At 41.5% G+C, this 42,032-nt stretch carries 36 protein-coding genes and 2 pseudogenes; 21 read left to right on the top strand and 17 right to left on the bottom strand.

The window, feature by feature from the left end:
* Both B2Y23_RS14245 and B2Y23_RS14240 read left to right on the top strand, forming a co-directional pair.
* Window positions 1–795: pseudogene (locus B2Y23_RS14245) on the top strand (LysR substrate-binding domain-containing protein); the annotation flags it as partial.
* A 142-nt stretch (window positions 796–937) separates the two neighbouring features.
* A complete protein-coding gene (locus B2Y23_RS14240; protein ID WP_291352644.1) occupies window positions 938–1,552 on the top strand; it encodes a glutathione S-transferase family protein in 615 nt (204 codons plus the stop codon).
* 95 nt (window positions 1,553–1,647) lie between these two features.
* On the opposite strand, the gene B2Y23_RS14235 is transcribed toward B2Y23_RS14240, so the two are convergent.
* Both B2Y23_RS14235 and B2Y23_RS14230 read right to left on the bottom strand, forming a co-directional pair.
* Window positions 1,648–3,255 carry a bifunctional 3-(3-hydroxy-phenyl)propionate/3-hydroxycinnamic acid hydroxylase gene (locus tag B2Y23_RS14235; RefSeq protein ID WP_291352500.1) on the bottom strand — a complete coding sequence of 536 codons (1,608 nt, stop codon included), beginning with the start codon at window positions 3,253–3,255 and terminating at the stop codon, window positions 1,648–1,650.
* A gap of 327 nt (window positions 3,256–3,582) precedes the next feature.
* On the bottom strand, window positions 3,583–3,801 hold the full coding sequence (locus B2Y23_RS14230; protein ID WP_291352502.1) for a hypothetical protein: 219 nt from the start codon (window positions 3,799–3,801) through the stop codon (window positions 3,583–3,585).
* Window positions 3,802–4,394: 593 nt separating this feature from the next.
* Between B2Y23_RS14230 and B2Y23_RS14225 the strand changes: the two genes are divergently transcribed.
* The 8 genes from B2Y23_RS14225 to pgaD all read left to right on the top strand — a co-directional run bounded on the left by B2Y23_RS14225 (window position 4,395) and on the right by pgaD (window position 13,092).
* Window positions 4,395–5,405 (top strand): CobW family GTP-binding protein, encoded by a 1,011-nt coding sequence (locus B2Y23_RS14225; protein ID WP_291352504.1) that lies wholly within the window; start codon window positions 4,395–4,397, stop codon window positions 5,403–5,405.
* 62 nt (window positions 5,406–5,467) lie between these two features.
* Entirely contained in the window at window positions 5,468–5,998 is a 531-nt protein-coding gene (locus B2Y23_RS14220; protein WP_291352506.1) for a YaeQ family protein, read from the top strand.
* An 89-nt stretch (window positions 5,999–6,087) separates the two neighbouring features.
* Window positions 6,088–6,711, top strand: coding sequence for an MgtC/SapB family protein (locus tag B2Y23_RS14215; RefSeq protein WP_291352508.1), 624 nt, complete (start codon window positions 6,088–6,090; stop codon window positions 6,709–6,711).
* An 85-nt stretch (window positions 6,712–6,796) separates the two neighbouring features.
* Window positions 6,797–7,135: an FKBP-type peptidyl-prolyl cis-trans isomerase gene (locus B2Y23_RS14210; RefSeq protein WP_291352510.1), complete on the top strand. Its 339-nt coding sequence runs from the start codon at window positions 6,797–6,799 to the stop codon at window positions 7,133–7,135.
* A gap of 205 nt (window positions 7,136–7,340) precedes the next feature.
* Window positions 7,341–9,137 carry a sensor domain-containing diguanylate cyclase gene (locus B2Y23_RS14205; RefSeq protein ID WP_409449770.1) on the top strand — a complete coding sequence of 599 codons (1,797 nt, stop codon included), beginning with the start codon at window positions 7,341–7,343 and terminating at the stop codon, window positions 9,135–9,137.
* Between the two features lie 253 nt (window positions 9,138–9,390).
* Window positions 9,391–11,385, top strand: a complete 1,995-nt coding sequence (pgaB, locus tag B2Y23_RS14200) for a poly-beta-1,6-N-acetyl-D-glucosamine N-deacetylase PgaB (RefSeq protein ID WP_291371510.1) — start codon at window positions 9,391–9,393, stop codon at window positions 11,383–11,385.
* A gap of 11 nt (window positions 11,386–11,396) precedes the next feature.
* Window positions 11,397–12,689: a poly-beta-1,6-N-acetyl-D-glucosamine synthase gene (gene pgaC, locus B2Y23_RS14195; protein WP_291352514.1), complete on the top strand. Its 1,293-nt coding sequence runs from the start codon at window positions 11,397–11,399 to the stop codon at window positions 12,687–12,689.
* Window positions 12,679–13,092: a poly-beta-1,6-N-acetyl-D-glucosamine biosynthesis protein PgaD gene (gene pgaD / locus B2Y23_RS14190; protein ID WP_291352516.1), complete on the top strand. Its 414-nt coding sequence runs from the start codon at window positions 12,679–12,681 to the stop codon at window positions 13,090–13,092. The genes pgaC and pgaD overlap by 11 nt, the downstream gene beginning before the upstream one ends.
* Before the next feature lie 80 nt (window positions 13,093–13,172).
* Here the strand turns inward: pgaD and B2Y23_RS14185 are convergent, their stop codons facing one another.
* Window positions 13,173–14,123 (bottom strand): DMT family transporter, encoded by a 951-nt coding sequence (locus B2Y23_RS14185; protein ID WP_291352518.1) that lies wholly within the window; start codon window positions 14,121–14,123, stop codon window positions 13,173–13,175.
* Window positions 14,124–14,461: 338 nt separating this feature from the next.
* Between B2Y23_RS14185 and B2Y23_RS14180 the strand changes: the two genes are divergently transcribed.
* Window positions 14,462–14,944: a hypothetical protein gene (locus B2Y23_RS14180; protein ID WP_291352520.1), complete on the top strand. Its 483-nt coding sequence runs from the start codon at window positions 14,462–14,464 to the stop codon at window positions 14,942–14,944.
* Between the two features lie 80 nt (window positions 14,945–15,024).
* Here the strand turns inward: B2Y23_RS14180 and B2Y23_RS14175 are convergent, their stop codons facing one another.
* From B2Y23_RS14175 to B2Y23_RS14165, 3 genes are read right to left on the bottom strand one after another with little or no spacing between them, the layout of a single operon-like run.
* Window positions 15,025–15,582, bottom strand: coding sequence for a TetR/AcrR family transcriptional regulator (locus B2Y23_RS14175; RefSeq protein WP_291371508.1), 558 nt, complete (start codon window positions 15,580–15,582; stop codon window positions 15,025–15,027).
* 13 nt (window positions 15,583–15,595) lie between these two features.
* A complete protein-coding gene (locus B2Y23_RS14170; RefSeq protein WP_291371506.1) occupies window positions 15,596–16,498 on the bottom strand; it encodes an alpha/beta fold hydrolase in 903 nt (300 codons plus the stop codon).
* A 44-nt stretch (window positions 16,499–16,542) separates the two neighbouring features.
* A complete protein-coding gene (locus B2Y23_RS14165) occupies window positions 16,543–17,328 on the bottom strand; it encodes a crotonase/enoyl-CoA hydratase family protein (RefSeq protein ID WP_291371504.1) in 786 nt (261 codons plus the stop codon).
* A 221-nt stretch (window positions 17,329–17,549) separates the two neighbouring features.
* On the opposite strand from B2Y23_RS14165, the gene pnuC reads away from it, so the two are divergent.
* From pnuC to B2Y23_RS14150, 3 genes are all read left to right on the top strand, one after another.
* Window positions 17,550–18,134 carry a nicotinamide riboside transporter PnuC gene (pnuC, locus tag B2Y23_RS14160; RefSeq protein ID WP_291371502.1) on the top strand — a complete coding sequence of 195 codons (585 nt, stop codon included), beginning with the start codon at window positions 17,550–17,552 and terminating at the stop codon, window positions 18,132–18,134.
* Between the two features lie 17 nt (window positions 18,135–18,151).
* On the top strand, window positions 18,152–18,427 hold the full coding sequence (locus tag B2Y23_RS14155; protein ID WP_291371500.1) for a hypothetical protein: 276 nt from the start codon (window positions 18,152–18,154) through the stop codon (window positions 18,425–18,427).
* A gap of 137 nt (window positions 18,428–18,564) precedes the next feature.
* Entirely contained in the window at window positions 18,565–19,062 is a 498-nt protein-coding gene (locus B2Y23_RS14150) for a DUF2505 family protein (RefSeq protein ID WP_291352532.1), read from the top strand.
* 40 nt (window positions 19,063–19,102) lie between these two features.
* Here the strand turns inward: B2Y23_RS14150 and B2Y23_RS14145 are convergent, their stop codons facing one another.
* Both B2Y23_RS14145 and B2Y23_RS14140 read right to left on the bottom strand, forming a co-directional pair.
* The gene (locus tag B2Y23_RS14145; RefSeq protein WP_291352534.1) at window positions 19,103–20,425 is read right to left on the bottom strand and encodes an MFS transporter; all 1,323 of its coding nucleotides are present in this window, start codon (window positions 20,423–20,425) and stop codon (window positions 19,103–19,105) included.
* 139 nt (window positions 20,426–20,564) lie between these two features.
* Entirely contained in the window at window positions 20,565–20,768 is a 204-nt protein-coding gene (locus B2Y23_RS14140; protein ID WP_291352536.1) for an amino acid transport protein, read from the bottom strand.
* Window positions 20,769–20,986: 218 nt separating this feature from the next.
* Here B2Y23_RS14140 and def point away from each other — a divergent pair, with 218 nt between their 5' ends.
* Together def and B2Y23_RS14130 are read left to right on the top strand one after the other, a co-directional pair.
* Window positions 20,987–21,469: a peptide deformylase gene (gene def / locus B2Y23_RS14135; RefSeq protein ID WP_291352538.1), complete on the top strand. Its 483-nt coding sequence runs from the start codon at window positions 20,987–20,989 to the stop codon at window positions 21,467–21,469.
* An 82-nt stretch (window positions 21,470–21,551) separates the two neighbouring features.
* Complete coding sequence (locus B2Y23_RS14130) at window positions 21,552–22,766, top strand: GGDEF domain-containing protein (RefSeq protein WP_291352540.1); 1,215 nt, start codon at window positions 21,552–21,554, stop codon at window positions 22,764–22,766.
* Between the two features lie 223 nt (window positions 22,767–22,989).
* On the opposite strand, the gene dhaK is transcribed toward B2Y23_RS14130, so the two are convergent.
* Window positions 22,990–24,720: a dihydroxyacetone kinase subunit DhaK gene (dhaK, locus tag B2Y23_RS14125; protein WP_291371498.1), complete on the bottom strand. Its 1,731-nt coding sequence runs from the start codon at window positions 24,718–24,720 to the stop codon at window positions 22,990–22,992.
* 297 nt (window positions 24,721–25,017) lie between these two features.
* On the opposite strand from dhaK, the gene B2Y23_RS14120 reads away from it, so the two are divergent.
* Entirely contained in the window at window positions 25,018–25,392 is a 375-nt protein-coding gene (locus B2Y23_RS14120; RefSeq protein WP_291371496.1) for an endonuclease domain-containing protein, read from the top strand.
* A 119-nt stretch (window positions 25,393–25,511) separates the two neighbouring features.
* On the opposite strand, the gene B2Y23_RS14115 is transcribed toward B2Y23_RS14120, so the two are convergent.
* Both B2Y23_RS14115 and metH read right to left on the bottom strand, forming a co-directional pair.
* A complete protein-coding gene (locus B2Y23_RS14115; RefSeq protein ID WP_291371495.1) occupies window positions 25,512–26,696 on the bottom strand; it encodes a DUF4238 domain-containing protein in 1,185 nt (394 codons plus the stop codon).
* 191 nt (window positions 26,697–26,887) lie between these two features.
* On the bottom strand, window positions 26,888–30,577 hold the full coding sequence (metH, locus tag B2Y23_RS14110; RefSeq protein ID WP_291371493.1) for a methionine synthase: 3,690 nt from the start codon (window positions 30,575–30,577) through the stop codon (window positions 26,888–26,890).
* Window positions 30,578–31,045: 468 nt separating this feature from the next.
* Between metH and B2Y23_RS14105 the strand changes: the two genes are divergently transcribed.
* The gene (locus tag B2Y23_RS14105; RefSeq protein ID WP_291352548.1) at window positions 31,046–32,665 is read left to right on the top strand and encodes an inorganic phosphate transporter; all 1,620 of its coding nucleotides are present in this window, start codon (window positions 31,046–31,048) and stop codon (window positions 32,663–32,665) included.
* Between the two features lie 173 nt (window positions 32,666–32,838).
* On the opposite strand, the gene B2Y23_RS14100 is transcribed toward B2Y23_RS14105, so the two are convergent.
* Complete coding sequence (locus B2Y23_RS14100) at window positions 32,839–34,389, bottom strand: hypothetical protein (protein ID WP_291371491.1); 1,551 nt, start codon at window positions 34,387–34,389, stop codon at window positions 32,839–32,841.
* Between the two features lie 602 nt (window positions 34,390–34,991).
* Window positions 34,992–35,609 (bottom strand): rhomboid family intramembrane serine protease, encoded by a 618-nt coding sequence (locus B2Y23_RS14095; RefSeq protein WP_291352552.1) that lies wholly within the window; start codon window positions 35,607–35,609, stop codon window positions 34,992–34,994.
* Between the two features lie 158 nt (window positions 35,610–35,767).
* Between B2Y23_RS14095 and nfuA the strand changes: the two genes are divergently transcribed.
* Window positions 35,768–36,406, top strand: coding sequence for a Fe-S biogenesis protein NfuA (nfuA, locus tag B2Y23_RS14090; protein WP_291352554.1), 639 nt, complete (start codon window positions 35,768–35,770; stop codon window positions 36,404–36,406).
* Between the two features lie 93 nt (window positions 36,407–36,499).
* On the opposite strand, the gene B2Y23_RS14085 is transcribed toward nfuA, so the two are convergent.
* Both B2Y23_RS14085 and B2Y23_RS14080 read right to left on the bottom strand, forming a co-directional pair.
* Window positions 36,500–37,507: a hypothetical protein gene (locus B2Y23_RS14085; RefSeq protein WP_291352556.1), complete on the bottom strand. Its 1,008-nt coding sequence runs from the start codon at window positions 37,505–37,507 to the stop codon at window positions 36,500–36,502.
* A gap of 15 nt (window positions 37,508–37,522) precedes the next feature.
* Window positions 37,523–38,551, bottom strand: a complete 1,029-nt coding sequence (locus B2Y23_RS14080; RefSeq protein ID WP_291371489.1) for an alpha/beta fold hydrolase — start codon at window positions 38,549–38,551, stop codon at window positions 37,523–37,525.
* A 308-nt stretch (window positions 38,552–38,859) separates the two neighbouring features.
* Here B2Y23_RS14080 and B2Y23_RS14075 point away from each other — a divergent pair.
* A pseudogene (locus B2Y23_RS14075) lies at window positions 38,860–39,459 on the top strand (carbonic anhydrase); the annotation flags it as partial.
* Window positions 39,460–39,776: 317 nt separating this feature from the next.
* A complete protein-coding gene (locus B2Y23_RS14070; RefSeq protein ID WP_291371487.1) occupies window positions 39,777–40,412 on the top strand; it encodes a hypothetical protein in 636 nt (211 codons plus the stop codon).
* A 212-nt stretch (window positions 40,413–40,624) separates the two neighbouring features.
* On the opposite strand, the gene B2Y23_RS14065 is transcribed toward B2Y23_RS14070, so the two are convergent.
* Both B2Y23_RS14065 and B2Y23_RS14060 read right to left on the bottom strand, forming a co-directional pair.
* On the bottom strand, window positions 40,625–40,753 hold the full coding sequence (locus B2Y23_RS14065; RefSeq protein WP_291371539.1) for a KGW motif small protein: 129 nt from the start codon (window positions 40,751–40,753) through the stop codon (window positions 40,625–40,627).
* A gap of 79 nt (window positions 40,754–40,832) precedes the next feature.
* Window positions 40,833–41,971, bottom strand: a protein-coding gene (locus B2Y23_RS14060) for an IS3 family transposase (protein WP_291371485.1) whose coding sequence is annotated in 2 segments (ribosomal slippage) — window positions 40,833–41,713 and window positions 41,713–41,971 — 1,140 coding nt in all. Because the reading frame shifts where the segments join, the coding sequence is not laid out codon by codon here.
* Between the last annotated feature and the right edge of the window lie 61 nt (window positions 41,972–42,032).

The raw sequence follows: 42,032 nt of genomic DNA, 5'->3' as shown, positions 1-42,032 counted from the left end.
CAGCAAATTAAAGATCTGGAACATGAGGTCGGTGTTCAGTTACTGGTTCGATCCAACCGTAAAGTTGAACTGACTGAAGCGGGAAAATCCTTTTTAAAAGAAGCATTGCTCAGTTTGGAGCATGCAGAAAAAGCCATTGATGATGCGCGGAAAATTGCCAACCTGAACAAAGACCAGTTGAATATTGGCTTTGTGCCTGTGGCAGAAATGAAAATTTTTCCCTATATCATGCCGAATATACGGGCTCATTTTCCCGATATCAAAATCAACTTTCATAGCCTGACCGATGCCAACCAGCTGAAAGCGTTAAAGAAAGGCGATATTGATATTGCCTTTACCCGCTATGTCGATGAATCAGATGAGCTGGAACATGTGCAAATTTTTAGTGAACCTCTGGCTTTAATCGTACCTAAAGATTCACCGATTGCCGATCAGCGGCATATTAGTATCAAGAGTTTTAATCATCAAGATTTTGTGATTAGTGATGAGGATGCTTCACCGCAGCTGCATAAAATTATTACCGATTTCTTTAAGCAATCTAAACTGGATGTCAACGTCGTACAGCACTCGACCAATATTCTGTTAAATGTCAATTTAGTCGGGATGGGGGTAGGCTGGAGTCTGGTACCGGCTTATGTGATTCCGCTCTTGGGCGATAAAATTATTGTGAAAAATACCATCGAACCTTTACCGATGATTGACCTGTAGGCCAGTTATCGCAAAGAACAAAAAAATGAGCTGATTGAACTGATTTTAAAAATTTTGAAAGAGCAGTTCTATATGGGGTTCTTTTAAAAAAAACGTTCAAATCATGTGATGTTTTTAAACGGGCGAAAGCATCGTCACCGGATGAATCTGTCACATAATACTCATCTATACGCAATGAAATCGCTTTATACTCAAAAAATAAAATAACAATAGAGATCGAATGAAAATGATGAAGCTATATAACAATGCCCAGTCGCGTGGCATGACCTTGATGCCTCTGTTGAAAGAGCTAGATATTGAAGACCAGATTGAACAGATAGAAGTGCCTTATGAAAACATGCATCAGGCTGAATATACGAGTATTAATCCTATGGGAAAGGTGCCTTGTCTGGTCGATCAGGGCATCGTAATTTCTGAAGTCGCGGCTATATTTGCTTACTTGGCTGATAAATATATAGAAAAAGGTTTGGCACCCGCTCTGGATGATCCCAAGCGCGGTGCCTATCTGAAATGGATATTCTTTGCTCATGGTCCTTTGACTGAATATATGGATTTAAAAGGGCTTAACGTGCCGAATGAGCAAATTGAACAAAGAAAACGGAGCCTGACTTTTGGTCATGAGGAGAGCGTATTGGCATTTCTAAAAAAGGGTATGCAAGAAGCAAATCTGTATTTGCTGGGTGAGAAAATTTCAGCAGCAGATTTATTTTTGGGTTACTGGCTGGTTTTTGCCATCTCTTTTAAAATTTTGCCGTATCTGGATGAGTTCAAGCCGTTTATTCAGCTTCTGGCACAGCGTGACTCCATGAAAAATGTACCGTGGTTTCAGAAAATAAATGATTAATTTAATTACTTAATATAAGTGGAAATAAAAAAGACCACGCTTTCACGTGGTCAGGTCTCTGAATATGATTCAGTGAATGTATTTTTATATCTGCATTATTTTACATGTAGCTTTTTAAACAGTTGTTGGCTCACGTGATCCAGCGTTTGTGGAATCGTAAGCGCTGCCACAAAGCGGTCAGGACGTAAGATAACAACCGATTCAGAGGTTTTACCAAACCAGCTGCGAATATCGGTACCAATATCACCCAGAGTAATCACGCCGTCAAATTGCTTGCGGTTTTCATTGCCAAACTGAACTTCAGGAATGACCTGAATAAATTTAACGCCTAATTTTTTCCAGACTTGCATGGTGGTATCCGAGAGGCCCCATTGAGGATCGACTCCCCAGGCAATAATGGCAAAGTCATTGCCAATCACCTCATCCAGTAAAACTTGTTCACCCGACTCAAGTTTCACTTGCGGCTGGATAAACATCTTGCCGACCGGAGATTCTTTCTTGCCGTCTGCTAGCAAGGCACCGTCATGATATTTCGGCATCGGTTTAAAACGCATTTCAAGCAAATATTGTTTAATCGGCTTGATGTAATTCAATGCGTAGGCAATACCGTCACGGATGAAACCTTGCCATTTTTTCGGTGGCGCAAGTACGTGGCCTGCCATTACTGAAAGATCAATCATAGCTTTGGCATGGTCTTTACGTTCAATCTGGTAAGAATCTAATAAATCTGGGGTAGCTTTGCCCTGAATGACCAATGCCATTTTCCAGGCCAAGTTAAAGGCATCGCGCATACCGCTGTTATAACCCTGACCTTGCCATACCGGCATAATGTGTGCGGCATCGCCGGCAAGTAAAATACGGTCAATACGGAATTTATCAGCAATACGGGCATTGTGTGTATAAACACGCTGACGGATCACTTCGATATTTTCAGCATTCGGTAATACTTTAGACAGTAATTTGGCGATGTTTTCAGGTTTGCTCAGTTCTTCCTGAGTTTCACCCGGCATCACCATAAATTCGAAACGGCGGATGCCATGCGGAAGTGCAGCAGATACGTATGGACGAACCGGGTCGCAGCATAGGTAAATATGCGGTGTTGCCAGAGGATCATTTTCAATATCAATCACGATCCACTGGTTTGGTGCGGTTTTACCATCAAAGCCAATATTTAGAGTACGACGTACAATTGAGTTACCGCCATCGCAGGCAATCAGGTATTGTGCATGCACGGTTTCTTCATTTTGGTCTTTATCTTTAATTTTAAGTGTTACGCCGTTGGCATCCTGGCTAAATTCATTCAGTTGACGTGAAAAAAGCACTTCAGTTTTTTCATACTGCTTTAAACCTTGCAGTAAGACATTATCGACCTGTGGCTGAATAAAGGCATTACGACGGGAGAAACCGAATTCGCGGGTGAGTGGCTGAATGTCGGCAAAACAGCGACCTTTTGGCGTCAAGAAACGCATAGCGTGGTTCGGCGTAGTATGCGGCAAGACTTGGTCAACCAAACCGAGTGATTGAATGGTACGTAAAGATTCATCATCAATACCAATGGCACGCGGATAATCAATCAAACTGTCCAGTTGTTCGATCACCGTGACCTGAATGCCTTGTTTACTTAGATAGTTCGCAATAGTCAAACCAACAGGGCCTGCGCCCAAGATAGCCACTTCAGTCGTGAAATTCGTTTTGTTGCTCATAGCGAATGTCCATTCAATCAATCCACATTTAAGGGTATTAACGGTGAAATTGAGGGTCTAAACAAGCTATGCCATAGTAGATCTATTGAATGACAAAAAAACATTAGAAATAGTTTTAATTGATTAAATTATTGAAAATAAACAATTATATTCATTATTGGCTATATTTTTTTTAAGCCTAATGATCATTTTTTTCTATCATTCATCAATATCGGGTTAAAAATAAAAAAGCTGAACGATGTATATCATTCAGCTTTTCTCACTCAATCGTGCTTTAGGTTAAATAAGCAATAGGGAGGGAGTAAGGTAAGTTAAGGTTTAAGAGCCTTATTGTGCTGGTTTAGCTGGTTTTTCTTCAGCAGCAGTTTCTGAAGCAGGCTGAGCAGCAGATGATTTATCAGCAGCACTTTCCGAAGTTGTAGCAGGCTGTTCCTGGGTTGAAACAATGACTTTTGCTTCTTCTTTTTGTTTATCCGTAGTTGCAGCAAAAGTGCTTGCTGCAGCAATGGCTAAAGTAGAGGCAAGTAAGATTTGAGTTAATTTCATTTTAAGCATCCTTTATTTTCTAAAAAGTTATTCGATCCATATTTATCATCACATAAATATGAACAGGGCCCATGCTAAAGACCTGCGGGAGAGCGGGCAATCAAAGCAACAAAGTGAAACAGAGCGGTTAACCTGAAAAATACAAGCAAGTGTGTGCTGTTTATTTACTGTAAAAAATGCGCTGAACAATGCATAGAAAATGTATGCAGATATTTCTATATAAGCTTTTTTAATGCATTTTCTTACTTAAAAGACACAAAAACAGCAGAAAATAATCGTTTTAACAAACCGGTTGTTTCAATTAAATGTAAAGAAATTTTGCAGATTTTTTGAGATTATTTTCTATTTTGAGTGATTTAGTGCACTAAAAATAGCGTATTGCTGCCGATGATATTTTTTATAGTCTACTGAGTTATTTCAATAAAATTTGATCAAACGGGTTGCTAGGTCTTTTAAATGAAGTGAATACATTGCCAGAGCTAGAGGAAAAAATTAAAGTGGAGTTCTATACAGATTTTTGAGCACCTTTTTCGGCTAAGTTGTCCTCATCACTGCATTGATTAATCTCCCTGGCCATGAATAGTGAGTAAGTTTTGAAACTGATTTCTCCCACTCAAGCAGTACCGACACATATTATTTCCGGGTTTTTAGGCGCTGGAAAAACCACCTTGCTTAAACATTTACTTAGCCAGAAGCCGGAAAATGAAGTCTGGGCGGTGCTGATGAACGAGTTTGGGCAAATTGGAGTTGATCAGCAGCTATTACCGCAAACCCAAGGCTATGAAGTTAAGGAGTTACTCGGTGGTTGTCTGTGCTGTAGCAGCCAGTTGCCGATGCAGATTGCCTTGTCGCGGTTATTATCAGAAAGCAAACCGGACCGGTTATTTATCGAACCCACAGGTTTGGGACATCCTGCACAATTACTGGAACAACTGACCGAGCCACACTGGCAACAGAGTATTGCCATGCGGGCATTAGTGACCGTGATTGATGGCTCGCGTTTGCATGATAGTGATTGGAGCAAGCAGAACCTGTATGCAGACCAGTTAAAAGCAGCACAAATTATTGTGGTGTCTCATGCGGATACGATGAATTTTGCAGATGATCAGGCTTTAGCAGCATTGAAAATTGAATATCAGGCCTATCAACAGACTTGGCTGATGAGCGGGCAGGAGCATATTTCACTTCAGCAAATTGACCAGCCTTATGTGGGAACTGAACGCAAAATTCAGCCTTTATTGAAAATTCAGAAAACATTTTCAGCAGGACAGTCCTTGCCAGAAATTAAACAGTTGCCTTATCACTATGCTGAAACTGCTCAAGGTTATAGTGTGGCAGGCTGGAAATTACCCAAGCGCTGGCAATTCGACTTTTATGCCTTGCTGGATTTATTGTGTGAACAGCAAGACTGGCTGCGGATTAAAGCCATTTTTAATACCAATCAGGGCTGGAAAACTTTTAATTTTAATCCGGAACAGTTTAATTATCAGTCTTCAGAAGAAGGCATTGATAACCGTATTGAAATTATTGTGCAAGACCAGCGCGACTGGCAATATTTTGAAGAGCAGTTATTTCAATGTCAGTTGAATCGAGATGAGCCCTAAAAACAACTCTGCAAAATCGGTCTAAATCTTATATGCTAGGCGCCAAATTTGAGGATACTTGTATGGCGCTTAAAGCAACGATTTATAAGGCAGATTTGAATATTGCCAATATGGATGATCATCAATACGGTGATTATCAACTGACCATGGCTTTACATCCATCTGAAACCATTGAACGCTTGATGGTGCGTATTTTGGCCTATGCCCGTTTTGCCGATGAAGCCTTGGAATTTACCAAAGATTTATTTGAAACCGATGAGCCGGCATTGTGGCAAAAAGACCTGACCGGTCAACTGGTGAAATGGATTGAAGTGGGCAGTCCGGATGAAGATAAAGTCAAAAAAGCCAGCGCGCGTTGCAAGCAAGTGGCTGTTGTTACTTATGGTTCAGCTGTGGATGAATGGTATAAGCGCAACAGCAAATTAAAAACTTTAAGCAATGTGCAAGTGTGGAAACTCTCGACCGCGACTACTGATGCCTTGCCGCAATTATGCGAGCGCACCATGCAATTGCAGTTAAATGTGATGGATGGCGAATGGACCTTGATTGGCGATCATGCACAAGTTGTGGTGGAGTGGGAACAGTTACAATAAGGACAAATAAGGATGCAAGTCTAGGCTTGTATCCTCACTAAAAAATTGCGTATACCTGAAAACAATAAAAATGAAAAAAGGGAAAATATATGCATCCGGATCTCTATCGTTTGCTGATTGCCCTGGGCATTGGTGCAATTATTGGCGCAGAGCGTGAATATCGCAGTAAATCTGCCGGCCTTCGCACCATGATTATGGTCAGTCTGAGTTCATGTCTATTTACCATTATGTCTTTAAAAATTGGCATCGACAGCCAAGACCGGATAGCCGCCAATATTCTGACCGGTTTGGGTTTTGTTGGCGCAGGGGTGATTTTTAAAGATGAAAACCGTATTTCCGGCATTACTACTGCTACTACCATCTGGATGACGGCCGCCTTGGGTATGGCAGCTGGCGCAGGTTATGAACTGTTAAGCCTGTTCGCCACCTTGATTGTTTTGATCGTGCTGATTTTTTTGATTTATGTCCAGGAGGGGATAGAAACCCTGAGCCAGGCACGTACCTATCGAATTATTTGTCCTTATCAGCGCAAAACTTTAGATCAATATGAAGCGCTATTTAAGACCTATAACATGAAAGTGGTGCGCAGTGTGCAGCATAAAACCGAGCAGCGCATGAGTGGACGCTGGATTTTAATCGGCTCGGCTGAAAATCATAAAAAATTGACGGCTTATTTATTGAATGATTCCAATATCCAGGAGCTGAGTTTTTAAATATACATAATTTAAAGCATAAAGAACTCATCTGAATCCGGTTTATAATAGTGATTGAAAATTTAGTGCTCTGTTTAGGTAAATGATGATGAATGAATTAGAAATTATTGATTTAAAAGTAGGTGAAGGCAAAGAAGCGGTGAAAGGCGCGCTAATTACCACACATTATACTGGCTGGCTGGAAGATGGAACCAAGTTTGATTCGTCGATTGATCGTGGCAACTACTTTGAAACTGTAATTGGAACAGGCCGAGTAATTAAAGGCTGGGATCAGGGCATTATGGGCATGAAGGTCGGTGGTAAACGTAAATTACTGGTTCCTGCACATTTGGCTTATGGTGAGCGAAAAATGGGTAAAATCATTCCTGCAAATTCCAATCTTATTTTTGAAATTGAATTGTTTGATGTGAAAACACGTGATTAATCTCTCATTTATGGTTGATTAAAAAGTATTCTGCAAGAGACATGGCTGTATCTTGCAGATAATTGAAAAATAATTTGAGTTTTATTTTTTTATCGCTACATTAATTAAAGGACAAGCATAATTTAAGGACAATTTATATTTGTATAAGAACAAGAGATTAATTCATTTTTTCCAGTTATTTTTATTGCTCTGTTTATGCGTATGCCTGGGGCGAAAGCAACTGTGGGCAAATGAGGCGACTGCTTCGAAATCTTCTTCTGTACAGCAAAAATTATTCAATAATGTCCAGTTTACTGAAAATAGCAGTACTGCCTTACAGGGAACATGGCAGTATTATCCTGAACAGTTCATTATCCAGCCTAGCGCAATTTTAAAATCTCACACTGTAAATTTACCGGGTTCTTTCAAGGAAATCATAGGGAGTAATGAGACCTACGGTACCTTTATTGGGCATTTTAAAATCCCTAAACAATATCTGGGTCGAAATATCGCGATCTACATTCCCAATCAATATAGTGCCTATCGTATGTATTTAAACGGAGCTTATGTACTTCGCTTGGGTCAGATCGGTAAAGATGCCAAAAGCCATCAATCAGAAAATGCGCCTAGAATAGCGTTTACGGTGCCGTATAAAGAAGAACTGACCATTACTTTCCAAATCTCCAGTTTTAAAAATGTACATGGTGGTTTAGAAAATTCTATGCGGATCGGGATCGCAAAAACCATTACCCGCCAGTTTGAACAACTGATGATGAGTATAGGCCTAGTATGTGGGGCAGTATTCGGTATGGGGTTATTTACCCTGATGTTTTCACTTTTTCAGGGAAAAATCGGGCGCAGCAGTATTCGGGTTTTTGTATTTGGTCTTTTCATCCTATTTTTGGCTTTACACAATTTATTTTCAGCACCGTATGCCTACACCACATTTACCAATATTAGCTGGTTATGGGGACAGCGCTTAGAATATTTATTTACGGCTTTAGCAATTGTATTTTTCTTAAGTTATATGTATTTGCTCAATCGCCGTTATTTAAATTTAATCGTTTATTCGGCTGTAATGTTCATTCTGGCGGTTAATATTGTGGTGATTTTTTTTACCACTCCCGAAGTATTCCAGAGTTTAGCATTATATAGTTCGCTATTTAGTATTGTGGTGATTCTGAATTTTGCCTATGGTTTTTATATCACGCTAAAATCTAAAGAAAAATATTCGACAATTAACATGTGGGCGGTGATTTTGTTATGCGTGACCTTCATACATGATTTCTTATTAAATCTGAATCTGATCGAGTCCTTTAACTTAACTTTTATTTCAACCAGTTTTTACGCCTTGCTGATTATGTTTCAGCAGGCAAAAAATTATGCACGGCATAATCATTATATCGAGCAACTGAATAATAATTTAATTGAGCTGAACAACTCGTTAGACAATAAGGTGAAAGAACGGACTGCGCAATTAAATCAGTTAAATGAACAACTGGAACGACAAATTCAAATTGATGCATTAACCGGTGCATTTAACCGCCGCGCTTTGAATATTGAGATACAGCGTTTATTTAATCTGACCCAAAATCACAGTAATAACACCTTGGCATTTGCCATGCTAGATGTGGATTATTTTAAAAATTATAATGATTATTATGGCCACTTGAAGGGTGATGTCATTTTAAAAGACTTGGTTAAGGTGATCCAGCAGGCCTTGCCCCCTTCTGCTTATGTAGCGCGTTATGGCGGGGAAGAGTTTGCCATTCTGCTGCATAACGTACCAAGTGAAGTGGTTTTAAACGTGTTGCAACAGGTTTTAAACGCCATTAGACAACATCGCTTTGAACATTTAAATCGGCCTGACCAGAAGCAATATGTGACCATAAGTATGGGCGTTGCCTGGATGGATCGAAATCATCCTTATACCGATATTCATGAACTGATGAAAGCTGCCGATGTTCAGCTGTATGCAGCGAAAGGTGCCGGGCGGGATCAATATCAGCCTCAATCAGCTTAGCTTTTTTGTTAGCCGCTTTTTAAGCGCTTTTGATCAGCATAAAAGCCAGCATATTCCTTGAAATATTATTGTATTTATACATTTTTTTAATTATTTAACTATAAAAAATATTGGTTTTTAAGTTTCATTTCAGCTTGATTGGATAAAAAGCAGATTCAAAGTTCTGCATGTCGTAAATCATGAAAAGTGTCATTTTCTATTGATCAATGATGTCGCGTGTTCAGAGCATAAAATGATTTTTGAGCACCATTCCATGAAGACTCGATTGCTTTCCACCTTGCTTTCTGCATCTCTTTCCGCCGTTTTATGGCAGTTGCCTCATCTAGCCTGGAGTAAAACGCTGCCAGCCAGCAATCCCATCCTCACGGTAATTGGCTACCATGAAATTACCGATCATCAATCGGCATTGATTCCTGACTATTCGGTAACGACCCAGCAGTTTCAGCAACATATTAGCTGGCTTAAAAATAATGGTTTTCATTTTATTAATGTGGATCAGCTGATTAAAGCACATCAAGGGAAATACCGCTTGCCAAGCAAACCGGTTTTATTCACCGTGGATGATGGCTATGCTTCATTTTATAAAAATGCCTATCCAATAACCAAGACCAATAAAATTCCAGTGGTGCTGGCAGTGGTGGGTTCATGGCTAGAGCCTACAGCAGGGCAAAGCGTTGACTTTTCAGGTGAGAAAATTCCGCGCAATCAAATGTTGTCCTGGGCTGAACTGAAAGAGATGCAGGAAAGCGGCCTGGTCGAAATTGCCAGTCATAGTTATAACCTGCATCGCGGCATTTTGGGCAATCCGCAGGGCAATATGGAACCGGCGGCAGTGACACGGTTATACGATCCTAAATCTGCCAGCTATGAATCCGATCAACATTATCAGCAACGGATTACGGGTGATTTAAAGCAGAATAACCAGTTATTGACTGCCCACGGGTTAAAATCACCACGGATAATGGTCTGGCCTTATGGTCATTACACCATGCAAACCGTGAATATTGCTAAACAGTTGGGCATGCCGATTGCGATTAGTCTGGATGATGGTGCAGATTCAGCACAAAGTTCTTTGGGGCAGCTCAACCGTATTTTGGTGGAAGGCAATATGACCACGGCGGATTTGGCCCAGGAAATTCAAAATCGTCAGCAACATTTAGGCGACAATAACCGTCCACAAAAAATCATGCATATCGATCTGGATTATATTTACGACAAAAATCCAATCCAGCAAGAACGCAATCTGGATCATCTGCTTGACCGGATTGTGGCGATGAAAGTCAATACCGTGTATTTACAGGCCTTTTCCGATCCGGATGCCAATGGTTCTGCGGATATGGTGTATTTTCCGAACCATTATTTACCGATGCGCGCTGACCTGTTTAATCGCGTGGCCTGGCAAATTCAAACCCGGACTCAGGTGAGTCGGGTTTATGCCTGGATGCCATTACTGGCTTGGGATTTACCAAAAGATAATCCGGTGTCTAAAGATGTGGTGGTGACCCAGCAATCCGATGATTCAAAACATCTGAATATGGGGTATCACCGTTTAAGTCCTTTTTCTGTCGATGCACGTAAGACGATTGAGGGGATTTATCAGGACCTGGCCAAAACTGTGCCATTTAACGGCATTTTATTCCACGATGACACCACCTTGTCTGACTATGAGGATGCCAGCCCTGAAGCCTTAAAAGCCTATGCTGCGATAGGTCTACCTACCGATCTGGCCAAAATCCGCAGTAATGATGCCGAGCTGGAAAAGTGGACAGCGTTTAAAACCAAATACATCGATGACTTTGCCATGCAACTGGCGCAGGAAGTCCGTCAGTATCATCCATTCTTGCTGACTGCACGCAACTTATATGCACAGGTTGCCCTGAAGCCTTATGCAGAAAACTGGTATTCACAGTCTTTGGAACAGTCGATTAACCGTTATGACTTTACTGCGATCATGGCGATGCCCTATATGGAGCAGGCTACAGATCCGGATGCTTTTTATCGGGACATCGTTAATCGCGTGAAGCAATATCCGAATGGCATGAAAAAAACGGTGTTTGAATTACAGTCGGTGAACTGGCGAACCAATCAACACGTCCCTTCCGATGAAATGGCCAAGACCATTGAGTCTTTATATACCCAAGGTGTGATGCATGAAGCGTATTATCCGGATGATCCGATTCAGGACTATCCAGATACTCACGTAATGCGCAAAGCCTTTGATATGAAATCCAGCAAACTTATTCCTTAAAGGCATTCCATATGTCAACGCTGCAGCATTTTTGGCATTCTGCATTGCACTTCGTTTTTTATTATCCATTATTTATGTCGTATTTATGGATGATCGGTGCACTGATTTTCTATTGGAAAGAGCGACAAGATCCGCCGTATCGACAGCCTGAAGCACTGCCTGATTATCCAAAGGTAGCCGTGCTGGTGCCTTGTTTTAATGAGGGAGATAATGCTGAAGAAACACTCGGCCATGCATTGGCGCTGGATTATCCTAACTTTGAAGTCATCGCCATTAATGATGGCAGTTCCGATAACACCGCAGCCGTGCTCAACCGTCTCGCGCATCAGCATGAAAAACTGCGTGTGGTGCATCTGGCGCATAATCAGGGCAAAGCCATGGCACTGCAGGCGGGAAGCTTGCTCACCGATGCAGAATATTTGCTTGGCATTGATGGTGATGCCTTGCTTGATCCGCATGCTGCGACCTGGATGTTACGCCATTTTCTGCAGGATGAAACCGTGGCTGCGGTCACCGGTAATCCGCGAATTCGTACCCGTTCGACTCTAATTGGACGCATTCAGGTTGGAGAATTTTCTTCCATAGTCGGCATGATTAAGCGCGCGCAGCGCAGTTTTGGACGGTTGTTTACCGTTTCTGGGGTGATTACTGCCTTTCGTAAAAGTGCCGTGCATGAAGTCGGCTACTGGTCACCCGATATGCTGACGGAAGATATCGACATTACCTGGAAGCTGCAACGTGCGGGCTGGAATATTCACTTTGAACCGAACGCGCTGGTCTGGATTTTAATGCCGGAAACCTTTCAGGGCTTATGGAAACAGCGCTTGCGCTGGGCTATGGGCGGGGCACAGGTGCTGATTAAAAATATCGATGTGTTATTTCAACCAAAACTGAACTTTTTATGGCCATTATTGTGTGAACTGGTTCTGACTCTGGTCTGGTCTTATTTGATGCTGTTTATGGCTATTCTCTGGTTAATCCATTTTGTGGTTCCCTTGGGCATAGCGGGCGTCAGTTCGCCATTTCTACCTTATGGCACCGGCATGCTCTTGGGCGTGACCTGTCTGTTGCAGTTTGCGCTCAGCAAATGGATGGACAGCCGTTATGAACCGTCACTGGGCAAGAATTATTTCTGGATGATCTGGTATCCCTTTGTATTCTGGCTGATCACCCTGACGGCCAGTATTGTGGCATTTCCTAAAGTATTATTACGCGGCGACGGTCAGCGCGCACGCTGGGTCAGTCCAGACCGCGGGATGCGTCATTCGACCTCTACTAATGAGCAAGTGATCCATGAGAAATAATCCTTTAATTATTGATTTACGTCATTGCTTGCCGTGGCATAAACGTTATGCATCGAATACCTCTACTGCCATGATGTGGGCGGTGTGGTTGTTGTTATGGCGACCATTATTGATTGTGCTGGGAATTGTCAGCCTGCAAAAAAATCATGTGTTTCATCAACTGTTTTCTGCCTTTGGCTTGGGCATTGAACATGGGGTGAGTGCATTATTGGCCTGTGCTGTAGCCTTACTGTTATGGTCGAATTTTGTTCCTGCAAAAACAGTAAAGACAAGTTCGGCCAAAAATATTACCGATTATGGACAGCATTTTGGTTTGGCTGTGGAAGACATTAAACAGGGGCGCCAGCAAAAGGTCACAGTGGTTCATCATGATGAACATGGCAAAATTATTCATATTGAATAAAGTCTTTTTTGCTTAAAGCTTGAATTGAGCAAATCCCGAGTCTGCATCCGGCCCGGGATTTTTCTTTATTATGGTATTGGCTATTTGCCAGGTACGCGCAAAGCATAGCAGGCTAAGCCACTACATAGTAACAGCAGCCCCAGATTGAAATGCGAGCTTAACATTTCGTGATTAAGCCAGGTGCCCCACAGTGTAGCCAGTACCGGGCTCATAATGTTCATCAGCATCAGTGTAGTGGGCTTGACGGTGTTTAGCAGCTGATAATAAAAAATCATCGCCAGTACAGATGAAAATACCGCGCTATAGACGAGTGCCATTGTAGTGGGTAAAGAAGGCAGCTCATCGGGCAGTTCTGACCAGAAAAAAGGCAGCAAACTACAATACCCCAACCAAGATACCATCGTGGCACCGGTCATTTGACTGATCGGATGGATATTTGCAGCAACCGCACGCACCGCAAACACAGAAAGGACGTATAAAAACATCGCGACAATTTCCAGACCGATGCCCCATAAATCGAAGAGCAAGTTTTGCGAATTTAAACCCAATGCGAAATACATGCCCAGCATACCCATCACTAAGCCCAGCCATTGATAAGCACTGAATTTTTCACTACGAAAAATATAAATGGCCAGTAAACCTGAAACGAATGGAGCGCTACCATAGATGATAGATATCACCGTGGAAGGTACCTTGGATGCGCCCATATAGCAAAAGGTCATGGATGCAAACAGGCCAAGTGCACCTGCGGCATAACTGAGCAAAGCTTGCAGGTGCAATGGCAGTCTGATTTTGAAATAGGCCTGACATGCCAGAGCAATGGGAATAGCCAAGCTAAATCGGATCAATAAACCCCACGCCCAATGAATTTCATGTACTGTCCAGACGGCTGCAAGTGGAGTGAGTGACCAAATCAGCACGACAGTAGCAAATTGACCGGCTGTAGCGAAGCGTGAATTTCGGTTAAAAGAGGCTACAACCGGCTGGGACAGTGGAGTGGGGAATCCATTTTTATCGATAGGGTGATTCATCAGCTTTTTCCTTGTTTTTAGGCAATAAAAAAGGCCGCTACTGAGGCGACCTTGGGGTATTTATTAGTGAGTGATTTATTCTAAATCATCATCAGGGTACAGATTCCAAGGTACCTCATGTAAAAACGCCACGCGTCGTGAACTGGCCTTGTTGACCTGAAGGTACAAAGCGCGGCAAGTGACAAGCGTGTGTTGAACAGATGAAGCAATAGGAAACATGAGTAAAATTCCTTGGAATCATTTTTTTTATAACATAAAATTTAAAAAATTGTATAATTTTTGTTCTAATTGTTTTATATAATATAAAAATAATAATTATTTAACATGAGAGTGACGCTATGGTGAAAATACTCTTGGGGTTATGTTTTGGCATTGGACTGATTGTCCTTTGGAAAGTCTTTTTAAAAATTCAGATCAATCAATATTCACAACAATTTAGAATCAGGCAGCTCGCCGATTTAATCAAATTTGAAGCGACCTCGGCACAGCCTTTATCCAAACCGGAAGCAAGGGTAGAGGAGGTGGAGGAATATGAACAACAACTGTTTGACGATGTCTGCCAGATGTTTTTTGAGCGTCATCTGACCGAACGTAATTTAAGTCAAGCCATTGTGGTGCAAGAAGGCATTCTAAAAAAACTGCCCGCCAAGGCACAAACCCGGATTCGTAAGCTGGACTTAGGCGAATGGTCGATTTACTGGACCTTCTATGATCAGTCTTTAGAATATTACGTCGGACGCTATGGGGTGTTTTATACCCATATTGACCGTTTCGGTTGTGAGCATAAATGTGAATTCAAGGAACAGCATAGCCGCGCCTGATTGAAGCGATTGCCCTTGAATTGAGTTTACTCTATTTAAAATTCAATCAGTTATTCGGTATTATCCAGTGGCTGACGATTTTATATTAGCTGTTTTATGATGCGTTGCTTGACCTGATCCAGATAAAACAGGTCATCATTCAGGCGATACATTAAAATGGCCCCTTCATAATCGGCCAAGCTTTGTTTTGCCAAAATTTGAGCCTCATGGTCTGTCAGCTGCATTTTAAATAATTGATAAAACGCCATTTGCCAGTCCTGAAAGATCAGACGGACTTTTTCCAGAATCTGCTCGGACTGATAGCGTGCTTCAATTGAAATGATCCCGATTAAACAGCCTTTGACTTCATCACTGAAAAACCGGATCGCACGTTCATGCATCAATTCGAACTGTTGGCTAATCGAAATTTCATCTTGCTGGTTCAGCTTAAATAAATGGCTATTTAAGTATTGGTGGGTCAGTTCCAGAACATCCATCAATAATGCCTCTTTACTGGGGTAATAATAGTAAAAAGAAGCTTTGGTCAATCCACAGGCTTTGGCCAGAATCTCCATACTGGTCGCGGCATAGCCATGACGTTTAAATTGCAGGGCGCAGGCCGTTAAAATCTGTTCCCGGCTCAGTTTCTGTGGGCGCATCTGTATTTAGTTCCTATCCGTTTTGCTTGACGAAGTGTTGATTGAACGTACAGTCTATGTCATCCCAGATTTTTTCCGAACCCTTACGAAAATAACCCATGTGCCCAATCTGTTTCAGTCCATAATCACTTGCGGAAATATTGATAAACTGCATGGGCGCCTGAGCATAATGTTGCATAAAGGCATGACGTGAATTGGGTAAGGCCCAGTCATCATCTAGTGCAGACACGGCATAAATCGGGGTTTTAACTTGTGCATATTGCTGAATTAACGACTGCTGTTCCGGGTCGGCAAAGAAGTAGCTCGGATTTTTACACCATTTTCGCCACTGTTTATAGACATCAATCGGTAAATCTGCCCCCATTTTCAGCTTGCTCCAGGGCAAGTAACCTTTAAGCGCAACCATTGGCGGAAATACAATATTCCAGATGACCTGAACTTTAACTTTTTCTTTAAAAGGCATATAACCATGCCAGCCGGCACCGGTACCAAAGCAGTACATGGCTGTGACCTTGTCATGATTTGGGGTTAGTCCCAGCGCCTGTCCGCCATAGGAATGACCGACCATAAAGACCGGCAGCTGATCCTGTGCCAGATAATCAATCGCCCCAGCAAGGTCCAATGCTCCCCAATCCAGATAGGACATTTTAAAACCTTTTAGGCTCGCAGGAGCCGATTGACCCACACCACGATAATCAAAAGTCAGCACCTGATAACCAAACTGGGTCATATATTCGGCAAAGCGGCGATAGAATTCTTGCGGTACGCCGGTTGCACTGGACAAGACAATATTGGCTTTAGTGTCATGCTTTGGTGTGTAGATGGTTCCCTTTAAGGGATAACCATCTATCGCCGGAAAGGCATGTGAACTGACACTCAAATGGCCGCTTTGTAACTTTTGCTTGTGATGTGGCATGGTAAACTCGTGTTGTTATTGGATTTAGATCGTTGGCTATTTAACTATCGGCCTTTAAATTCAGGGATGCGGCGTTGCAGCATCGCCATGACACCTTCCTGTGCATCCTGAGTTTTGAGCAAGGGCGTCAGATGTTGCGGTAAATGGGCAAAAGCTGTTTCTGCTCCCTGTTCAGCGGCTTCTTTGGCAGAAGCCAGTGTTGCCTGAACTGCCAGTGGGGCGGCTTGTGCAATATGTTCGGCTAGATCAATGGCACGTTGCAGTGGGGATTCAGGGGTAATTTCGGTAATCAGGTTTAAATTTAGCGCTGTCGCTGAATCAAAATGATCGCCGGTCAATAAATAGCGCATGGCTTTAGTCCAGCCCGCAGCCTGTACAAAACGGACGGTTGCACCGCCAAAGGGTAAAATGCCACGCTGCACTTCCATTTGTGCGAACTGGCAATTGTCCTGCGCAATGACGATATCTGCATTCAGCATCAATTCTAAGCCTGCGGTATAGCAAATGCCTTGTACCGCAACAATCACCGGTTTTTTGCGTGGTCTTGTACTGGTGCCCCAAGGGTTGATTTGACCATGCTCAAAATCAAATACGCCAGTTTGCAGTTTGGGTTGTAATTCGACCAAGTCCAGCCCGGCAGTAAAATGATCACCATGGGCAAAAATGACCGCACAACGGAGTTCCGGGGCGTCTTCATATTCGGTTAGGGCCAGTGATAAGTCATGAATCATATGGCTATCGAAGGCATTTCTTTTTGCAGCGCGATCCAGGCCAATCAGGAACAGAGACCCACGAATTTCCCGGCTAACTTTTCCTTGTTGTTGTGACATTATTATTTTTCCAGATAGAGTGTTTTTTAAGTTTTTAAACGATTGTTAGAAAACTGTCAAATCTGTTCAGTCAATTTTGTGTAATGAACTCTACTAAAACATGCATGCGTGTTGTAAGGGGGTAGTTGATTAGATGATGTACCGGAAAGGGGATAATTTAGCTTGCGTTCAGGGCTATTTTTTTCATAATAGCAACACCTTTGAGCTGTTTGATGATGAGCATGTCACCTTTAGAAATTGTTGCGGTTATAATTAGTCTTATCGGGGTGGCACTGACCATTAAACGCAATATGTGGTGCTGGTGGTTTAACTTTGCAGCTTTTGTGCTATATGCCTATCTTTTCTATCAATTTAAGCTCTATGGTGAAACCATATTGCAGTTCTTTTTCATTGTAGTGAACTTTTACGGTTTCTATCACTGGCTGAAAGGCAAGCAGCAAGATCATGAAATTCGGATTGAGCCGATCGCAAAAAAGACTGTGATGTTCCAGATGCTGCTGGCTGCCGTGGGCGGTTTAATTTTCGGTTTAACATTGAAGCATTTTACCGACGCTGCTGTGCCTATGCTGGATTCACAACTGGCTGCATTTAGTCTGCTGGCTACCTATTGGACCAGTCGTAAGCATATTGCGACTTGGGTGTTGTGGGTTTTTGTCGATATTATTTATGTCGGCATGTTCATTTATAAGGACTTGTTCTTAACTGCCGGCTTATATGCTGCTTTTGTCGGTTTGGCTGCCTTTGGCTGGTGGCAGTGGGAACAGGTGAAAAAGAAACAGGCTTTGACCCGGTTCAAAGGGGTTTAATCGCTAAGGAGTGAGAGATGCTGATCGACTTTGGGCAAGCCCAGTTGCACCGGTTTGATGAACTGGCAGGCCGAATTCAGGCCCAGCCGGAAAAATATATCAACTTCGATTCTGTTTCTGATTTTTATAAAGCGGCGTGGTTGCAGGATTTTCCCCAAGGTACGATTTGGACCGCGACAGGTCTGGATGATGGCGCTGAGCAGTTTGATGCCGTCATTGAATATCGCGGCCATTTTCTTCGTATTTCCTGTGGTGAAAAAACGGTGATTCACAGTGGCATCTATGCAGAATAGTATGGTATAGATGGTCAATGACAAGGTCTGGAAAATTCAATTAAATACGCAGTTAGACAAAATAGGCTAGATCAGTGATGATCAAATAAGTTAGAATTGTTAAAAATAACCACTAGAAAAATAAAGGATTATTAAATATGGCACATAGTTTTACTGTGAATTCTACCATTCAGGGCGTATCCATTGACCAGTTCAAACGCCTTGTGGCAAATACAGCCTTACATGAAGCAGTGTGTAGACGTATTCCAGGTGAAAAACTGGAAATTATTGAGTCTAAAATGAGTGGTGATATTTACACCTTACGCCGTGCTTATAATCTGGATGTCAATATTCCAGATATGGCGAAAAAATTTCTAAAAGATGCCTTTCGAGTCAAGCGTACCGATATCACAGATTTATCAGCTTTAACGTCCAGCATAAAATTGGGTGCCAATATGCCTTTAGAAGCCAACTGTGAACGTTTGGTGACGGGGGATGAACAGCAAATTCACATCAGCTTGAACTGGCATGTCAAGATTAAGGTTCCTTTGATTTCTGGAATGTTGGAAAGACATGCTGAAACTGAAATTCGTAAATTTAGTCAGCTGGAAATCCAGATTGTTGAAGATGAGTTAAAGAAAAATTTGGTCGCTTAATCAATAAAAAAGCCCTTCAACTGAAGGGCTTTTTTTATACTTAATCTTTCACTGCATGTTGTGCGGGAATTATGGAAGATGGGTCTAAATTGTGTCTTTCAAACTTGGCTCTATACAGCAGCGCACTAAAGAATGCCACTAAACAGACCACACCAATATAGTACATAGCGCCAATCTTGCTATACAGGCTTAACCATTGTACCAGGGGCAAGGTAATGCCACCTGCAATGGCATAGGCCACGTTATAAGAAAATGAAATACCCGAGAAGCGAATTTGGGCCGGGAACATTTTCACCATACTGTAAGAAACCATGCCGACTGTACCGGACGCCAGTCCAAGTAACATATACAGCATAAATACCGTTGCGGCTGAAACATGTCCCAAACTGTTGTAGAAAACAGCGGCAATCAGGGCAACAGCGAGTGAACCCCATAAAATCACTTTACCTGCACCGAGGCGGTCTGCCAACAAGCCTGCAATAATACAGCCGAGCATTTGCATAATGATGGCTGCACTCTGCATTTTAAATGCATCCGCACGTTCGAAACCAAAGGCTCCGGTGAGCAGGTTCGGCATGGCCAAAATCAGAACCACCACGCAGCCGGTGAGGAACCAGGTAAACAGCATGCCAATGACCACAGCGGTTTTATGTTGTGCCAGTACCTGTTTTACCGGCATTTCTGTAGCCAGTTGCTTACGTTGCTGCATGGCTTTGAATACGGGAGTTTCTTTCAAATAACTGCGCAGGTAGAGCGCAATTAAACCGAAGATCCCGCCCAGAATAAAGGGAATACGCCATGCCCAGTCATGAATTTCTGTCTCGCTATATTTCAACGAAATAAACAATGACATTAAGGCACCCAGCAGGATGCCGAGCGATAACCCGGCTGTAAGTAAACCATTAGCAAAACCAATTTTATTTGCGGGCACATGTTCCGAAACAAAGGTCCAAGCGGCTGGAATTTCCCCGCCAATGGCAATGCCTTGAACTACTCGCATGAGTAATAGCAATAGTGGTGCAGCATAGCCAATGCTTTCAAAGGTCGGCATGATCCCGATCATGAGCGTAGGTAAGGCCATCAGCAAAATGGACAGACTGAACAAGCGCTTGCGTCCAATCAGGTCACCAAAATGTGCCATCACCACGCCGCCTAGCGGACGGAAAAAATAACCCGCTGCAAAAATGCCATAGGTATTCAGCATGGCCCAGAAAGGACTTAAACCACTGGGAAAAAACAGTTCTGAAATGATTTTGGCGTAAAAGACATAAATCACGAAGTCGTAAAATTCGAGTGCACCGCCTAAAGATGACAAGCCCAGCGTGCGTTTATCTTCACCAGTTAAACGAGGTATTGCGTCCATGCTTCAGGTTTCCGTTAGTCAGCAAAATAAATCAGATATGATGGAATTCTAATATTTTGTTTTTTAGATGAAAAATCAATCTTTCTTTTCAGTGCAAAAACTTAATTTTATGAATAAACCTGTCTGATCTATCGCTCAATTAAAGCCGGATAAAGTAAGGAGCAATTGAGAGCATGATCCCGACACTGGTCAATATACTGATATTTTCTATAAAATAAGGGAAAATCATCAGTACTAGGCCGCAGATCCAGGGCACAATGACTTTTTGCTTTTTCCCATATAAAAAATAGCCTAAGCCTATAGAACTAAAAACCACACCAAGAAGAAGCTGAGTTGTATCCATATTTTTTATTGATAAAGAAATGCGGTGAATAATAGGTAAACAAAATTAAAAGGTGCTTAAAATACTGAGCTGTTTCAAAACATCCGAATCGTGCATAAATGTGCATTACACATATTAAAACTGAATATATCAGCACAGTTTTTAAGACTAATATGTATACATGATACTCAATGAAAAAGATATTGGGCCAGTACTGTCACTCGATGAGGAATAAATTGATGAGCACCATTTTACCTGTAGCACAGCGCGGTGAAAGCATTTTAAGCTTAACAGCGGCTGAAGTTGCACAGACCGAGCTGAATAGCGAATGGTTAAAGCAACTTGCCGAAGCCATGTATGCCACCATGCTGGAACGAAATGGGGTAGGTATTGCTGCACCTCAGATCTATGTGTCAAAACGGATGATTATTGTTGCCTCTCGTCCGAACCCGCGTTATCCCGATGCACCTGAAATGGATGCACTGGTGATGATTAATCCTGAAATTTTAGAAAAATCTGAATTGACAGTTTTAGGGGAAGAAGGCTGTTTAAGTGTACCGGATGAACGTGGACAAGTTGCACGTGCACAAACCATTCAGCTGCGTTATTTAACCCTGGAGGGTGTAGCGGTAGAAACGACTTTAACGGGCTTTCCTGCCCGAATTGTGCAGCATGAAATAGACCATTTGGATGGGGTGTTGTTTATCGAAAGGATAGGATGACGCATTGTTTAATTTTTGTACTATGGATATAATATTTAAGTAATAAAAATTTTTATAAATTATAAAGATATTCATAAAGAAAATGAGCTTTTTTAGAAAAACACCTACGTTGATTTCTTATTATTGGGGCAGATTCAAGTTTCATTTATTTGAGTCAGATAACTTAATTATTACGTGGCCCAACTTCGATAAGGGCGTATTGCTCTGCTTTTTTGGAGCCTTATGCCAAGTCAGTGCGATTAAATGGTATCTGTTTAGTTGCTATTCAAAAGACAATCGGGTCTGGATTAATCATGACTTTTTTTTCATCCGTATTACTACGGTATTTGCTACCTTAATCATTTTTATCGCCCTGATTGCGCTAAGTTATAGATATAAACGCAATGCAAAATTCCGTAAATTTGTTGCTTATTTTTCACCTATGTTTTTTGGTGCTGTAATGATTTACGCAGGTTATACCGTGGGGATTTATAGTCCTGCCACTATTGCCGGTTTCGTCAATATTGTGCTGATTGGCCTGGTATTTTATTCACGAAAAATAATCTATGGCATGGCCGTTTTTGCTTCCATTTTTACCCTCATTATCAGTTACTTAACTTTTAATGAGATCATCCGTTATGCGCCTGTGTTTAGTGATAGCTTGACGCATAGTGAGTTTTATCATAATCCATTCTGGATCAAAAGCATGGCTGAGGTCTATCTGCCTATTCTGCTGGTTTCGATTCTGTTTTTTGAAATTTTGCTCTCACAGTGGCGCCGGCGTGAAATGAAGATTAAGAAAATGAGTCAGACCGATGCGCTGACCAATGTCTTTAATCGTCGTTATATTGGTGAACAGCTGAGCACTTTGGAAAGCAAGAAAAAGGCAACGTATGCCGTGGTGCTGCTGGATTTAGACTACTTCAAAAAAATTAATGATGATTATGGGCATGAAGTGGGAGATGAAGTTTTGCAGCGTGTGGCAACAATTTTATGTACCACCACACGGATACAGGATGTGGTTGGGCGTTTTGGTGGTGAAGAGTTTATTTTGATTTTAAAGGATCAAAACTTGCAGCAGGCGATCGAGATTGCAGAACGCTGCCGTAAAATTATAGAACAAGAAGAATTTGTGTTGGAAACTGGTGAAACTTTAAAAACCAGTGCAAGTTTTGGAGTCGCACTTGCTCAGGAGAATGCCAAAAAAGAACACACCATTCGTATGGCAGACCGCGCCTTATATCTGGCCAAACAGCGGGGACGTAATCAGGTACGGCATTATCTGGAGTTGGAGCTCAACTTAAATCCTGCTGTTTAAGTTTATATTCCTCAAGATTCCTGATATTGAAGAAAAATACTGGCACACATTAAGCTGGATCATAAACTACAAATAACTGCATAGACTTCATTCATATAGCTTGAGCAGCTTGGTATTCATCTTCTTTTTTAAAGCTAAGAAATATGACCTTATAAGGGAGTAAATATCAGTAGGCATAAAAAAGCACCGAATAGATTCGGTGCTTTTTTGAATGGGCTAGGTATTATTTAATATGCTCGGCAATTTCCGTAAAGATTACACCTAAGCCATGTGCACCAGCATCGGGATAGCCAAGGCTACGCTCACCGACCGTACCGGCACGACCCATACGTGCCACGATGTCTTTAGTGGATTCAGCGCCTTGAACGGCAGCTTGCGCACCGTGTACAAAGTTTTCTTTAAATGATTTGTTAGTGTTGGATGACCAAGAATCTGCACAAGGCACCAGAGCATCAATCAGGGTTTTATCACCGACCACCGCACCACGACCGAATGAACGCTCACCTGTGGTTTGAATGCCTTTGACTGCATCTTGTAGCATCGCAGCAAAATCAGCTACCGTTAAAGTTGCTTTGCCTTTGACAGATTTGCTGGCAGCACGGAATGCTGACCCCCATATTGGACCTGAAGCGCCACCACAATGTTCCATAATAATCATTGAGCAGTTCAGCAAGAAATCATCCATGTTTTCAGTTTGAACAAGTTCTTGCCACTGGCGTTTCAGCTGTTTAAAGCCTTTGGCCACACTCATGCCAAAGTCGCCATCGCCGGCGTGGGCATCGAGTTCACAGAAGGGAACTTCATTTTTAATGATACAGGCACTCATCACGTCCACGATATAGCGCATGTTTTCAATGCTAAATTGTTCATTCACAATTTCAGCATGTTCTGCATGGGTTTCAATGTCAGTATTTAAAGTCTGTTCAGCTTGCGCATCATTTACTGCAAACTCAACAGGCAGAGCAGCTACACCATCCATTTTAAATGCAGGAGTATTGGCTTCGGCATCTAAATACATTTTAAGTTCATCATCCAAAGCCAATAGGGAAACCGAAGCACCCGCCATGTCGATACTGGTCATGTAATTACCAACGAATGTGCGGTAAATTTTGATGCCTTTGGCAGCAAGCTGCTGGCATACGTCGTGGTTGAACAGATACAGTTCTTGCATTGGCGTTGAACCAAAACCGTTAATCAGCACTGCAACTTCAGTCAAGTTTGGACGGTCTAAAAACAGGTCATCGACAATGCGCTGTGCCAGTTCATTCGATGGCAGAATTTTTTCACGGCGGATTCCCGGTTCACCATGAATACCGACGCCATATTCCATTTCATCTTCAGCTAAAGAGAAAGTCGGTGTGCCTTTGGCAGGAACGGTACACGAGTTAAAGGCAAAACCTAAGCTCGTGACATTGTCTGCGGCTTTTTGGGCAATGGTTTTAACTTGCCCCAATTCATAGCCTTGAGCGGCTGCTGCACCGGCAATTTTATGCACGAAGATTGTTCCGGCAACACCACGGCGACCTACGGTATATAAGCTGTCTTTGACTGCAATATCATCCGCGACTTTTACATAATCGACCTTAATGCCGTCTTCAGTTGCAAGTGCTGCGCCATTCTGGAAATTCATCATGTCACCAGAATAGTTTTTGATGATCATCAGCACGCCTTTGTCCGATGCCACTTGCTGCAAGGCTTTATAGACCTGAATTTGTGAAGGGGATGCAAATACATCGCCACACACCGCAGCGTCAAGCATGCCTGTACCGACAAAGCCGGCATGCGCTGGTTCATGACCGCTGCCGCCGCCACTGATTAAAGTCACGTTTTGGTGTTTTTCTTTACGTGAAATAATTTTATAAGATTCGTTAAAGCTAAGTTCAGGGTGAGCAAGAACAAGACCTTTGCACATTTGGACAACGAGATTTTCTGCGTTGTTCATGAGTTTTTTCATTGGAACACCAATAGTCATTGATTTGGGAGATAAATTTATTGGTCTATTATTAATGAAAGTGATGAATTTTGCCGACTTAAAAGTGTAAAAATGGTTTTTTTGTGGATTGATGGGTTAGAAAAGGGGCGGTTTTTGATATATACCTATTCTTCTAAAGAATCCCCCTAAATCCCCCTTTGATAAAGGGGGGACTTGCCATGTGATTAAAAGAGTTACGTGACAGTTCCTCCCTTTTTAAAGGTGAGCCATGTATGGTGCAAGAGGAGGAATTAAAAACATAAAAATAGAAGCATAAATATGAAACCGTACAATAAAAATTTAAAACAAGCCTCACGCGATTTGCGTAATAACATGACCGATGCTGAGAAATTGCTTTGGTCAAAACTTCGGAATAAGCAGATTTTAGGTTTGCCGTTCTATAGACAGAAACCGATATTAAATTACATCGTGGACTTTTACTGTCCTGCTGCTAATTTGGTCATAGAGTGTGATGGTAGTCAGCACTTTACGGAAGAGGGATTGGAAGCTGATCGATTTCGGGATGAAGCTTTAGTTCAATTGGGCTTGAAGGTGTTACGGTTTAATAATGGGCAAGTGATGGGGCTGATTGATGATACGGTGGAAGTGATTTATCAGTATTGTTTGAAAGAACTCTCTAATGAATCTCCCTAAATCCCTCTTTGAGAAAGGGTGTTGCCATAAGTTTAAAATTTATATTGGATATTCAATTTACTCTATTTTTTAAAGAGTATTAGCTTGATAAAGCGTTATTAAAGATAAAATCTATGGAACTAGATTCTTACCTTATGAACTCGTTGAGAATTTAACAAGTATTTATATTTTTCACGCACATGGCCAGCTCCTGAGTCTGCTGAGTAAGCATAACCTCTGATATGCCAATGAAGAAAGCTTAGCCATATTGCAGGTTTAGGGTAAAGATTTGATTGATGAATCATCATCTCTTTATCTCTATGATCAGATATCTGAGAAGTAGGAATAAGTTTATAAGTTTTATATCCATGATTGGTATCATCTAATATTGCATAATTAACTTTATACCGTGAATTTAGGCGTTGATTTAAGTATTTTTGATAATATTTTTCAAAAGAAAAGATTTCGTTTAGATACAAATTATAATTACAATTTGATATTTGGAATTGATTTATTAGCTCTACATCTAGTGCCTTTTTTAAATTTAAAATTTTATTTTTGTGAGGAATTGTGTAGATATCTTTATCATATGCAAAGAAATAAACTTTAGGACTTAAGGGGAGAATTAATATTACTCCTGCAGAATTCAAGCCAAATGAAAAATACCTAAATAAATCTTTTTTGAAGTGATATCTGTTAGTTAATACTGCTGGATTATCAGAAGTAATGAATGGCACAGGTGTATTGTTTCTTATTAATATGCAATTTAAGTCCTTAAGAAATAGATCTGCTAGGTCAGTATTTTGCATAATAACTTTAGTTGTTTGTTCTTGATTGAGAAAAGATTTATCAATTAGATTCTGTAATTCATTATCATGTACAATTTGCTCAAAAGATAACAAAGCTTCTTTTACATATAATTCTGTTCTTATATATTGAACATGCCAAAAATTTAAAAGGCAGTTTTTGTCACTCTCATCAATTTGGTAAGTTGGATTTGATAAAATTTTTCTACATAATTCTGCATAAGACCCTTCAAAGTCATGTAAAAGTTTTTCTATATGTAGATCTTTGCCATAAAAATAATCTTTAGAACATTGATTTTTTATAGGTGCATTTTCGATTAGTTTATGTGACCTTAGGTTAAATAAATTAATGCTTTTAGCTTTTTCTTGATCTTTGTTGCCAAAAGGTCTTAAGTAACATTGAGGAACGAAATGTTGATTCTTAAATGCACGCATAACTTTATTTTTATTAAAGATATTTGATTTTAATTGTAATTTATAAATAAAAAGAAAGTCTATTGGCTTTTTAAATAATTTCAATCCCTCCCAACCTCCCTTTTAATAAAGGGAGGAGCTGTCACGTAATTCATCCAATCACATGACATTCCCCCTCTTTTTCAAAGAGGGGTTAGGGGAGATTTAAAGATTCATAAAAAAATCCCCTCACTAGAGGGGATTTTTTAATTCGATAAAAATGGATTTTCCCCCTTTATTAAAGGGGGCTAGGGGGATTAAACCACCGAATCATCCAAATTCGGCGCTAACCAACGTTTAGCCTCATCCAAAGTCCAGCCTTTACGTTTCGCATAATCCTCAAGCTGATCGCCTGCAATTTTACCCACGTTAAAGTATTGCGACTCAGGGTTAGCATAGTAGAAACCGCTGACAGATGAAGGCGGCCACATTGCAAAACTGCTTGTCAATTGCGTACCAATCTTGTCAGTTGAACCTAACCAGTCAAACAATGGCGCTTTTTCAGAATGCTCAGGACAAGCAGGGTAACCCGGCGCAGGACGGATACCGACATATTTCTCTTTAATCAGCTCTTCATTCGACAACTGTTCAGACGCCTGGTTGCCCCAGAATTCTTTACGGATACGTTCATGCAAATGCTCCGCAAAGGCTTCGGCAAATCGGTCACCTAAAGATTGTGCCAGAATCGCAGAGTAGTCATCGCCTTTGGCTTTATATTCATTTGCCAATTCTTCTGCACCGAAGATCGATACAGTGAAACCGCCCAAGTAATCTTCTGCTACGCCCTTAGGCGCAACAAAGTCCGCCAATGACAAGTTTGGCTTACCAGTCACTTTGTCAGACTGCTGACGAATGTGATGGAAGGTATGTGTCACAGACTGACCATCTTCACTGTAGACTTCAACAGAGTCTGCAGCTGAACGGTTGGCAGGGTAAATACCAAATACTGCACGCGCATCAAAACGTTTATTCTCGATGATGTCTTTGAGCATCGCTTGTGCTTGATTGTACAAGTCAGTCGCTGCTTCACCGACAACTTCATCCTTCAAGATTGCAGGGAACTTACCTGCCAAGCTCCAGGAAATAAAGAACGGCGTCCAGTCAAAGTACTCAACCAAAGTTTCCAGTGGATAGTTGGTCAGTGTTTGCGTACCAATAAAGTTTGGCTTCACCGGTTTGTTGGCTGCGAAGTCAATTTTCAAGCCATTTTCAACCGATTCTGCATAAGACAGTTTGGCTGCTTTCGGCTGTTTATTGGCAATACGTTCACGCACTTTTTCATATTCAGCGCGAGTTTCCTCAACAAATTTCAGCTTCATCTCTTTAGAAAGAAGGGTAGTTGCAACACCTACCGCACGTGAAGCATCAGCCACGTAAATTACTGCATCATTTGAATATTGCGGGTCAATTTTCACTGCTGTATGCGCTTTAGAAGTCGTTGCACCGCCAATCATGAGCGGTACATTAAAACCTTTACGCTGCATTTCTTTGGCAACAAAGACCATTTCATCCAGTGACGGAGTGATCAAACCAGAAAGACCGATAATATCGACTTTTTCATCAATGGCAGTTTGCAGGATTTTTTCTGCCGGCACCATCACGCCAAGGTCAACAATGTCATAACCGTTACAGCCCAGTACTACGCCTACAATATTCTTACCAATATCGTGTACGTCGCCTTTTACGGTCGCCATCAACACTTTACCTTTAGACTGACCGCCAGATTTTTCCGCTTCAATGTACGGGTTCAACCAAGCCACAGCCTGTTTCATTACGCGTGCAGATTTCACCACTTGCGGCAGGAACATTTTACCTGAACCGAACAGGTCACCAACCACGTTCATGCCGTCCATCAGCGGACCTTCAATCACATCCAGTGGGCGTTTGGCTTTTAAACGCGCTTCTTCAGTATCTTCATCAATAAAAGTGGTAATCCCTTTCACCAATGCATATTCAAGACGTTTTTCAACGGACTCGGCTCGCCATTCCAGATTTTCAACGGCTTTTTGCGCGCCAGACTGACCGCGGTATTGTTCAGCCACTTCAAGCAGTTTTTCTGTTGCTTCCTGGCCGCTTTCACCTTGGTTTTGGTTCAGAATCACATCTTCAACCGCAGCTTTTAATTCGCTTGGGATGTCATCGTAAATCGCCATTTGACCGGCGTTGACAATACCCATGGTCATGCCTTGTTTAATGGCATGGTAAAGGAATACCGAGTGAATCGCTTCACGTACAGGTTCATTACCGCGGAATGAGAACGATACGTTGGACACACCGCCAGAAATCATGGCATGTGGAAGGTTCTGTTTGATCCAGCCTGTCGCTTCAATAAAGTCCACAGCATAGTTGTTGTGTTCTTCAATACCTGTTGCCACGGCAAACACGTTCGGGTCAAAGATGATGTCTTCAGCAGGGAAGCCGACTTCATTGACCAAGACATCATAAGAACGCTTACAGATTTCACGTTTACGTGCTGCTGTATCCGCCTGACCATCTTCGTCAAATGCCATGACAATTACAGCTGCACCGTACTGACGGCAGAGACGGGCTTTATGTACAAACTCGTCATAACCTTCTTTCAATGAAATCGAGTTAACCACCGGCTTACCTTGTACGCATTTCAAGCCTGCTTCAATGATTTCCCATTTAGACGAGTCAATCATGATGGGTACGCGGGAAATTTCAGGTTCAGATGCCACCAGATTCAGGAAGTGCACCATTGCACCTTGTGAATCGAGCATGCCTTCATCCATGTTGATGTCGATGATTTGCGCACCGGCTTCAACTTGCTGCTGTGCAACTTCTAAGGCTTCGGCAAAGTTTTCTTCACGGATCAAGCGTAAGAATTTCTTAGAACCGGTCACGTTGGTACGTTCACCGACGTTCACGAATAATGATTCTTCAGTAATGTTAAATGGTTCTAAACCGCTTAAACGGCACGCCGGTTTGGTTTCAGGCACCTGACGCGGCTTGATGTCTTTAACTGCATTGGCAATGGCGCGGATATGATCCGGCGTAGTTCCACAACAACCGCCAGTAATGTTAATCAGACCGCTTTCTGCGAATTCTTTAATGAATGCCGCAGTTTCTTCGGGAGTTTCATCATACCCACCGAAGGCATTTGGCAAGCCGGCATTTGGATGGGCAGAAACAAAGGTATCGGCGACATCGGAAATGGTTTTTACGTGCGGACGCATGGCATCTGCACCAAGCGCACAGTTGAAACCAATCGACAGCAAGTCACCGTGACGAACCGAGTTCCAGAACGCTTCTGCTGTTTGACCGGTCAAGGTACGGCCTGAAGCATCGGTAATCGTGCCTGAAATCATCAATGGCAATTCATAACCAATCTGGTTGAAGACTTCTTTCACCGCAAAGATCGCTGCTTTACAGTTCAGGGTATCGAATACCGTTTCAATCAGCAGAATATCTGCACCGCCTTCAATCAAGGCGTGTGCAGCTTGAATATAGTTTTCTTTCAGTTCATCAAACGTAATGTTACGGAAAGCCGGGTCATTCACGTTTGGTGAAATTGAACAGGTACGCGATGTCGGGCCAAGTACACCCGCTACGAAACGCGGTTTTTCTGGGGTTGAATATTTTTGGCAGGCTTCTTTGGCAATACGCGCCGCTTCACGGTTAATCTCTGAAACCAAATCTTCCATATGGTAGTCAGACATTGAAACCTTGGTGCCGTTAAAGCTGTTGGTTTCAATAATGTCGGCACCCGCTTCAAGATAAGCTTCGTGAATACCTTGAATAATATGCGGTTGTGTCAGAACCAAAAGGTCATTGTTACCTTTTAAGTCAGATGCCCAGTCAGCAAAACGCTCACCACGGTAGTCGGCTTCTTCGAGTTTATGACGCTGAATCATGGTGCCCATTGCACCGTCGATAATCAGAATCCGTTGAGCGAGCAGCTCTTTTAGGGTGGCAAGCGTGGACATAAATAACCCCAATCCGATGGAATATAAAATCGGCAAATATATTAACAGAATTCAGTTCATAATGACTGATATTCGGTACATTTCCTGAGCGCACTGTCGACCTTGCCGAATAAATAGCCTTACGCCCTAAAGACAGGCCTTTAAATCAGCTGTCATAAATTCTTCATTAAGTTGTCATCTTTAGCCTGCATGCTAGGTGGAATCTCAGTCAGCAGAGTTTGGCTGTCATTTATTTCATGCTTTGTAATATTACTGAAAATGGCTGAAGTATAGACAATTGGAAATGAGGATTTTATTTTAAGTACATGAAAAATATAATTTAAGTTAAGTGGTTTTCTCGGGATTCGAGCGGGATATTTAGCAAATAAAGTACGAAATATTGCTTTATATGACAGCTGTTTGTCATATAATTGTCACAATTAAACTGAACAATAGTGGGGATTTTATTATCCCCCTTGAACCGTCTGCATGAATTCTAATATTCCTCCCGTCCAAGATCAGGTGCCATCAGCACCAGCGAAATCGACGAATGTGCATGTTGCTACACCGAAATTTTTTATGCCGGTGTTTATCACGGTGATTATTTCTACTTTGGTGTATATCGGTTTTCAGCTTTCTACCGATTTGGCTCATGTTCCAAGCTTAAGTTTATATTCCGTTATTCTTTTAGCGACTGCGTTGTTAATTGCTTTAGGTTTTGAATTCGTTAATGGTTTTCATGACACGGCCAATGCAGTAGCAACAGTTATTTATACCAATGCTTTATCTGCCCCTGTTGCTGTAATGTGGGCAGGTTTTTGTAATTTTCTCGGGGTGATGGTTGCAAGTGGGGCAGTAGCCTACGGCATCATTGCTTTATTGCCTGTCGAACTGATTATGAATGTCGGTTCAGGCGCAGGCTTTGCCATGGTTTTTGCCATGCTGATTGCCGCGATTCTGTGGAATTTGGGTACCTGGTTTTTGGGTATTCCGGCATCAAGCTCACATACTTTAATCGGTTCGATTTTAGGCGTGGGTATTATGAACTATCTGCTTCATTCAGGCGCTGGCGCAAGCGGCATAGATATGGAGCAGGTGATGAAAGTGGGTAAAGCACTGCTGTTTTCTCCGCTGATTGGTTTTGCTTTTGCTGCTGTCCTGTTTTTACTGGTGAAAAAAATCTTCCGTAAACAGCTGGAGCTTTTTCATCCGCCTGAAGGCAATAAGCCGCCACCGCCGTTAATTCGTGCGATTTTGATTTTCACTTGTACTGGCGTAAGTTTCGCGCATGGTTCAAATGATGGTCAAAAAGGTATGGGCTTGATTATGCTGATTTTGATTGGTTGTGTACCATTAGCGTATTCTTTAAATAAGAACTTAGACAATGCACATATTCAGTCTTTTCAGCAATTGTCTCAGCAAACGGCTACGGCTATTTATCCGCAGCATGAAAATATTACGGATGAGCAGGCACGTACTGTCATTACCAAATATATTCAAACTAAAGAAATGAACCCTGCAGTGGTTCCAGCTTTAGCGGGCTTGACAGATCATTTGGGTGAGCGTGTTGCCAAATATGGCGATATCGATAATATTCCAGAGGCTGAAGTTTCTGTGATCCGTAATGACATGTATCTCAGCACGACTGCATTTAAGCGTTTAGATAAAGCTGAACAGCTTCCTGCAATGTCAAAAGATCAAGACAAGTTAGTTAAAGAATATCGTAAAAACCTGGATTCATTCCTGCAATACATTCCGACCTGGGTGAAAGTGGCCGTTGCTCTTGCACTTGGTCTGGGTACCATGGTCGGCTGGAAGCGTATTGTGGTCACTGTCGGTGAACGTATTGGTAAAAACCATATGACTTATGGTCAGGGCATGTCAGCTGAACTTGTCGCAATGACGACGATTGCTGCTGCTGATGGTTTGGGTATGCCTGTATCGACAACACACGTTTTAAATAGTGCAGTCGCAGGTACCATGGTCGCCAATAAATCAGGTCTGAATTTACAAATGGTGCGTACGATTTTATCGGCATGGATTTTCACTTTACCAGCGACGATCTGTTTATCTGGTGGTCTGTACTGGTTGTTCTTACAGTTTGTTTAAGACTGCTGTTTGAAACAAAAAACGCTGCAATTGCAGCGTTTTTTATGCTCATTCATAAAGTCCTCGCCTTGGAGTAGTTAAACAATATTGACCTCTCCCTGACCCTCTCCTAGAAGGAGAAGGACTAAAACAAGAGGATAATAAAAATATTCATCAAGGGAGAAAAATCCACCTTATTTCTTAAATTTGCCTAACACGTGCTTAATCGGCAATTTTTCATTGGCAAAACCATACAGTGCGGCAAAAGGCAGGGCAGTACGCGCTAAGTAAGGCACACGCCACAATCCGCCATGGTTAGCACCTTTCATCATCAATTCTAAGGGATGATCCAGATGAGTTTCAGGATTTGCCACCGATTCAGGGTGACGCAGGTCATATACCCATAAAGCCGCCATAAGTGCATTGGTGGTTTCAGGATGAAAAGATTCCACATCAAACAGGCTGGCGCCATTAAACGCCGCTTTCAATAACGGATTTTTGGTCACTGAATGGGTGGTGGTCGAAGGCGCAATATTAATGCTGACACGTTGACCATAATGACGGGCCAGGGTTGCACGCCATTGCTGGATACGTTTGGCGAGGGCATAGTTTGGACCTTGCTCGACCACTAAACAGTCAGCAATACCGTATTCCTGACCATTATCTGAAGGAATAAGGTTATGCAAATTCTGTCTGAAAAAGTGCTGAGCGCTAATGGTTGAAATGCCTTTACTCAGCATCTGCCGGAATTTGGAACGACATTGAAACTTGTCATAAGACGCTGCTACCACTTCCTTGGGAATGGCATACACATCGGTGGGCGTACACATAAACATTAAACTGGTATCAGATTTTTGCTCACTGACATATTCCATAATGCTATCCATGGCCATGGCCACACGGACATGCTTTTCGCCATCCACATAGGCAATGGCAGCCAGGTCCAGCTGATGTTCACTCTGGCTTAACCAATGGGCAATTTCAGGTGTCTGGGTCAGTAAATCTGCACCTAATTTTTCTTTCAGTTCAGTGGTGGAGGTATCTTCTGCCAATTTTTCTGCGCATGGTGCATAGAGGGTGGCATTACCTTGTTGAATGGTGTTTAAGATTTTGTCCCATACCCGAGTGTTGGGTAAATCTACAGCGACAATATTAGCTTTCCATCGTGCCAGCCAGGTTAGCGGGCCGGCTTCAGATCCTGCCCCAAATAACACCATGGTACGGTCAGAAAGATCAAACCATTCCGGATGCGCCTGCGCTGTACGTAAGGCATCGGCATGACTGCTTTCAATAATGCCGGCATCTTGCCAGATCTGGATTTGATCCAGTAAAGCCTGACCTTGTAATTTTTGCCCTTTATAAGGTACATACCATTCTGGTGCAGTGTCACTTTCACCTTTCAGCTGAATGGTATACAAAGTGGCAGTATCGACATCTTTCATGATGTCTTTGAGTAAATAGCGTTGACCATTACGATAAAAGTCAAAACTATGATGAGCTTTATGCAAGCCTTGTTTGGCAATGGTAATAGAGTTGTTGATAGTGCGAATACCGTGTTCTACCAAGGATTTGAAGTAGATCGGATAGTGCTTGCGCCAGTTTTTTTCAGCAAGTGCATCCATGGAGGACTTGTTGTCAACAATAGATAGGGCTTCAGCAATAATTTCCTTGCCTGTTTGGGAAGTGCTGGCTTTTTTGCTGGTAGGATTGATGGGGAATTGAAGACCATCTAAGGAAGTAGACATGCAAAATATCTCTTTTTTGCGCGTTAATATACAGATGTCTACATTATCTATGCCAAATTGATTGTGGGGGTAGCATTTAATGACAAAATTATGTAAATCTTTATTCAAAATAAAGCGGAAAAAGCAGCCTAAACTCTTTGATTGTTAAATAGATCCTGAACCTTGCTAATTTGATTTTGCATAGCCACTGAAATCTCTTTAAGCATAAATGCCGTATTATTTAGACCGGCACCTATCAGATACCAGGAATCGGCATCGACAAAAATCACTTTATTTCTTTGCGGCTTCAGACTGTCCTAATATGGAATAATCTTTAATGCCTTGTTTAGTCGCATTTTTTTATGTATGCACCGCACCACGATTTAAAGTGAAATTTGCACTATGTACTATACCCGTCACACCCAATGAAGCGCAGATAAAGCTTAAAATCAATGCTTTAGTTTTTATTCAAAAATTATCGTATTTGACTATTTGCAGAAGACTAACAAATCATTAAACCCATTCAAATGACAATTATTAACAAATAGAAATTATTTTATTTTCCCCATAAAAAAGATGCTGAACGAGCAGCATCTTTAAAAAATTTGTATTAAGAGTAAATATTAAAAGGGCACTTGCATCAGCTTGTTGAAAAAGTGAGGAATAAGTCGTGGCTCTATAATAATGGTCATGATGACACCGTAAGCCGCCCCCCAGAGATGGGCACTATGGTTGATATTGGAGTTGCCACGTTTACCAGACCAGATGCTATATGCAATATAAAGTACCGCAAAAATAATTGCCGGTACGGGTATAAAGAACACGAAAATCAGTTTCCACGGTTCAAATAAAATATAGGCAAACAGTACCGCTGCAACAGCACCAGAAGCGCCTAAACTGGCCCATTGATGATCATTACGGTGTTGTAAGTAGCTGGGCAAAATGGCAAAAATCAGACCACCCAAATAAAACAGCACAAAGCCCAGATTAAAAAAATATTGGCGGTAAAAACTTTCAATCACGCTGCCAAAGAAGAACAGGGTAATCATGTTAAATAACAGATGCGTCCCGTCTGCATGGACAAAACCATGAGTAATAAAACGATCATATTGTCCGCGTTGCATGGCAGGTGGCCAGAAAATAAGTCGGTTCATGACATTCTGCTTTGAAAATGCAATCAGCGAGATAATGACGGTAATAAGAATCAGGGTAACGGTATGGTTAAAAGGTAAATCCAACATAAAAGCAAGTTCTACATTTCAAAATCTATGGTTCATAATGCCATTAAATGGCAGCTCAAGTTGAACTTTCACAATAAATCCGACAATTTTAGTTGAATTTCTTAAATTACCCCGCATCTTCAGTTAAAATGGCAACTTCAGCTTGAGGAAAAATTGTTATGTCGACTGAGAACACCAGCACTGCAGTTGCAGAAGAGATTCCAAACTTATTGATTACTCCGACTGCTCAAGAGTATTTAAAGGATTTGTTAGATAAGCAAAATACACCAGGTATTGGGGTGCGTGTTTTTGTGGAAAATCCTGGTACGCCACGTGCTGAATGTTGTATGGCATATAGTGCACCTGACGAAGTTGTTCCAACTGACTATAAACAGGACTACCCAGATTTTCCTGCCTTTATTGACACACCGTCTATTCCATATTTGCTGGATGCCGTGATTGACTACAATAAAGACCGTTTTGGTGGTCAGTTGACATTCCGTGCTCCAAATTCAAAAGTGCCGCGTGTAGGTCCAGATGCATCGGTAGAAGAGCGTATTACCTATGTACTTCAGTCTGAAATTAACCCGGGACTTGCAGGACATGGCGGTAACTGTGCACTGGTTGAAGTGGTTGAAGATGAAGAACACGGTTTAACTGCGGTACTGAAATTTGGTGGTGGTTGCCAGGGCTGTTCATCGATTGACCTGACCTTAAAACAGGGTGTAGAAACCACCTTGAAACAGCATGTTCCTGAATTGGCACGTGTAGTTGACCAAACGGATCACAGCAACACGGAAGGTGCTTATTTTAAATAAGCCTGAATAATAAAAAATAACCTCCATGACGGAGGTTATTTTTTATATATGAGTCAAGAAAGCCGCATCATGCGGCTTTTTTATAATGGACAATTAAGCATCCAGATTTAAAATGTTCTGTGCCTTTTCCGCATAATAAAATTTCTCTAAATATGCTCTGGCACGTTCACGTAAATATGCAGATGAAACCAGTTTTTGCACCACAGGCGCTAATAGCTGCTGTAATTCATTTTGGATTAAGGCTTCATCAATATTCAGGTCACGCAGCAACAGATCAAACGGGCGTTCCTGGTTGCGGATGTACCAGGCATAGACCCCATCATGCACTTGCTGTTTCAGATAGTCCGTTTGACGGATATGGTCCCAGATTTCATGACCTAGATTTACTGTATTCGATAGGTCTTGAACTTCAATATAATTTTTCAGTACCGTTAAAGGCATATCTTTAATTTTATGCCAAAGATTGGCCTGAAAATGATAGAGCTTTTCGTCATCAAAATGCTGATTGAGCACATGCTCGCTCATCTGGCTCAGTTTTAAAATATTCTTTTGCAAATAATGCGCAATGGTTTCATCCAGATTTGAATCGGTCACGGTTTCCAACACCGATTTGCCCATTTTCATAAAACGGGACACGCCAGGCACCCGTTTCGCCATGACTGAATTATCGACATAGTCTTGAATGGAATGCTGAATAAGTTGGGTAATCATGGCGGAAAAAGCAGGATTATTCACCACGGTTTTAATTAAACGCTGACGGTGATCACTTTTGCTTGCTACGTACTGGGCAATCTTGTCGATGGTTAAAACTGGAATGACATCCGCGATTTTAGTGCTTTCATTGAGCGGATGAATCAAGGCAAAACGCAAATGTTCGGTAATCTGTTCAATTAAAAAGCTACTCGCGGGAGTGGCTAAAATCTGCTTTTGCAGCAGCGCATTGATTTGCTCAAATGACCAGATCTGTTGTAGCGGCTGTTTTCTAAACCATTGATAAAAATTTAGGAATTCAGTTTGAATCGTTGCAGTATGTGCAAACTCCTGCTCTAAAAAGTCAAGATGAGCTTCAATCAACTGCTCAATCATCGGATGTTTTTGCATACTTTCTCGAAAAAATTAATTTAATGGAATAAGTTTATCCGCTAGCGGGTTTTTCATTTTTTGGGTTTTGGCAAGAAAGGGTAAATAGTAGGCTGCCACTTCTTGCTCTGCTTCCAAAATTGGCATGTGTCCTACATTGTTAAGAATGACAGGAGCCTCAGCGCGTTTCAATAATGATTTTAATTCATTTGCCACTTCAACATTAATAATTTTGTCCTGCTTGCCCCAAAGAATCAGGGTAGGGGCTTCTACCGTTCGAGTCAGGCGGGCAAAGGATTCTGGCGTATAAATACGGTTCAGTGCCACCAGCTGATCAATCAGCTTGCCATTTTTTGCCGCTTGAGAAATCAGGTAATTTTCTTGCGCGGATTTCAAGGCGTTGGGTAGGTAGGTGGGATTTTGCATGACCCGATGCATCACCTGTTCCAGATCGCCAGGTTTAGACACAATCAGCTGTTTCAGGGTCAAGGGATCCTTGGAATAACGGGTATTGGCCTTGGTATAAATACCGGCGCTATTGAGCAGAAACAAGCTTTGGGTATCAAATGGATATTGTGAGGCATAAACTGTGGCAATCGATCCGCCTAAAGAATGTCCTGCCACATTCAACTTATCTTCAACATTGATGGCTTCAACAAAACGGCGCAAGCTTTCTGTGACATTCGGCACCGAAGTATCAAAATTTTCCGGCGTTCTGGTTTCACCATTGTTGGGTAAGTCAGGAATGATCACGTGATAGTAGGGCGTTAAAAAATGCGCCACCCGATTCCAGTTGTCCCGATTTCCGGCTAAACCATGAATCAGCAGAATTGTCGGTTTTTGCCGTGACCCTCCTTCATTATATGCCCAGCTAATTTCACCGACTTGAATCGTTTTAGCTTTTAAACCTGCTTCATTGCGTTCCTGAATCAGATAGTTTTGCAAATTTATTTTTTCTATATTGGGCTTATTGCTTTGAGCCAGCGTTAGACTGCTTAAGCAGCAGGCGGTAACAAAACAGAGGTTGCGTACAAATTGAGAAAAATTTGAACGGTGCTGTGTCATTGATGATCATCCTTGAAGACTCATGACGATAATTTTTATAAGTAAAGAATAAAAATTATCTAATTTCAGACAGCATTTAATTTTTTTAAATGTCTGTAGTTTATTGTAAATATTATTAAAGAAATGTCACTGAATTGTTTTTTGAACTTGGTAGCTTGAAGGCTTTAAAGTGTGAACTGAGTCATTTTTTAGACTCAATAAAAATATTTTGTAACGTTGTTATAAACTGCACAGCTATGCTTTTTTGCAAGTGACTTTCGGTTTTGATGGCATTAAAATATTGCAACTTAAAACATTGGAAGACCAGCATGCTAACAGCAGAAGAAGCTTTAGATCGTTTAAAAAAAGGGAACCAGCGTTTTGTAAACGGTGAAACGACCCATTTGAAGCTTTTGTCTCACCAGCAACGCGCAGAAATGGCAGAAAGCCAAGAGCCGTTTGCCATCGTATTAGGCTGTTCAGATTCGCGTGTACCGGCTGAAATGGTTTTTGACCAGGGGCTAGGTGACTTATTTGTTATTCGTGTAGCAGGCAATATTGTTGCACCATCACAGGTAGGTAGTGTTGAATTTGCCGCAGACAGTTTTGGCTGTCCAGTTGTGATTGTGCTGGGCCATACCCATTGTGGTGCTATTCACTCCACGATTGAAGCATTAACCAATCCAGCCACTCCGCCTTCAGCCAATTTAATGTCAATTGTGAACCGGGTACGTCCTTCAGTTGAAATTTTAATGCAAACTGAGCTGAAAGATGATTTGGATAAACTGTCTAAACATGCAGTACGTTCTAACGTTTTTGCATCGGTGAATCAGCTGCGTCACGGTTCTGCGGTATTGGAAAATTTAATTGCGCAAGGCAAATTAAAAGTAGTGGGTGCCGAATATTCGCTTGAAACAGGTTTTATTACTCAACAGGAAGCATCCAGTCTACTGACCTATAATGCCAAACGTTACGACAGTATGCTAACCGACGTTTTTGATTCTGAGCTTGATCAAACTTTGGAACTGGAAAATCCTTATAATGATGAGGAAGAGTCCGCGCCTATGCCTGATCCAAAACAGCAAGAACCATTATCGCCTTAAAAATTGCAGAAATAAAAAACGGCTTGTTAACGCCGTTTTTTTATAGTTACCATTCTAGTAAGTTACTGAATCTGATTATTCAAACTTTATCGAAGTTTAGTTATGATCTTTTCAGTCATAATTACCTATAAGAAAGATGAGCTGTGTCTAATAAGCAAAATATTAATGAAATAGCCTTATCAACTGCAGAAAATATTGCTGATGAGTTAATTTTTAAATCAGCAACAACATTCGTTGAAGATTTAGCTAAATCAGTTCCTGTTGCTTCAGTAGTGCTAGGATTAACAAAAGCGATATCCAACTATAAGACTGCAAAAGATCAACGACAATTACTCGCCTTTATTCAAGAAGCTCAAGATACTGATCGAGGCTTTATAGAAAAATTCTTTAAAGATAAAAACAACACTGAATTAGGTTTTGAAATTCTAGGAATTCTTGATCAAACTTATTTAGAAAAACAAGTTAAGATGATTGCGCGCTCCACTAAACTATTTAAGGATCAAATAATTTCAAAGCAACAATTTGATCAATATACTTATATAGTTACTAAGCTAAATAATCATCTTATAAACCTTTTACAGGAACTCTATTCCCTAAAAACTAATAAAGAATATCCAGAATTTGAGTTTGATATTTCTAATCCCAATATGGAATTAGTTAGTTTTCAATTTTTAATAGAAGTTGAATCCCCATTAGTACTTGATGGTAAAACAAAAATTGCTCGATATAAACGTACAGATGAGTTTTATCATTTTTATGAAAACGTTTTCAAAAACTAAATCACATGACTTGCGACATGGATGTCGCACATTTGGCAGAGATACAAGGATGTATCTTCTGCCAAATAAAAGGGTTTTGTTACTTTTGGCCTTTCAAAAGTAAAACCTCGCTTACGCATTATTAATTAAAAATTTGTACAATGAGCGCGGCTATAAATATCAATATTGAAGTCATAAAAAACCACCTCACGGTGGCTTTTTCAAACTAAAAATTAGGAACCTTGAAGCAAATAACTACCGATTAAGAACAACATTTGCAGCCCAACAACTGCCATAAAAAACATCCAGCCTTTCTTACGTAAAGTCGCTTTATCAAGCGTTGTATGAATAGCCACCAAAATTCTAGACACACATAACCATCTTTTGATGGGCCTTTTCATAATCTTGGACTGCTCCCAGTATCCTAGACATGAGACAGCCTCATTTTGAAGCTGCCTCAAAGGCTTCTGGACTCATCCCGTCGAGATGCGAATGACGCCTGAATCGATTGTAAAACATCTCGATATAATCAAACACATCTGCACGGGCCATTTCTCGTGTTTTATAGATTCGCTTTTTAATTCTTTCCTTCTTCAAGCTGCTAAAAAAGGATTCAGCAACGGCATTATCCCAACAGTTGCCCCTCCGGCTCATACTTGGAACCAAGTTATGCTTCTGACAGAATTTCTGCCAGTCTCCACTGCTGTATTGCGAACCTTGGTCTGAGTGTATGATCACTGGCTCATTGGGTCTGCGTCGCCATACCGCCATAAGAAGTGCATCCAAAACAATATCCTTGGCAAGCGTAGGTTTCATTGACCAACCGATGACTTTCCTTGAATATAAATCAAGAACTACAGCCAGATATAACCAGCCTTGCCAAGTACGGATGTAGGTAATATCAGTCACCCACGAGGTATCAGGTGTGTTTACAACAAACTCTCGATTTAAGTGATTGGGTGGCACAATCTGAGGACGACCACGACCATAGCTTTTATGCTTCTTATATCCTCGAACAGCGGCAATACCATTGTTCTTCATGATCTTCAGCACACGATTAGGCCCGCAGCTTTCACCCAATTCTTTTAGATCCAGCGTAATGCGACGATAACCATAGATGCCATAACTGGCCTCATAAGAAGAACGGATGAGCTGTAATAACCGCTTATCTTCAATAGTCCTGCCTGATTCGGGTTCATGCAACCAGGCATAGTAACCAGCACGAGCGATCTTAAGGACCCGACACATCGTTTTAATCTTAAATTGATGGCTGTATTCCAGGATAAACTGATACTTCACTCGGGCAGGCTTGCAAAGTACCTTGCGGCCTTTTTTAAGATATCCCGTTCCTCTTCAGTTTGTTTGAGCTGACTTTTAAGGCGTAGAATTTCTTTCTTTGCTTCGAGCAGTTCATGTTCATCAGAGTTGTTATGTAAAGGCTGTACGGCCTTTAGCCATTTATAAATGCTGTGCTGTGATACACCTAAACGCTCTGCGACATCAGTGACAGAATAGCCACGTTCGGTAATCAATTTAACAGCTTCATCTTTAAATTCTGGGGTGTATCGTTGTCCACTCATAAGGTTCTCTCCTATGCAAAAAGAATAGACGAAATTTGTCTAGGAGAGTGGTGGCAGTCCA

Source organism: Acinetobacter sp. UBA5934 (assembly GCF_002430855.1).
Lineage (GTDB): Bacteria > Pseudomonadota > Gammaproteobacteria > Pseudomonadales > Moraxellaceae > Acinetobacter.
The sequence above is the reverse complement of the archived record's forward strand: the minus strand, read 5'-3'. Positions and strand labels throughout refer to the sequence as shown.

Excerpts from the sequence above, each read along its gene's own strand:
- B2Y23_RS14240 (WP_291352644.1), top strand. The coding sequence starts at position 938 with ATGAAGCTATATAACAATGCCCAGTCGCGTGGCATGACCTTGATGCCT.
- B2Y23_RS14235 (WP_291352500.1), bottom strand. The coding sequence starts at position 3,255 with ATGAGCAACAAAACGAATTTCACGACTGAAGTGGCTATCTTGGGCGCA.
- B2Y23_RS14230 (WP_291352502.1), bottom strand. The coding sequence starts at position 3,801 with ATGAAATTAACTCAAATCTTACTTGCCTCTACTTTAGCCATTGCTGCA.
- B2Y23_RS14220 (WP_291352506.1), top strand. The coding sequence starts at position 5,468 with ATGGCGCTTAAAGCAACGATTTATAAGGCAGATTTGAATATTGCCAAT.
- B2Y23_RS14215 (WP_291352508.1), top strand. The coding sequence starts at position 6,088 with ATGCATCCGGATCTCTATCGTTTGCTGATTGCCCTGGGCATTGGTGCA.
- B2Y23_RS14210 (WP_291352510.1), top strand. The coding sequence starts at position 6,797 with ATGATGAATGAATTAGAAATTATTGATTTAAAAGTAGGTGAAGGCAAA.
- pgaB (WP_291371510.1), top strand. The coding sequence starts at position 9,391 with ATGAAGACTCGATTGCTTTCCACCTTGCTTTCTGCATCTCTTTCCGCC.
- pgaC (WP_291352514.1), top strand. The coding sequence starts at position 11,397 with ATGTCAACGCTGCAGCATTTTTGGCATTCTGCATTGCACTTCGTTTTT.
- pgaD (WP_291352516.1), top strand. The coding sequence starts at position 12,679 with ATGAGAAATAATCCTTTAATTATTGATTTACGTCATTGCTTGCCGTGG.
- B2Y23_RS14185 (WP_291352518.1), bottom strand. The coding sequence starts at position 14,123 with ATGAATCACCCTATCGATAAAAATGGATTCCCCACTCCACTGTCCCAG.
- B2Y23_RS14180 (WP_291352520.1), top strand. The coding sequence starts at position 14,462 with ATGGTGAAAATACTCTTGGGGTTATGTTTTGGCATTGGACTGATTGTC.
- B2Y23_RS14175 (WP_291371508.1), bottom strand. The coding sequence starts at position 15,582 with ATGCGCCCACAGAAACTGAGCCGGGAACAGATTTTAACGGCCTGCGCC.
- B2Y23_RS14170 (WP_291371506.1), bottom strand. The coding sequence starts at position 16,498 with ATGCCACATCACAAGCAAAAGTTACAAAGCGGCCATTTGAGTGTCAGT.
- B2Y23_RS14165 (WP_291371504.1), bottom strand. The coding sequence starts at position 17,328 with ATGTCACAACAACAAGGAAAAGTTAGCCGGGAAATTCGTGGGTCTCTG.
- pnuC (WP_291371502.1), top strand. The coding sequence starts at position 17,550 with ATGTCACCTTTAGAAATTGTTGCGGTTATAATTAGTCTTATCGGGGTG.
- B2Y23_RS14155 (WP_291371500.1), top strand. The coding sequence starts at position 18,152 with ATGCTGATCGACTTTGGGCAAGCCCAGTTGCACCGGTTTGATGAACTG.
- B2Y23_RS14150 (WP_291352532.1), top strand. The coding sequence starts at position 18,565 with ATGGCACATAGTTTTACTGTGAATTCTACCATTCAGGGCGTATCCATT.
- B2Y23_RS14145 (WP_291352534.1), bottom strand. The coding sequence starts at position 20,425 with ATGGACGCAATACCTCGTTTAACTGGTGAAGATAAACGCACGCTGGGC.
- B2Y23_RS14140 (WP_291352536.1), bottom strand. The coding sequence starts at position 20,768 with ATGGATACAACTCAGCTTCTTCTTGGTGTGGTTTTTAGTTCTATAGGC.
- def (WP_291352538.1), top strand. The coding sequence starts at position 20,987 with ATGAGCACCATTTTACCTGTAGCACAGCGCGGTGAAAGCATTTTAAGC.
- B2Y23_RS14130 (WP_291352540.1), top strand. The coding sequence starts at position 21,552 with ATGAGCTTTTTTAGAAAAACACCTACGTTGATTTCTTATTATTGGGGC.
- dhaK (WP_291371498.1), bottom strand. The coding sequence starts at position 24,720 with ATGAAAAAACTCATGAACAACGCAGAAAATCTCGTTGTCCAAATGTGC.
- B2Y23_RS14120 (WP_291371496.1), top strand. The coding sequence starts at position 25,018 with ATGAAACCGTACAATAAAAATTTAAAACAAGCCTCACGCGATTTGCGT.
- metH (WP_291371493.1), bottom strand. The coding sequence starts at position 30,577 with ATGTCCACGCTTGCCACCCTAAAAGAGCTGCTCGCTCAACGGATTCTG.
- B2Y23_RS14105 (WP_291352548.1), top strand. The coding sequence starts at position 31,046 with ATGAATTCTAATATTCCTCCCGTCCAAGATCAGGTGCCATCAGCACCA.
- B2Y23_RS14100 (WP_291371491.1), bottom strand. The coding sequence starts at position 34,389 with ATGTCTACTTCCTTAGATGGTCTTCAATTCCCCATCAATCCTACCAGC.
- B2Y23_RS14095 (WP_291352552.1), bottom strand. The coding sequence starts at position 35,609 with ATGTTGGATTTACCTTTTAACCATACCGTTACCCTGATTCTTATTACC.
- nfuA (WP_291352554.1), top strand. The coding sequence starts at position 35,768 with ATGTCGACTGAGAACACCAGCACTGCAGTTGCAGAAGAGATTCCAAAC.
- B2Y23_RS14085 (WP_291352556.1), bottom strand. The coding sequence starts at position 37,507 with ATGCAAAAACATCCGATGATTGAGCAGTTGATTGAAGCTCATCTTGAC.
- B2Y23_RS14080 (WP_291371489.1), bottom strand. The coding sequence starts at position 38,551 with ATGACACAGCACCGTTCAAATTTTTCTCAATTTGTACGCAACCTCTGT.